This window comes from uncultured Ferrimonas sp., assembly GCF_947489035.1.
GTDB lineage: Bacteria > Pseudomonadota > Gammaproteobacteria > Enterobacterales > Shewanellaceae > Ferrimonas.
Genome location: NZ_CANLCI010000035.1, coordinates 1 through 40,755, shown reverse-complemented (window position 1 = coordinate 40,755; position 40,755 = coordinate 1). Strand labels below are relative to the sequence as shown.

At 57.8% G+C, this 40,755-nt stretch carries 32 protein-coding genes and 2 tRNA genes; 19 read left to right on the top strand and 15 right to left on the bottom strand.

Going from position 1 to position 40,755, the window contains the following annotated elements; all coding sequences use genetic code 11:
• The 7 genes from Q0796_RS16725 to Q0796_RS16695 all read left to right on the top strand — a co-directional run bounded on the left by Q0796_RS16725 (nucleotide 1) and on the right by Q0796_RS16695 (nucleotide 6,366).
• Nucleotides 1-77: transfer RNA gene (locus Q0796_RS16725), tRNA-Pro, on the top strand.
• A gap of 109 nt (nucleotides 78-186) precedes the next feature.
• Nucleotides 187-263, top strand: a tRNA-Pro gene (locus Q0796_RS16720).
• A gap of 1,109 nt (nucleotides 264-1,372) precedes the next feature.
• Nucleotides 1,373-1,690: a cytochrome c gene (locus Q0796_RS16715; RefSeq protein WP_298445241.1), complete on the top strand. Its 318-nt coding sequence runs from the start codon at nucleotides 1,373-1,375 to the stop codon at nucleotides 1,688-1,690.
• A gap of 24 nt (nucleotides 1,691-1,714) precedes the next feature.
• Nucleotides 1,715-3,412: a DUF3373 family protein gene (locus Q0796_RS16710; RefSeq protein WP_298445239.1), complete on the top strand. Its 1,698-nt coding sequence runs from the start codon at nucleotides 1,715-1,717 to the stop codon at nucleotides 3,410-3,412.
• Between the two features lie 215 nt (nucleotides 3,413-3,627).
• Nucleotides 3,628-5,013, top strand: a complete 1,386-nt coding sequence (locus tag Q0796_RS16705) for a tetrathionate reductase family octaheme c-type cytochrome (protein ID WP_298445244.1) — start codon at nucleotides 3,628-3,630, stop codon at nucleotides 5,011-5,013.
• Nucleotides 5,014-5,173: 160 nt separating this feature from the next.
• Nucleotides 5,174-6,052 (top strand): LysR family transcriptional regulator, encoded by an 879-nt coding sequence (locus Q0796_RS16700; protein WP_298445237.1) that lies wholly within the window; start codon nucleotides 5,174-5,176, stop codon nucleotides 6,050-6,052.
• 71 nt (nucleotides 6,053-6,123) lie between these two features.
• Nucleotides 6,124-6,366, top strand: coding sequence for a DUF465 domain-containing protein (locus Q0796_RS16695; RefSeq protein ID WP_298445235.1), 243 nt, complete (start codon nucleotides 6,124-6,126; stop codon nucleotides 6,364-6,366).
• A 243-nt stretch (nucleotides 6,367-6,609) separates the two neighbouring features.
• Here Q0796_RS16695 and Q0796_RS16690 read toward each other — a convergent pair whose 3' ends face one another.
• Nucleotides 6,610-7,551 (bottom strand): TIGR01212 family radical SAM protein, encoded by a 942-nt coding sequence (locus tag Q0796_RS16690; protein WP_298445233.1) that lies wholly within the window; start codon nucleotides 7,549-7,551, stop codon nucleotides 6,610-6,612.
• Nucleotides 7,552-7,962: 411 nt separating this feature from the next.
• Between Q0796_RS16690 and gltB the strand changes: the two genes are divergently transcribed.
• From gltB to Q0796_RS16675, 3 genes are all read left to right on the top strand, one after another.
• Entirely contained in the window at nucleotides 7,963-12,411 is a 4,449-nt protein-coding gene (gene gltB / locus Q0796_RS16685) for a glutamate synthase large subunit (RefSeq protein WP_298445231.1), read from the top strand.
• A gap of 9 nt (nucleotides 12,412-12,420) precedes the next feature.
• The gene (locus tag Q0796_RS16680) at nucleotides 12,421-13,848 is read left to right on the top strand and encodes an FAD-dependent oxidoreductase (protein ID WP_298445228.1); all 1,428 of its coding nucleotides are present in this window, start codon (nucleotides 12,421-12,423) and stop codon (nucleotides 13,846-13,848) included.
• A gap of 121 nt (nucleotides 13,849-13,969) precedes the next feature.
• Nucleotides 13,970-14,665: a hypothetical protein gene (locus Q0796_RS16675; protein ID WP_298445226.1), complete on the top strand. Its 696-nt coding sequence runs from the start codon at nucleotides 13,970-13,972 to the stop codon at nucleotides 14,663-14,665.
• Between the two features lie 645 nt (nucleotides 14,666-15,310).
• Here Q0796_RS16675 and gltS read toward each other — a convergent pair.
• Entirely contained in the window at nucleotides 15,311-16,537 is a 1,227-nt protein-coding gene (gltS, locus tag Q0796_RS16670) for a sodium/glutamate symporter (RefSeq protein WP_298445222.1), read from the bottom strand.
• A 285-nt stretch (nucleotides 16,538-16,822) separates the two neighbouring features.
• Here gltS and mtnN point away from each other — a divergent pair, with 285 nt between their 5' ends.
• The 4 genes from mtnN to Q0796_RS16650 are packed head-to-tail and all read left to right on the top strand — an operon-like array spanning nucleotide 16,823 to nucleotide 19,661.
• Nucleotides 16,823-17,521 (top strand): 5'-methylthioadenosine/S-adenosylhomocysteine nucleosidase, encoded by a 699-nt coding sequence (gene mtnN / locus Q0796_RS16665; RefSeq protein ID WP_298445220.1) that lies wholly within the window; start codon nucleotides 16,823-16,825, stop codon nucleotides 17,519-17,521.
• Entirely contained in the window at nucleotides 17,518-18,468 is a 951-nt protein-coding gene (locus Q0796_RS16660; protein ID WP_298445217.1) for a cobalamin biosynthesis protein, read from the top strand. The genes mtnN and Q0796_RS16660 overlap by 4 nt, the downstream gene beginning before the upstream one ends.
• A 45-nt stretch (nucleotides 18,469-18,513) precedes the next feature.
• Entirely contained in the window at nucleotides 18,514-19,140 is a 627-nt protein-coding gene (locus Q0796_RS16655; RefSeq protein WP_298445216.1) for a trimeric intracellular cation channel family protein, read from the top strand.
• Nucleotides 19,140-19,661: a nuclear transport factor 2 family protein gene (locus Q0796_RS16650; protein WP_298445214.1), complete on the top strand. Its 522-nt coding sequence runs from the start codon at nucleotides 19,140-19,142 to the stop codon at nucleotides 19,659-19,661. The genes Q0796_RS16655 and Q0796_RS16650 overlap by 1 nt, the downstream gene beginning before the upstream one ends.
• On the opposite strand, the gene Q0796_RS16645 is transcribed toward Q0796_RS16650, so the two are convergent.
• From Q0796_RS16645 to Q0796_RS16625, 5 genes are all read right to left on the bottom strand, one after another.
• On the bottom strand, nucleotides 19,658-20,590 hold the full coding sequence (locus Q0796_RS16645; protein WP_298445213.1) for a hypothetical protein: 933 nt from the start codon (nucleotides 20,588-20,590) through the stop codon (nucleotides 19,658-19,660). The two genes, Q0796_RS16650 and Q0796_RS16645, sit on opposite strands and share 4 nt — an antisense overlap.
• Before the next feature lie 106 nt (nucleotides 20,591-20,696).
• On the bottom strand, nucleotides 20,697-21,770 hold the full coding sequence (locus Q0796_RS16640) for a DUF6765 family protein (protein ID WP_298445210.1): 1,074 nt from the start codon (nucleotides 21,768-21,770) through the stop codon (nucleotides 20,697-20,699).
• 188 nt (nucleotides 21,771-21,958) lie between these two features.
• On the bottom strand, nucleotides 21,959-22,699 hold the full coding sequence (locus tag Q0796_RS16635; RefSeq protein WP_298445207.1) for a phosphoadenylyl-sulfate reductase: 741 nt from the start codon (nucleotides 22,697-22,699) through the stop codon (nucleotides 21,959-21,961).
• Between the two features lie 10 nt (nucleotides 22,700-22,709).
• On the bottom strand, nucleotides 22,710-24,518 hold the full coding sequence (gene cysI, locus Q0796_RS16630; RefSeq protein ID WP_298445204.1) for an assimilatory sulfite reductase (NADPH) hemoprotein subunit: 1,809 nt from the start codon (nucleotides 24,516-24,518) through the stop codon (nucleotides 22,710-22,712).
• Complete coding sequence (locus Q0796_RS16625) at nucleotides 24,518-26,302, bottom strand: assimilatory sulfite reductase (NADPH) flavoprotein subunit (RefSeq protein WP_298445201.1); 1,785 nt, start codon at nucleotides 26,300-26,302, stop codon at nucleotides 24,518-24,520. Before Q0796_RS16625 ends, cysI begins: the two co-directional genes overlap by 1 nt.
• 280 nt (nucleotides 26,303-26,582) lie before the next feature.
• Between Q0796_RS16625 and Q0796_RS16620 the strand changes: the two genes are divergently transcribed.
• From Q0796_RS16620 to Q0796_RS16610, 3 genes are read left to right on the top strand one after another with little or no spacing between them, the layout of a single operon-like run.
• Nucleotides 26,583-27,776, top strand: a complete 1,194-nt coding sequence (locus Q0796_RS16620; protein WP_298445199.1) for an NAD(P) transhydrogenase subunit alpha — start codon at nucleotides 26,583-26,585, stop codon at nucleotides 27,774-27,776.
• A gap of 1 nt (nucleotide 27,777) precedes the next feature.
• Nucleotides 27,778-28,053 (top strand): NAD(P) transhydrogenase subunit alpha, encoded by a 276-nt coding sequence (locus Q0796_RS16615; protein WP_298445196.1) that lies wholly within the window; start codon nucleotides 27,778-27,780, stop codon nucleotides 28,051-28,053.
• Between the two features lie 6 nt (nucleotides 28,054-28,059).
• Entirely contained in the window at nucleotides 28,060-29,448 is a 1,389-nt protein-coding gene (locus tag Q0796_RS16610) for an NAD(P)(+) transhydrogenase (Re/Si-specific) subunit beta (protein ID WP_298445194.1), read from the top strand.
• A gap of 429 nt (nucleotides 29,449-29,877) precedes the next feature.
• On the opposite strand, the gene Q0796_RS16605 is transcribed toward Q0796_RS16610, so the two are convergent.
• The 3 genes from Q0796_RS16605 to Q0796_RS16595 all read right to left on the bottom strand — a co-directional run bounded on the left by Q0796_RS16605 (nucleotide 29,878) and on the right by Q0796_RS16595 (nucleotide 33,437).
• Nucleotides 29,878-30,711, bottom strand: a complete 834-nt coding sequence (locus Q0796_RS16605; RefSeq protein ID WP_298445192.1) for an MOSC N-terminal beta barrel domain-containing protein — start codon at nucleotides 30,709-30,711, stop codon at nucleotides 29,878-29,880.
• Nucleotides 30,712-30,720: 9 nt separating this feature from the next.
• On the bottom strand, nucleotides 30,721-32,955 hold the full coding sequence (locus tag Q0796_RS16600) for a patatin-like phospholipase family protein (protein ID WP_298445189.1): 2,235 nt from the start codon (nucleotides 32,953-32,955) through the stop codon (nucleotides 30,721-30,723).
• An 83-nt stretch (nucleotides 32,956-33,038) separates the two neighbouring features.
• Nucleotides 33,039-33,437, bottom strand: a complete 399-nt coding sequence (locus tag Q0796_RS16595) for a MerR family transcriptional regulator (RefSeq protein WP_298445187.1) — start codon at nucleotides 33,435-33,437, stop codon at nucleotides 33,039-33,041.
• Between the two features lie 102 nt (nucleotides 33,438-33,539).
• On the opposite strand from Q0796_RS16595, the gene Q0796_RS16590 reads away from it, so the two are divergent.
• Nucleotides 33,540-34,769 carry an NADH:flavin oxidoreductase/NADH oxidase family protein gene (locus Q0796_RS16590; RefSeq protein WP_298445185.1) on the top strand — a complete coding sequence of 410 codons (1,230 nt, stop codon included), beginning with the start codon at nucleotides 33,540-33,542 and terminating at the stop codon, nucleotides 34,767-34,769.
• A 157-nt stretch (nucleotides 34,770-34,926) separates the two neighbouring features.
• Here Q0796_RS16590 and Q0796_RS16585 read toward each other — a convergent pair whose 3' ends face one another.
• From Q0796_RS16585 to Q0796_RS16565, 5 genes are all read right to left on the bottom strand, one after another.
• Nucleotides 34,927-35,679 (bottom strand): SDR family oxidoreductase, encoded by a 753-nt coding sequence (locus tag Q0796_RS16585; protein WP_298445183.1) that lies wholly within the window; start codon nucleotides 35,677-35,679, stop codon nucleotides 34,927-34,929.
• A gap of 5 nt (nucleotides 35,680-35,684) precedes the next feature.
• Entirely contained in the window at nucleotides 35,685-36,374 is a 690-nt protein-coding gene (locus tag Q0796_RS16580; protein WP_298445180.1) for a histidine phosphatase family protein, read from the bottom strand.
• On the bottom strand, nucleotides 36,371-37,447 hold the full coding sequence (locus Q0796_RS16575; protein ID WP_298445178.1) for a phosphotransferase family protein: 1,077 nt from the start codon (nucleotides 37,445-37,447) through the stop codon (nucleotides 36,371-36,373). The genes Q0796_RS16580 and Q0796_RS16575 overlap by 4 nt, the downstream gene beginning before the upstream one ends.
• Nucleotides 37,444-38,259, bottom strand: a complete 816-nt coding sequence (locus Q0796_RS16570; RefSeq protein ID WP_298445176.1) for an SDR family oxidoreductase — start codon at nucleotides 38,257-38,259, stop codon at nucleotides 37,444-37,446. The genes Q0796_RS16575 and Q0796_RS16570 overlap by 4 nt, the downstream gene beginning before the upstream one ends.
• 115 nt (nucleotides 38,260-38,374) lie before the next feature.
• A complete protein-coding gene (locus tag Q0796_RS16565) occupies nucleotides 38,375-39,595 on the bottom strand; it encodes an acyl-CoA dehydrogenase family protein (RefSeq protein WP_298445173.1) in 1,221 nt (406 codons plus the stop codon).
• 100 nt (nucleotides 39,596-39,695) lie between these two features.
• Between Q0796_RS16565 and Q0796_RS16560 the strand changes: the two genes are divergently transcribed.
• Nucleotides 39,696-40,628, top strand: a complete 933-nt coding sequence (locus Q0796_RS16560) for a LysR family transcriptional regulator (RefSeq protein WP_298445171.1) — start codon at nucleotides 39,696-39,698, stop codon at nucleotides 40,626-40,628.
• Nucleotides 40,629-40,755 lie beyond the last annotated feature (127 nt).

Below are 40,755 nucleotides of genomic sequence, written 5' to 3'. Positions count from 1 at the left end.
CGGTGATTAGCGCAGCCTGGTAGCGCATCTGGTTTGGGACCAGAGGGTCAGAGGTTCGAATCCTCTATCACCGACCACTTTTAAAGACCTCACTAGAGGCAAAACAATCGGTGATTAGCGCAGTTTGATAGCGCATCCTGATTGTGGATTAGCGGACCAGAGGGTCTCTACTCCAAAGACAGTTTTCGGTGATTAGCGCAGCCTGGTAGCGCATCTGGTTTGGGACCAGAGGGTCAGAGGTTCGAATCCTCTATCACCGACCACTTTTACAAAAAAGCCTGCATGAAAATGCAGGCTTTTTTGTGTCTGTTAGAAAAGTAAGATACATGGTGATTAGCGCAGCCTGGTAGCGCATCGCAGCTTTTGAAAGAGTGGGACCAGAGGGTCAGAGGTTCGGATCCTCACTAATACCCACCAGCCCAGCAACCACCTTTACCAACAAGCCTGCATTCATTTGCGGGCTTTTTTGTGTCTATAAGAAAAGTGAGATAAACGGTGATTAGCGCAGCCTGGTAGCGCATCGCAGCTTTTCGAGCAGCCGTATTCCTATTGACACTTTGCATAAACAGCACTGAGCATTCTAGGCAGCGAGAGCGGGTAAACTAACCGTTAGAACTTATCTGCAGCACAGGGGTCGTTGCCGGGGCCGCCCGGCGGCGGGCAAGGGACGAGTCCCTTTGCAATCCCGAGCGCCTCCGAGGCGACGACAACCCCTCATTTTCGCAGAATTACGTTGCAGCAACGGCCAGATGTGCCATCCATGGCTTAGCTGGCCTCTGCGGCATCCTGCCTTCGGCTTTACTTCATCACTGCTTCACTCGGTGTCGCCAAGTCGGCCTAAAACTCTCACCGTCAGGTGATCAAGTCACCATAAGATCTGCTCCGCGCCTGATTTTGGGACGCAGTGCAAGAAGCGAAAGTGAAGCCTTACTAAGGCGTTAGGCTCCCAAAACGGGAATCTCACCAGTCACTGGTGATCGAATTTGCCGCTGCTACTGCAAAGCGCCGAAGACGATGATCCTATCTCACAGCAGTCTCTCTCAATCTTACTCTTCCCACGCCTTTACTCTGCTCCGGTTCCTGCTGGTCATCAGCCGTTATCCCTCACCAAACCGCAGCGGACTGAGTTCACACAACCAGCAATTGTTTCTGCTCCATTGCCGCTCTGTCAGCAACAAAAAACGAGATCGCCATCACGTCAGTGGACGCATGCAGTGCAAAGCCATTACCAACCCTCGCCCCATTCAGCCGCAGTTAAGCATCGCTAATATCGCCATAAGAATTGGTCGATATCGCAACATAAGCAAACACTAATAAAGTTGCCATAACGGCACTGTCCCAGGGCGTTCAGCCCACGACCGTTATGGAGATGATGATGAAAAATAAAACCCTATTGGCGGTAGCTGCTCTTGCTGTTGCCAGCCTATCAATGCAGGCGATCGCCGCAGATGGCGGCAACCCGAAGCGCGGCAAGCACCTCTACAAAAAACACTGCAAATCCTGTCACGACGCTGGCACCACCGAGCTCACTCCGATGAGCAAAACCATGTCGCAGTGGGATCGATTCTTTAAACGCAATAAGCACGATCCCGCTCCCTTTGAAGCACTGAGTGAGCCGCAACTGCTGGACATCAATCAGTTCCTTTATGACCACGCCATGGATTCCGATCAACCCGCCACTTGCGGCTAATGATTGCTGACGGAGAGACAGATTATGCGTTGCACAACAATTGCCTTATTGGTGTCCCAAGCCCTACTGATCCCCGCCACCATGGCGGCAGATGACAGCGTTCAACTTGAACGCAAGATCGAAGCATTGAACCAGCAAGTGGCCGAGCTGACCGAATGGCTCGAAGAGAATGACAGCCGATTGGATGCCAGCGAGCGGCACAGCGCGCTGGATCGAGTTACCATCACTGGCGACTTTCGCACCCGCGGCCACAACCTAAGCTACAACAACGTCAGCGTTAACCCCGGTGCCTATGTCGACTTTGATGACTTTGGCCAGCGCGCCATGGCCGGTGAATTTGGCGATCCCAGCAGTACCAGTTCCGCCATCGGCCAGATGATGGCGGCTTACCCGCAGATGGCCGCAGCCTTTATGGCGGGACAACTGAACGGCGTTGGTGCCATGCCAGTGGGCACGCCACAAACCTACGACATCAACAACGACATGTTCTACACCACCCGCTTACGGCTAAACCTGAAAGCCAAGGTGTGGGACAACGTCAGCTTCTCTGGTCGCTTGGCGATGTTTAAGAACTGGGGCGACGATACCGGCGTGCAGGTGTTCGACTCGTGGCGTTCGTTCAATATGGATGGCACCAGCAGTGGCAACCCGTCCGGCGATGATCTGTTTGTGGAACGCGCCTTCTTTGATTGGAACCACATCGGCGGCACCGACGCTTACCTGTCGATTGGTCGTCGCCCCTCCAGCTATGGCGCCCCCAGTCACTTCCGTGAAAACGAGAAGCGCGGCGGCACCCCATCCGGTCACGTGGTTAACTTCAACTTTGATGGCCTCACCGCCGGTTACAAGCTGGATAAGATCACCGGCTGGGAAGGCCAAGTCGCACGTCTGTGTTTGGGCCAAGGGTTTGAATCGCAATACGGCAATGGCGAGCTGTACAACAACATCGTTACCGAAGACACCTACCTCGGTGGGTTCAACATCGATGTGTTAGCCGATGGCAGCAACTTCCTGCAGGTGATCCTGTTTGGCGCCAAAGACATCACCGACGGCTTTAAAGGCACCATCGCCGTGCCAGATGCGATGCTGCCACCAGAGCAGCAGATGCCGGGGATGAATCCGGTTATGCGGGTGCAGCCGAGCAACGTGATTGGCGACATGTTTTTGGGTGGGGTGACCTTCACTAAAGAGCAAGACAACGGCCTGAAATGGTTCGCCTCTTTAGGTTGGACCCGGACCATGCCCAACGGCAATGCTGGCATGTTTGGTGGCATGCATTCTGATGCGGTCTACCAGATCGACAACATCGGCGCCAACGGCGTACCAACCATGGTGATCGATCGCGCCAGCAGCACTGAAGATCGCGATGGTTACTCCGCCTACTTAGGCTTACAGCAGCCACTGGGCGATGGTGCTTTGGGTCTGGAGTACAACTACGGCTCCAAGTATTGGACCCCATTCACCCAAGCCCAAGACGATCCCGTTGGCAGCAAGCTGGCCACCCGTGGCCATGCAGTAGAGGCGTACTACCTGCATAACATCAATCCAAAGATGTTCTTCAAGATGGCAGCGCTCTACTACGACTACGACTACAGCGGCAGCGGCAGTCCGGTTGGCGCTCCAGTGGCGATTGACGACATTGAAGCGGGCAGCGCCTTAGCCAACATGCCGGTGATCGACACCGCGCTCGATCTCAACCTCGGCATCACCATCAAGTTCTAACCATCCCCAGCATGGGCGGCTCAGCCGAGCCGCCTAGGAGTTTACCCATGAAAACCACCGCCATGGGCGGCTCTGCTGAGTCGCCTAAACGTTTCCCCCTAAAACCAACGGCCATGGTCGGCTCTGCTGAGTCGCCTAAACGTTTCCCCCTAAAACCAACGGCCATGGGCGGCTCTGCTGAGTCGCCTAAACGTTTACCCCTAAGAACAACGGCCATGGCCGCCCTAATTGGCAGCTGTTTATCCCTCGCCCTGCCTGCCCACGCCAACGGCCCCCACGCCGAGGTGATCTGGGGGCCATTTGCCAGTGGCACCGAGGTTACCCAAACCTGCCTGATGTGCCATGACCAACAAGGGGAGGATTTTCTGCACAGCGCCCACTGGACCTGGAGCAGCAGCCAAACCGTCAACGGGAAAACAGTACAGCGCGGCAAAAAGGATGTGATCAACAACTACTGCATCTCGGCTGGGGCAGGCAACCAAGCCAGTTGCAGCCGCTGCCACGCTGGCTACGGCTGGACCGACAACCAATTTGATTTTGCCGACAGCGACCACATCGACTGCTTGGTGTGCCACGACACCACCGGCACCTACGTCAAAGCGGGCGATAACGGCGGCCAACCGTTAGCCAAAGTAAACTTGGAACGAGTAGCGCAACAGGTGGGGATGCCTAACCGCGATAACTGCGGCGCTTGCCACTTCTTTGGTGGCGGCGGCGATGGCGTTAAGCATGGGGATCTGGACTCATCAATGTCCTACCCCGACAAAGCCACCGACGTGCACATGGATGTGGATGGCAACGACATGAACTGCCAACAGTGCCACCGCACCGAGCAACATCAGATCGGCGGCCACTCGCTTGGGGTCAGCCCAATGGGCAGCAATCACATCAGCTGCACCGATTGCCACGACAGCGCCCCGCACCAAAAGAAGCAGCTTAACCAACACCTCGCCAGCGTGGCCTGCCAAACCTGCCACATCCCACAAGTGGCCAAAAACGAGCCCACCAAGATGAGCTGGGATTGGTCAACGGCGGGGCAAGATCGCACCGACGTCAGCAAACAGTTCGGCAAGAAGACCTTCCTGAAAAAGAAGGGCGACTTTGAGTGGGGCAAAAACATCACCCCAGAATACGCCTGGTATAACGGCCAAGCCGGTGCCTATCAAATTGGCGATAAAATCGATGCCAGCACCGTCACCAAGTTGACCTACCCGCTGGGTGACATCAGTGACAAACACGCCAAGATCTACCCGTTTAAGGTGCATCGCGGCAAACAGATCTACGACAGCAAGCAAAACATCTTACTGACCCCAAAAACCACCGGCGACGATGGCTACTGGCACACCTTTGATTGGGCCAGCGCGGCGCGGCTGGGGATGGAGCAAAACGCCTCAATGCAAGCGTTACAGCTGAGCTTCAGTGGCAGCTATGGCTTTGCCGAAACCGAAATGTGGTGGCGCCTTAATCACATGGTGTCGCCGAAAGAGCACGCCTTAGGCTGCATGGATTGTCACGGCAACAAGGGGCGGATGCCATGGCAGCAGCTGGGTTACCCAGCGGATCCCATGCGCAACAAAGCCGCCCAAGCGCTGCGCGACTGAGCCCAGAACCGCGGCCAATGCGCCCGCCGCCCTAAGGCAAATCGTCCCAAGATTGCCAGCGCGAAAAACGGCATCAATGATGCCGTTCTTTGCGGTGGCGCAAAATAAAATTAGACACTGCTTATATAATAAGAGCATCGATCCCAGCCACGGCAAGCAGATGCGAACCACTGATCTTGAAACCCTTATCATGGTGGCCGAGTACGGCAGTCTCTCCAAGGCAGCGCACGCCCAATGCCTAACCCAATCGGCGGTATCGCAGCGGATAAAAAACCTAGAGCGCCACTTTAACCAACCGCTGTTGCAACGCGGGCCGCCGCTGCGCTTAACCAGCAAAGGCGAGCAGGTGGTGCAATGTGGTCGGCAGATGCTGACGCTGCAACAACAGATGCAAAGCCTGCCCGCCACCAACAGCAACGAACTGCGGCTGTGGTGTACCCCCATTTTTGGCTTTGGCCAACTGCCCACCATCTTGCAGTGCTATCAACAGCAGCGGCAGCAACACGCCAACCTGTCGGTGCTGCAAGGGCTGCCGGAGGATGGAGTTAATGCCATCAATCGCGATCAGGTAGATATCGCGGTGCTGGATCACCACCACCCGCTGCCAGCGCATCAGGGGATGCAGCAGGCGCTGCCACCGCAACACATCTTGTTCGTCATTGCCGCTGGGCAACCGGTGCCGCAGTCGATATCGCAGCTGCAGCAGCATCGGCTGCACACCGCTCGCCCCGGCTGCAGTTCGCGCTTGCTGCTGGAAAGCAACCTAGCGACCCACCACAGTGATCTGCAGCAGTTTGCCTCGGTGGCGGTGATTGATGATCTGCATCTGGCGTTGCAAAGCCTGCAAACCGAAGGAGGAGTGGCGTTTATGGCGCATTCGTTGGTGCAAGCCCAGTTACAACGGGGCGAATTGGTTGGTTTTGAGATCCCCGGATTTAACCACTATCTGCATCGCAGTCTGCTGCTGCAGCCGTCGCTGAACGACGCCGCCCAGCAATTTATCGAACGGCTGCAACAGCAGTTGCTGCCGGCAGACTAATTCGCTCGCAATCAGCTAAAACCGATCTACGCTTACTCAGTTAAACGATCTGACCAGCAAGGAGCCCATGAATGCCGATCCGCAACCACGCCCTAACCAAAGAGTTTCCCGAGTACTTAGACAAGATCAAACACCTCCGCTTAAACGATCTGCCCTTCCGCGAAGCCTGCGATCAATACCACGAGCTGGACAAACAGATCCGCTTGCTGGAACAAAACGACATCCCCACCGAAGACCAAGTCTTTAGCCAGATGCGCTTTGAGCGTGCCCACTTAAAAGACAAACTCTACGATCAACTGCGCAGCAACGCCTAACCCCATGCCGCTTAACGGTGCCGATCTGCGATGCGCCGGAATTGATGTTGGGTTTGATGCTGATACTAACGTTGCTATTGATGTGGATACTGATGTGGCGATGAGGGTTGATGCTGATAACAACGAGCCCGCCGCGCAGCGGCAGCGAAGCCAAACGATGGGGCAGCGTTTGCTGCCCCATCGGTAAATGGCCTTTGAGCAAGGCTAAGCGCAACCAGACTGCGCTGAGCGGCAGCTAACCCGTTAAACCGAGCTGGCCGTAACCTCAATCCGCTGGCTGCCCACCGCACTGGCTTGGCCACCCAATTGCGCCAAGTTGTCGACAATGGCGTTCATCGCCAACCACTTATCGCCACACCAATCCGGCGCCAACAGCTCCGGTGGGCGCGCGTAGGCGCTCACTCGATGGAACACCACCTCGGCTGGGGTTTGGCGGATCAAATCACAGGCGGTCGCCACGTATTTCTCCAGTGTCCACAGCGGCAATCGATCCGCCCGCCACTGTTTCGCCATGGTGCTGTTTTCCACCACATGCAGTGGGTGCAGCTTAATGCCATCCACACCCGCGTCTAACACCAGTTGCAGGGTTTGCTCGGCGTGGGCTGGGGTTTCCCCCGGCAAGCCCAGAATCAAGTGAGTACACACCTTGATGCCCAGTGCCCGCGCTCGGGTAACCGTATCGCGGTAGGCTTCAAAATCATGGCCACGATTGATCTTTTTCAAGGTACTGGCGTGGGCAGTTTGCAGCCCCAGTTCAAGCCACACTTCCATGCCCTGTTGCTGATAGCTCACCAACAACGCCAGCACATCGTCTGGCACGCAATCTGGCCGCGTACCAACGCACAGCCCGACAATGTCAGACACGTCCATCGCCTGCTGGTACTTATCTTTCAGTACCGCGTATTCATCGTAGGTCGAGGTATAAGCTTGAAAGTACGCCATGTAGCGCTTTTCTTTGCCGCCACGGCGCTGTTTGCCCGCCGCCAGTTGCTCGGCAACGCTGGCTTTGCTGCCGTGCTCAGCACTGAATGAAGAGACATTACAAAAAGTACAACCACCGAGTCCCAAGCTGCCGTCGCGGTTTGGACAGGTGAAAGCGGCGTCGATGGTCAGCTTGTGGATCTTGCTGCCGTAACGCTGTTTCATGTAGGTGCCCAAGGTATGCACGTGCTTATCTAGACCCATTAACTCTCTCCGGCGGTTGAAAAACGCGCAACTCTACCAGAACCCCATAAAGAGCTCGCCGATCCAGATCACAGCGATGGATAATCAGAACTTATCAACCAATAATCATATCCGCAGAAAATGGCGCTAAACGGGGTGTTTCGACGGCATTCCAAGTCACCGTAACGCCCTGCCACTGTTGATAAAACAATCTAAAAAATGCCTTTTCTATGCATTTTTGTGATCTGGGTATCGCCCTATGCTGCCACGATAACGCTGTCAAGCTAACGCCATCTTACGGTTATAAAGCAGTAACCAGCACCCTTCCATCATGTTGACCGTACTAGAGCCGATCAGTAGTTTGAACAGGTTAACTGCATAAATATGTAGCCAGAATATGCCAGCATCGGCACCAGCAGGCGGAGGAATGTCATGAGCCTTTTACACCCACAGTTCGAAAAAGAAAATTGTGGATTCGGCTTAATTGCCCACATGGAAGGCGAAAGCAGCCACCGAGTGGTACGCACCGCCATCCTAGCGTTAGAGCGATTGCAGCACCGCGGAGCCATTGGCGCCGACGGTAAGACCGGCGATGGCTGCGGCCTGCTGATGGCCAAACCCCACGAATTCTTTGCCCACATCGCCGAAGAGAACAACTGGCGTTTATCCAGCAAATACGCGGTTGGCATGCTGATGCTGAGCCACGATCCGGTACGCCAAGCCCACGCCAAAAACGCCATTAAAGTGGAGCTAGAGCGGGAAACCCTTAGCGTGCTGGGCTGGCGCGAGATCCCCACCAACCAAGACGTGCTGGGCGAGATTGCCGCGGCCGATGCGCCGATGATGATGCAGGTGTTTGTGAATGCCCCGGTTGGCTGGCGCAACAAGGATCTGGAGCGACGCCTGTACATGGCCCGCCGCCGCATCGAAAAGACGCTGGAAGACGATCGTGATTTCTATGTCTCCAGTTTGTCCGCCAATAACGTGGTCTACAAAGGGTTAACCCTGCCCAAGGATCTGCCCAGCTTCTATCCGGATCTGGCCGATCTGCGGATGAAGAGCGCCATCTGTTTGTTCCACCAACGCTTCTCTACCAACACCCAACCTCGCTGGCAGCTGGCACAGCCGTTCCGTTACCTCGCCCACAACGGCGAGATCAACACCATTACCGGTAACCGCCAGTGGGCATTAGCGCGCCAATACAAGTTCGCCACACCGCTGATCCCAGATCTGCAAGACGCCGCGCCGTTTGTCAACCAATCGGGCTCCGACTCTTCCAGCCTCGATAACATGTTGGAACTGCTGCTGGCCGGCGGCATGGACATCAAGCGCGCCATGCGTTTGTTGATCCCGCCGGCGTGGCAATCCAACCCCGAAATGGACGACGATCTGAAGGCGTTCTACGACTTCAACTCGATGCACATGGAGCCGTGGGATGGCCCCGCTGGCGTGGTGCTGACCAACGGCCGCCACGCCGCCTGTGCGGTGGATCGCAACGGCCTGCGCCCTGCCCGCTACACCATTACCAAAGATCGGATCCTGACCCTGTCCTCGGAAGTGGGGATCTGGGATTACCAACCGGACGAGCTGGTGCAAAAAGGCCGCGTTGGCCCCGGCGAACTGCTGGTACTGGATACCTACAACGGCAAGCTCACCACCTCGTTTGAGATCGATCAGGATCTGAAAAACCGCCACCCCTACGCCGAATGGATGAAGGTGAACTCGCGCCGGATGGTGGACGGCAAAAACCTACCACTGGCCGCCGCAGGCATGCCAGAGATGCCACCAGAGCAGCTGACTCAATACCAAAAGCTGTTTAACATCAGCCGCGAAGAACTGCGCGAAATTCTATGGCCGCTGGCCGACGGCGGCGCCGAAGCCATTGGGTCCATGGGCGACGATACCCCGATTGCGGTGCTGTCGACCCAAACTCGCTCGCTGTACGACTATTTCCGCCAGCTGTTTGCTCAGGTCACCAACCCGCCGATCGATCCGTTGCGGGAAAAACACGTCATGAGCCTGACCACCTGCATCGGTAAAGAGCAAAACCCATTCAACGAAACCTTCGGTTTAACCAATCGGGTTTTGTTTGATTCGCCGATTTTGCTCTACAGCGACTTCCAACAGCTGCGAGGGCTTGATAACGAACACTTCAGCTCGGAAGTGATCGAACTGGGCTACCCGCCACAAGAGGGGCTGCGCAACGCCATTGAACGGATCTGCCGCCAAGCGCAGGTGGCCGCGCAAAACGGCGCCACCATGGTGGTGCTGTCGGATCGACACATCCACCCCGAACAGCTGCTGATCCCCGCGGCCATGGCCGTGGGCGCAGTACAACATAACTTGGTGTGCAACCAGTTACGCTGCGACACCAACATCGTGGTTGAAACCGGCACCACCCGCGATCCGCACCAATTTGCGGTGCTGCTGGGCTTCGGCGCCAGCGCCATCTACCCCTACTTGGCGTACGAATCGATCACCGCGTTGGCCCCCAAACGCGGCGAACAGCACCGCTGTCGGGAATTGCTGCTGACCTACCGCAATGGCATCGACAAAGGGCTGCAGAAGATCCTCTCGAAGATGGGGATCGCCACCATCTCCAGCTACCGCTGTTCGCGCCTGTTTGAAGCCATCGGCCTCAGCGAAGAGGTGGTCGAACTGTGCTTTAACGGCGTCACCAACCGCATCAGCGGCGCCAGCTTTGCAGACATCGAAGCGGATCAGGCGCAACTGCACCAACAGGCGTTCCGTCGTCACCAACCCTTGGCCCACGGCGGCCTGTTGAAGTTTGTTCACGGCGGCGAATACCACTGCTTTAACCCCGACGTCATTCAAAGCCTGCAGCAAGCGGTGAGCGCGCAAGACAGCAACGCATGGGCACGTTATCGCCAGCTGGTCGACACCCGCCCCGTGGCCACCCTGCGGGATCTGCTGGCACTCAACCCCGCTGACGACGCCAATGCCAATGTCACGGTCGAAGCCGCCGACAAGCTGTTCTGGCGCTTTGATACCGCCGCCATGAGCGTTGGTGCCTTGGGGCCAGAAGCGCACGAAGCCTTAGCCATCGCCATGAACCGCCTTGGCGGCCATTCCAACTCCGGCGAAGGCGGTGAAGATCCACGCCGCTTAAACGGCCCGGGTAATTCCCGCATCAAGCAGGTGGCTTCTGGCCGCTTTGGCGTTACCGCCGCGTACCTGATGAGCGCCGACGTCATTCAGATCAAAGTGGCGCAAGGGGCGAAGCCTGGCGAAGGTGGGCAGCTGCCCGGGCACAAGGTTTCCACCGAAATCGCCGCGCTGCGCTACAGCCGTCCGGGGGTGACGCTGATCTCGCCGCCGCCACACCACGACATCTACTCAATTGAAGATCTGGCGCAGCTGATCTTCGATCTGAAGCAGATCAACCCGAAAGCACGGGTGTCGGTGAAGCTGGTGTCGGAGCCCGGCATTGGCACCATCGCCTGCGGCGTGGCCAAAGCCAACGCCGACATGATCACCGTGTCTGGCTACGATGGCGGCACCGGTGCCAGCCCACAAAGCTCCATTCACTATGCGGGTTCGCCGTGGGAACTGGGCTTAGCGGAAGTGCACCAAGCCTTGGTGGCCAACAACCTGCGCCACAAGGTGCTGCTGCAAGTGGATGGCGGCATGAAGACCGGCCTTGATGTGATCAAAGGCGCGCTGCTGGGGGCGGAAAGCTTCGGCTTTGGCACCGCCCCAATGGTGGCGCTGGGCTGCAAATACCTGCGTATTTGTCACTTAAACAACTGCGCCACCGGCGTGGCCACTCAAGATCAGCGCCTGCGGAACAACCACTACCACGGCACCCCAGAAAAGGTGATGCAGTTCTTCCAGTTTATTGCTGCCGACGTGCGTGAGCTGCTGGCCCAGCTTGGGGTCAGCCAGTTCAACGACATCATTGGCCGCAGCGATTACCTGAAACAACTGCCAGGGCAAACCGAACGCCAAGGCCGGTTGGATCTGTCGCCAGTATTGGCGCGCGCCATCGCTTCGCCACAATCCGAGGTGTTCAACACCCAACGCAATCCGCCGCACGATCAGGGGTTAGCCAATCAGCAGATGCTGGCACTGGCGCAAGACGCGGTGCAGGCCAAGCGTGGCGGCGAGTTCAGCATGACCCTGAAAAACACCGATCGCTCCGTTGGCGCGGCGCTGGCTGGCCAGATTGCCCAGCAATGGGGCAATCAAGGCATGGCCGCGCAACCGCTGCACTTTCAGTTCAGCGGCACCGCTGGGCAAAGCTTTGGGGTGTTCAACGTCGGCGGCCTGAATCTGACCTTATCTGGGGATGCCAACGACTACGTCGGCAAAGGCATGACCGGGGGCGAGCTGGTGGTGAAAACCCCACCTGGGGTGGCCTACGACAGCCACGATTCGGTGATTATCGGCAACACCTGTTTGTACGGTGCCACCGGCGGCCGCCTGTTTGCTTCGGGCCAAGCGGGGGAACGCTTTGGAGTACGTAACTCCGGTGCCACCGCCGTGATTGAAGGCTGTGGCGACAACGGTTGTGAATACATGACCGGCGGCGTGGTGGTGATCCTCGGCAAAACCGGGGTCAACTTTGGTGCCGGCATGACCGGCGGCTTCGCCTTTGTGTTCGATCAGCACAACGATTTTCAGCAACGCTTGAACACCGAACTGGTCGAAACGCTGGCGGTGTCAGAGCCGATGATCCAGCACCACCTGAAGCAACTACTACAAGCCCACTACGACGCCACTGGCTCGGAACGGGCGGCGGACATTTTGCAAGATCTGACCAACTGGTTGCCACGCTTCAAATTGGTGAAACCGAAAACCAGCCAGATCCAAGAGCTGTTGGCGCTGCAACCGCAGTCCATCGCGGTGCAAGCGAGCTAAGAGGGCCTTATGAGCAACGTATTTCAATTTCTTGATCAGCAACGCCAAGATCCCACCAAGCTCGATGCCAGCAGTCGCGCCGCCGAATTTGTGGAGATCTACCAGCCCTTTGCCGAGCCAGAGCTCAGCCAGCAAGCGGATCGCTGCTTGGATTGCGGCAACCCTTACTGCGAGTGGAAGTGCCCCGTGCACAACTACATTCCAGATTGGCTGCGCTTGGCCAAGCAGGGACGCATCTTCGAAGCCGCCGAGATGGCGCACCAAACCAATTCGCTGCCAGAGATGTGCGGCCGAGTTTGCCCGCAAGATCGCTTGTGTGAAGGCGCCTGTACCCTCAACGATGAGTTTGGTGCGGTTACCATTGGTTCGGTAGAAAAATACATTACCGACGAAGCCATCAAGCAAGGTTGGCAACCGGATCTGTCCAACGTAGTGGCGCGCAACGAACATGTGGCGGTGATTGGCGCCGGACCGGCGGGCTTAGCCTGTGCCGATGTGCTAACCCGCAACGGCGTCAAGGTAACGGTATACGATCGCCATCCAGAGATCGGCGGCTTGCTGACCTTTGGCATCCCCTCGTTCAAGCTGGAAAAATCGGTGGTTCGTACCCGCCGTCAGCTGTTTGAAGGGATGGGCATTGAGTTTCGCTTGAACTGCGAGATAGGCAAAGACATCAGCTTCGAACAGATCGTCGACGGCCACGATGCGGTGTTCTTAGGTTTGGGCACCTACAAGGCGATGGCCGCTGGCCTGCCCGGCGAATCCGCCCAAGGGGTGCATCAGGCCTTGCCGTTCTTGATCGCCAACACCGCCGCCATCGAAGGCTACCAAGTGGATGATCCTTACATCGACTTGGCCGGCAAGCGCGTGGTGGTGCTGGGCGGTGGCGATACCGCCATGGATTGCGTTCGCACTTCCGTTCGCCAAGGCGCCAGCAGCGTGCAGTGTGCCTACCGCCGCGACGAAGCCAACATGCCGGGCTCGCGCCGCGAAGTCAGCAACGCCCGCGAAGAGGGGGTGGAGTTTCTGTTTAACCGCCAACCGCTGGCGATTAAAACCGACGCCAACGGCAAGGTGGTGGCACTGGAGTGCATCGAAACCAGCTTGGGCCAAGCGGATGAATGGGGCCGTCGCCGCCCAGAGCCGATCGCCGGTTCCGAGCACTTACTGGCTGCGGATGCGGTGATCATCGCCTTTGGTTTCCAGCCAAGCCCACCGGCGTGGCTGGCGAATCACGGCATCATCACCGACGAAAAAGGCCGGGTGCTGGCGCCAGAGCAAGGCAAGTACGGCTTGCAAACCAGCAACCCGAAAGTGTTTGCCGGTGGCGACATGGTGCGCGGCTCCGATCTCGTGGTTACCGCGGTAGACCAAGGCCGAAAAGCGGCGTTGGGGATCCTCGACATGATGGACGTGGCGTTAGCCAAGCGGGCGTAGGTTCCAGCTAAACTCACAGCACAACGCCCGCCGATGCGGGCGTTGTGCTGTGATGGGGATCCTTGTCAGCCTGCCGAGTTAAAGGCACTATCGCCCCAGCACTTCACTCAGGCCGTTTGCCATGCAACCACTGCGTCATCTTCGAATTCATTGCTGCGTATTGCGCGCTGCCTTACTACTGGCGTGCGGTTCCTTATTGGCCGCCTGCGCCGGTAACCCAAGCTACTTCCTGCCCGAAGCCCAAAGTTATCAGCAGCCCAAGATTGAAGTGATCACTGCCGCTGCGGTCGGTGATGCCGTGCTTGTGCAGGGGTTTCGGCGTCAGCAAGCCGCCTTCGATCTGTACCAACCGTTGTCGGTTTCCTATTTCAATGTCCGTCCCAACAGCTACCTGCGTGTTGGCCGCGTCAACGGCGATGACATCTATGAGGCGATCGATCGCCAATCCAGTTTTTACGAACACAACAACCTGTGGCTGTTACTGAATCGCGAACAGCGGCGGATCTGTGCCTACGAACTCACTAAAAACTACAGCAGCTGCGAGCCCTTCAATGCAGATGTGGCGCAGGGGCGTTTTTACACCCGCGAGGTCTACCCAGACAACCTGCCAGAGCAAGCGTTGCTGTACAGCGGCCGCGTTGGCACCACACTCCTGTTTGACTATCAAAATCGGTTAACGAACTCAGCCAAACCGCAAACCCATCGGGTGCAATACGATCTCAACAACGGCAATCTGATCCGTTATCACAACGCCGAAATCGAAGTGCTCGAAGCGGATAACCAACGACTGCTGTACCAGCTCAAATCGGCGTTTTAACCCTAGGGGTAAAACCGACCCTAATAAAAGGCTGTGTATTCGTTAACTGTTGGCGTTGCTGCGCGGTAGCTATTGTCGCCTGCGGCGAGCTTCGATGGCACTGCTTTCAAGTGGTTATGTCGCCGTGGCGACGGCACACTAGTTCGTAGAAAAAGGGGGGGATCCTCCCTTTGGGATCCCATTGCCTTAGCACAGCTCTACTTTCGCTCCTTGCACTGCGCCATTCGGCACGGCATCGATGCGCCATCCATGGCTTAGCGATGCACTCGTAACATCCTGTTGCTCAACCTCATTGTGCAGTACACCGCGCAACGCTGTGATGCGGCAGTAAAGCCGGTGCGGCGTATCTGTCACGGCTAAGTCATCATCTGGCGGTGATAACTTTCTGCCGACTTAGTGACGCCGAGTGCAGCAGTGATGGAGTAAAGCCGAAGGCAGGATGCCGTAGAGGCCAGTTAAGCCATGGATGGCGCATCTGGCCGTTGCTGTAACGTAATGCTGCGAGAGCGAGGGGCTGTCGTCACTCTGAGGCGCTCGGGATTGCAAAGGGACGAGTCCCTTGCCCGCCGCCGGGCGGTCCCGGCAATGATCTTTATGCCGCAGCGGGTCATGCACAATAAGTTCAACAGCTAATTGGTACACAGCCTAATAAAACGCCATAAAGTTGATCACCATGGCGTTCACCAAATCGATAAAGAAGCCGCACACCAACGGCACCACAATAAAGGCTTGGCGGGCGGCGCCGTATTGCTGGGTAACCGCTTGCATGTTGACGATGGCGGTGGCGGTAGAGCCTAAAGTCACCCCACCAAAACCGGCGCAGATCACCGCGGCGTTGTAATCTTTGCCCATCACTTTGAACACCACAAAGGTGGTAAACAGCGCCGACATTAAGATCTGCAAGCCCACCACGGTAACGATGTACCCAAAGCTGCCCTCCAGCTTCCACACCTGCAGGCTCATCAACGCCATGGTTAAGAACATCCCCAAGCAGATATCCGAGATCAGGCTCAGGCCGTGCTCGGCGTCTTGGGCGTAGTTTTGATGCAGTGGCTTGCGGCGCTTGCTCAGCAGCCAGCGACCCAGGTTACCCAACACAATCCCCGCCAGCAGGCAGGCAACAAACAGCGGCAGCTTTAGCCCCGCCGCTTGCAGGCTTTCGTTCAGCAGGTAGCCCAACACCATCGATACATTGAGCCACAGCCACGCTCGCAACACGCCAAAGTAGGTTACCGGCAAGCCATCGCCGCCGCCGTCGTGGCGGGTACCGACGGTCAGTTCGTCGCTGTTTTCGGTTTCCAGCTTGTGCTTGTTGATCAGGTAAGCGGCGATTGGCCCACCGATGCAGCAGGCGCCAATCAAGCCAAGGGTATTAGAGGCCACACCCAGCTCGGTGGCGTTGGCGATGCCAAGATCCTGCACAAAGGTGGGCGCCCACGCCATGGTGGTGCCCACCCCGCCGGTGAGCGCCACCGATCCCGACATCAAGCCGGTTTTCGGATCCAGCCCAAACAGCGATGCCACGCTGATCCCCAGCAGGTTTTGCACCACGATGTAGCCAGAGGCCAACAGCAGCAACAACAGCAGCGGCCGTCCCCCTTTAAGCAGGGTTTGAATGTCAGCCCGTAAGCCAATGCCGGTAAAGAAGTAGATCAGCAGCCACTCCATCACCTTCAGTTCAAACACCACCTGCAGATCAAACCCGTAATACAGCACGCCCACCACCATCGCGCAGGCAAAGCCGCCAACCACGGGTTCGGGGATGCTGTACTGGCGTAATAGCTGGTATTTAGAGGTCAGGTATTTGCCGTAAAACAGCACCATAATGGTGATGGTGAAGGCGATAAAGGCGGGAACGGTTACGGTTTCCATCCGTGCTGGCATCCTTGAGTTTGCTCACGATTCCCCCAAACTGCCACCGGCGAAGCGCGATCACAACGCTTTCCCATCATCGGCTACGCTTTGGGCGGCCATCTTAACGCTCGCTGAGGCGGATCGCTGCAATGGCGGGCGAACGCCCCCATGCCGACACCACAACCTTGGCCTTAATTGCGCTTAACGGCGCAACAATTTACCTCACTGCGACTGCCATCCTCGCGCCAGTTCCTGTTAGAATTAGCGCCATTATTTATCCCCCTATTTTGCGGAATCCCCATCATGAAAATCGGCATTATCGGCGCCATGGAGCAAGAAGTTTCCTTGCTGCGTAGCCAACTGGACAACCTGAGCATCGACACCATCGCCGGCATCGAGTTCTACCAAGGCCAACTCAATGGGGTTGAGGTGATCCTAACCCGCTCTGGCATCGGTAAAGTAACCGCCGCCGTGGCCACTGCCGTACTGATTGAACGCTTTGAGCCAAGCTACGTGATCAACACCGGCTCGGCCGGTGGCTTTGCCAAATCGCTGAACATTGGCGATGTGGTTATCTCCTCAGAAGTGCGCCACCACGACGCTGACGTGACCGCCTTTGGTTACGAGATGGGGCAACTGCCCGGCCAACCTGCGGCCTTCTTACCGGATCCCAAGCTGGTTGGCATCGCCAAGGCGGCGGTTGCTCAGGTGGGTGAAGTGAACGCCATTGAAGGGCTGATCTGCACCGGCGACTCCTTTATCGCCGATCCAAAACGCACCGCCACCATGCTGAGCCACTTCCCAGCCATGGCCGCCTGTGAAATGGAAGCGGCCGCCATTGCCCAAACCTGTCACCAGTTTGGCACCGCCTTCGTGGTGATCCGCGCCATCAGCGACAACGCCAACGACGACGGCGCCGTGGATTTCGATAGCTTCATCATCCAAGCCGGTGAGCACTCAGCCAAAGTGGTGATCGCCATGTTGGCCAGCCTCAAGGGGTGAACAGCGCCACCTTAGGGCTGTATGGGCTGGTATTGCTGCCGCCGCTGTTGCTGCTGCTTGCCACCCTACTGAGCTGGTTACTGCCCCAACGGCTGCACTTGCAGCCGTTGCTTGCCAATTGGGCCGAGCAACTGCAGCGCAAAACCCATCATCCGCGCCGCAGCAGTGGCCAGCGCACCGTTGCCGGTGGCTTAGGGCTACTGTTAATGGCAGCGCCGTTGCTGCTGCTCAGTGCGTTGGCGATCTGGCACCCGCTGCTGGAACTGGCGCTGCTGACCCTGTTGCTGCCGAGCCGCGAACTGCCCGGCAGCGCCTTAGCGCAGCAGCTGCAACAGGGGCAGAAAGAACAAGCGCGAGCCACTTTAAGCCAATGGGCGCTGCGAGATACGCAGCCACTGTCGAGCTTGGGCATCACCAAAGCCGCGATAGAGCTGCAACTGGAACGCCGTGCCAGCCAGTTTTTTGGGGTCAGTTTTTGGTACCTGCTTGGCGGCATGCCACTGGCGATGGCGTTGTGGATCAGCACCGAAGTGGCTCGCCACTGGCACATTGATAAACCGCAGCTGGCGCCATTTGGGGGCACCGCGCACTTTAGTGCGGCGCTGATGATGCTGCCGGTCAACGGGCTGCTGGGGCTGTTCCTCAGCCTGTATGGGGTGTTGGCGCGGCCATGGCAACTGCGGCCTCAGCTGCAAGGGCGCTGGGATCAGCGCAGCCAGCAATGGCTGCAGCTGTGTTTGGCCTGCAGCCTTGGGGTGCAACTGGGTGGGCCATGGCAACTGGCGGGCAAACGGCTGTTACGGCCACGGTTAGGGCCGCAACAGCAGTGCCAGCCCTTACACTTGCAACGGGCGCAGCGCATGCTAACCATGGCACAAACCCTGTGGCTGTTGCTGCCGCTGTTGGCTGCCATCGCGCTTGCGTGGTTTTGGCATCAAAGCCGTTAACTTTTGATTTTTACTGGCCCTTTAGGGCTTCAATGACACAACAACATGAACGACTTCATCTATCTGTCTGATCTGTTTGGGACCGTGGTCTTTGCCATCTCTGGCGCTTTAGCCGCCGGCCGATTACGCATGGATCCCTTTGGGGTGCTGGTATTGGCGGGGGTAACAGCCGTGGGTGGCGGCACCGTGCGCGACGCCATCTTAGGGGCCACGCCGGTGTTTTGGATCACCGACACCCTGTACGTGTGGCTGATCACCATTACCGCAGCGGTGGTGATGCTGCTGGTGCGCTGCCCGCGCAAACTCAGTGGCCGCTGGTTTCAGGTGGCGGATGCCTTTGGCCTCGCGGTGTTTACCGTGATTGGCGCGCAAAAAGCGCTGAGCTACGGCGCCGAGCCGATCATTGCGGTGATGATGGGCACCATGACCGGCGTGCTTGGCGGCTTGATCCGCGATGTGCTGTGCCGTGAAGTGCCGCTGGTGCTGCGTACCGAGATCTACGCCACCGCCTGCATTGTGGGCGGCATTGTGTATACCGGCGCGCTCAGCCTGAATCTCGCGCCTATCCCGGCGATGTGTTTAGCGATGGTGGGCACCTTGGTGCTGCGCTTAATTGGGATCTTCTTCCATCTGTCGCTGCCCGCCTTCGCCTTAGATAACAGCAGCAAGTGATGTTGATCTGCGCTCGCCTGTGCTTGCTTGCCCTCTTGCTGCTGCCGCGGCTTAGCCACGCGCAGGAGCAAGGCCCGCCGGCGCCTTCGGCCATTGCGCCGCAGCTGCAACTGGCCACCGATTACCTCGAAGCGTTAACCCAGCGCGACTTTCATCAGCTGGGGCGAATGCTGCACCGCGACACCAAATTTCATGATGTGATGGCGGGCAAGAAGCTCAATGGCACCCGCGATATCCTCACCTTTTTGCGCCAAGTGCATATCTACACCGAACGCTTCGCCTTTAACGTGGATCATCAGTTCTATAAAGGCTCCACCGTGGTGCTGATCGGCAGCTATTACTATCAAGCTCGGGGCAATTTATTTGGCATGCCCGATCGCTTAATCACCTTAACGTTGCCGGGGGTAACCACCTTAACCGTGGACGTAGAAACCCAGCGCATTGACGAACACACCGACATGCTCGATTACGAATCAATGAAGGCACAGCTGCGCACCTACCGCTACGAACCCGCCCCCTAATCGCGGCAATCGGCAATAAAGTACGTTAATCCCGCGGCCAACCAGCCCTGCTGCGACGCCGTTAAGCCCCCATGTTGCTGCAACCACATGACGCTGTCGGCGATGGTCAGCTGATGCAGATCCCGCCCGCTATCAAACAGCAACGCACGACACCGTTGTGGCACTTGGCTGGCCTGCCCTTGCTGCCAATCAATCTGCGGTTGATCCGCCGCATCCTGATGTTGCCAAAAACAACGTTGGTGCAGCAGCGTCAATTGCTGTTGGTATTGCGCTGGGGTTAGCGTCTGCTGCTCCCGTCGCAATGCCGCTAGGGTGATCCAGTTGTGAGCCAAAAAGCCCGGACGCTGCAACACCTGCTGTTGCAGCTGTGCCACGGTGGTGGGCGGCCGATAATCTGCCGCCAACGGCTTGGTTGCAACCGGCGCGTTAAAAGTCGTGGTCACAAACTCGGTAAAACGCTCAATCAAGCGAGGTTGCTGCGTCGGGCTCAGTTGCGGCCACAGCCGTCGCAACGCCAGCAGCACCGTTAAGTAGTGCCCCAACTCGCCGTTCATTTGGCAGGCACGATCCAGATAGTGCTGACACACCGCCATAAAGCCCTGCTCGGCAATCCAATCGCGCATCACAAAGTAACAGGCAGGATAGACGCTGTGCTGCAACAGCCACTGCCACCGACGCGGCGGAATGCGGGTGGCTAACGTCTGTTGCAAGGGCAGCAGCGGCAGCAGCGGCTCTTGCGCCAAAATCGGCAGCAGTTGGGTTACCTCGCTGTCGGTTAACGCCAAAGAGTGCTGCAGATCTTGCAATGCCAAAAAGCCTTTAATGCTGTGCTGCTGGTGCACCATCGCAACCCGCAGTAGCACCTCATCCAGTTGGTGTGATAGCTGTGATGATAGTTGCGGTGATAACTGTGGTGATAGTGGCGCCATCTTCATTCCTCCCTTAATCAACAATATATAAATAAATTAGTTTATATATTGTTCGTAGGCAAAAAAAACCGCCCAACATGGGCGGTCATTGGGACAAACGGTAGGGCTAACCGCTGCATATCCCAAAGCTGGGAAAGATCCGTTGTTGCATCACCAATAGGTGCAGCCGCAGCGCATCATGAAACTGTTTCCAATCACTGCTTAGAAACGCAGGTTGGTAATGAAACCGCTCATCGCCACTGTCGCAATGTGCCTCTTGCCCTAAGGCTTGGTGCTTCCACGAGCCAATGCCTTTGCCGATGTAGTTCAACTGAGCCGCCCCAAAAGAGAACCGCCCTTGGCCAATATCCCCCAGCCAGTGCTGATGCCGCAGTTGCTCATTATCAAATTGATACTGCGCGAGCATCAGCTTAATGGTGTGCAGATCTTTACTGGGAATGCCCGGCTGCGCGTCCAGATTGACGCTGACATCCCCCTGCCGATAGGCCTGCATCGCTTTGCACATGACGTTGGCGGCCTCGGTAAAGATCTGCACGTTGTCGCGTTCGATCAGTTCGCCAAAACCGTTTTGGTAGCGCCACGTTAAATAGGGCTTATCGGGATTATTCAACGCCGCAGCGTGACCTAAGGGGAACCCCTCGGCTAAGAAAAAACTGGATAACCTATCGGTAAAGGACTCGACCCAATTTTGATCCTCGGCTTCGACCTCTTCCACCACATTCACTTCGTGGCTCACCCCCGCAAACCCTTGATGGGAAAAGCTGTCGGCCAAGGCGTGCATGCTGATCCCCAAGCGATGCAAACCGCTGGGGGTATCTTGATTGGCAATGCAGTCTGCCAGCATCGCCCGCGCCACAGGGCTATCCGGTTGGCAAATCAGCTTTTGCACAAAGCCGCCGTCGGGATCGACGCCTGCCGGTTGGCCGCCGTTGCCGGGCAGATAATACAGCGGCAGCCAAGTGAGGTTCTCCGCCATGGCGCTGAGGCTGCGCCGATCCAGCATCTTATTGGCCGACGCCAACCGCGAGTAACTGGCGCCATTATCAAAGCGGATCAGGCCGCTGTTGGTGGCATCGCACACGTACTGCGAGGCATAGGCGATGGTGGCCGCTTGGCGATGATCAAACTGGGCAAAACGGGCTGCAACGTACGTTAGGGTGTGGTGACCATCTATCTGCATTTCGGCTCTCCTGGCTTCACCGAGCGACACTAATGCAGTAGTAAACGCGCCACTTATGGCGATCAGGTCAGCAATTTGAACTGCACTATTTTGCGGCTAACCAGCGTGTTTTAACCTTGTAATCTCCGGCAAAAAGCCACCAATTTGGTGGCTTTCACTGGGGTGAACCCGCCTCGACAACGCCGCCGCTAGATCTCGTAGTGCAAACCGCACTCGCGCTTTAAGCCAAAGAAGCGGGTCTGCTCTTCGCTTTCGCCCAACGCCATTGGCCGCGAGGTATGAACATCGCCCACCGAGCCATAACCTTGCTCCCACAGCGGGTGGTAGGGCAATTGATGGGCCGTTAAGTAGTCGTGCACCTGTTTGGCGTGCCAATCCAACACCGGCAGTAACTTAAAGCGGCCAGAGCGCACCGCCAGAAACGGCAAGTCGCTGCGGCTTTGGGATTGTTGTCGCCGCAGCCCCGCAAACCAGCTGCCCACGTGCAGCTGCTCTAACGCCTGCCGCATCGGCTCCACTTTATTCAGGCGGTTGTAGTGATCCAGCCCCGCCTCCCCCTGCTGCCACAACTGACCATAGCGCGCCTCTTGCCACGCGGGGCTGTGCTCGGCACGAAACACCTGCAGGTTCAGCTGCAACCGTTCGGTTAACTCATCAATAAACTGATAGGTCTCGGCAAACAGATAGCCGGTGTCGGTAAGCACCACCGGCATATCGGCTTGCTGCTGGGTAACCAAGTGCAGCATCAACGCCGCTTGGATCCCAAAGCTGGAGGTCAGCACATGGTTGCCAGGCAGGTTAAGCAGCCCCCATTCAATCCGTTGTTGCGCGCTCATGGCCGCTAATTCTTGGTTGAGCGCCGCCAACAGCGCCACACTGTCGGCGCTGTCTGGCTGTTGCAGCAGTTGCTCTAATGACCGATTTACCATGCCAAGCTCCTTAGGCGTAGAAATCCTGTTTCGGCACCAACACCGGCGCAACCACGCCAACGCGCACCACAAAGTCGCCAAAACGTTCGTCGCCACGGCGTTCTGTCACCCAGCGTTGCAGCAAGCCGTCCAGCTCTGCAAACAGGCTGTCTTCATCCAGATTCTCACGGTACAGCTTGGGGATCCGAGTGCCATTGACGTTGCCGCCAAGGTGCAGGTTGTAGCGGCCGGGGCCTTTGCCCACTAAGCCCACTTCCGCCAGCATGGCGCGGCCACAGCCATTGGGGCAGCCGGTAACGCGGAAGATGATCGCTTCGTCTGGGATCCCATGTTTGCTCAGTAACCCTTCCAACCGATCCACATGGGCAGGCAGCACCCGTTCTGCTTCCGCCATCGCCAATGGGCAGGTTGGCAACGACACGCAGGCCATGGCGCTTTTGCGCTGGTTCGAGTGACCATCGTCAATCAGGCCATGTTGCCGCGCCAAGGCGTCAATCGTGGCCTTATCGTCACTGGCCACCCCCGCGATGATCAGATTTTGGTTGGCGGTGAGGCGGAACTCACCGTGGTGGATCTTGGCGATCGCCGCCATGCCACTTTTTAAGGGCTTATCAATAAAATCAAACACCCGGCCATTTTCAATAAACAGGGTGAGGTTGTGTTTGCCATCAATCCCTGCCGTCCAGCCAAAGCTGTCGCCACGGCCAGTTAAAACGTATGGCCGCACCGCATCAAAATGCAGCCCAGCGCGGCGCTCCACTTCCGCTTTAAACTGCGGCAAGCCGATGCGATCGATGGTGTATTTGGTTTTGGCGTTTTTGCGGTTCACCCGATTGCCTAAGTCGCGCTGGGTGGACACCACCGCCGCCGCCACCGTTAGGGTGTCTGCCAGCGGCACAAAGCCCAGTTCATCGGCGGTGCGCGGGTAGGTGGCGTGATCGCCGTGGGTCATCGCTAAGCCGCCGCCCACCAACACGTTAAAGCCGATCAAGCTGTCGCCCTCCGCAATGGCCACGAAGTTGAGATCGTTGGCGTGCAGATCAACGTCATTGTGTGGCGGCACCACCACCGTGGTTTTGAATTTTCGCGGCAAGTAATTGCTGCCTAAGATCGGCTCTTCCTCGGCTTTACTGCTTTCGACCTTTTCCCCATCCAGCCACACTTCGGCGTAGGCGCGGGTGTGCGGCAGCAGGTGTTCGGAGATCTTCTTGGCCCACTCATAGGCTTGGCTGTGCAGCTGCGATTGCTCGGGGTTGGCGGTACACAACACGTTGCGGTTTACGTCGCCAGCGGTGGCGATGGAATCGATGCCGATGCGATTAAGCATCTGGTGCATCGATTTAATGTCGCGCTTCAACACCCCATGGAACTGAAAGGTTTGGCGGGTGGTTAAGCGGATGCTGCCAGCGTGGGTGCTGTCGCGGGCAAAGTCGTCGATGGCCAGCCACTGCTTGGGGCTGATCACCCCGCCGGGCAAGCGCGCCCGCAACATCACCGTGTGCAGCGGTTCCAGTTTTTGCTCTGTGCGTTCGGCGCGAATGTCGCGATCGTCTTGCTGATACATGCCGTGAAAACGGATCAACTGGAAGTTATCGGCGCTAAAGCCGCCGGTAAGATCGTCGCCCAGATCGGCGCTAATGGTGCCGCGCAGCCGTTCGCTGTCGCCTTTAATCCGTTCGTTGTCGGCCAGCTTGCCCGTTACCACCAGATGCTGCAGTTCGGCGGGCAAGCTGTTGCTGACCAAGGCACCGTCCTTGCGGTTACTGGCAGCGGCGGCGGTGGTTGCCGTAGCGGCGGTAGATGTGTCGGGGTTGCTCATCAGTAAACGTCCTTCTGATAGCGCTGACTCTGGCGCAGGTGGTCGAGGTATTCCATGGCTTGCTGTGGATCTTGCTGGCCGTGCTGTTGAATGATGCGCAGCAGCGTTGCTTCCACATCTTTGGCCATGTGGCTGGCGTTGCCACACAGGTACAGGTGGGCGCCCTGCTCTAACCACGAAAACACTTCAGCGCCGTGGGCTTGCAGTCGGTCCTGCACATAGATTTTCTCGGCTTGATCACGAGAAAACGCCAGATCGATGCGGCTCAGCAGCCCGCTTTTGCGGTAGTGCTGCCACTCCACTTGGTAGAGGAAATCGTCGGTGAAGGTGGGGTTGCCGAAAAACAGCCAGTTTTTGCCACTGGCACCACGGGCGTCGCGTTCTTGCATAAAGGCACGAAAAGGCGCGATGCCGGTGCCGGGGCCGATCATGATCGCGGCGGTGTCGTCATCACTGGGCAAGCGGAAGTGGGCATTAGGCTGCACAAACACCCGCAATGGATCGCCCCCCTGCAGCCGCCGTGCTAAGCCGCCACTGACGCTGCCGAGGCGGATTTCGCCGTTACGCTCACTGGCGACTTCCGCCACGGTCAGGTGCACTTCGTTATCCACTTCCGCTTGGGACGACGCGATCGAGTACAGCCGCGGGGTTAACTTCCGCAGCAAGCCGGTGAGTTGCGCGGCGCTGATGGCGGTGTCGGTGGCGGGAAAACGCTGCAGCACATCCAGCAGCTGGTGACTGGTGATGAACTGGCGCAGGGCACTGCTGTCGGCCAGCAGGGCATCGAGTTCCGGCTGAGCCACCAACTGAGCCCACCCTTGCAGCACCGCGGGGTTCAGCAGGGTCAGTTCGTACTCGCAGGTTAAGGCACGGCGCAACTCGGCATCGTCACTCAGTCCCAGTGTCGCTAGGATCTGGCTCACCAACTCCGGATCGTTATCCAGCCACACCCCAAGGGCATCCCCAGGGTGATAGCTGATGCCGCTGTCGCCCAGATCGATCTCCACATGGCGGATGTCTTTGGCCGAAGCGCGACCGCTGATCTTCTGGCTCACGATCAGCTCGGCTGCATAGGGGTTGGTTTTGCTGTACTGGCTGGCCACAGCGCTGGCCAGCGGCACCACTTGGCCACCACTGTTGGCGGCAACAGGCGCGGTTTCTGCCGTCGGCAATGCCGCCAGCACCGCCTGTTGCCACTGGCTGGCGTCTTGCTGAAAATCAACATCGCAGTCGATGCGCGGGCTTAACCGAGTCGCCCCCAGTTCCGCTAACCGCAGATCCAACTCTTTGCCGGTTTGGCAAAACTGCTCATAGCTGGAATCCCCCAGCGCCAATACGCTGTAACTGAGCGTATCCAGCTGCGGTGCACGCTGGCCCAGCAGGTATTTATGAAAGCCGATCGCCTCGTCCGGTGGATCGCCTTCGCCGTGGGTGCTCACCACCAGCAGCAACTGCTGCTCTTTGGCTAACTGCTTCGGCTTATATTCCTGCATCGACAACAACGCCACCTGCCGCCCCTGCGCTTGCGCCTGTTGCGCTAACGCCTGCGCCACGCTGCGGCCATTGCCGGTTTGGCTGCCGTATAAAATGGTTAAGGTGGCTTGGGGCGCCGCCGCTGGGGCCAACATCGGCGCGGCACTGCTGCCCTGATTGGCCACCGCCGCTAAATAACCGCTCAGCCACGCCGCTTGGGTGGGCGAAAGCTCGGCGGTTAGGGTGCGTAATGTTTGGATCTGCTCTGGGGCCAGCATGCCAGCGCCAGCTTCCAACTCTTTCAACAGCATGCTGCTACCTACTCCTGTAATTGATGTCACTAGGGTAGGGAGCGCAACTATTAACAAAAAATACTTATTTTGATGTTTTTATAACAAACAGGCATATAGGTTTAGAACGAGCGTTTAAACTTAACCCTTTTCCAAGTAAGTTATTTTTTCGATTGCTCTTATCGTCTGTCGATCCCAAGGTAACGCTTTGTTGCATCAAGGTTACGTGGGAAACTGGGCGCATCGTGAGCATTGCAGAGCAATCTCTGCCGCTACCCAACACTAACCAGAGGACCTGATTGTGAAGATCGCTGTGATTAAGGAGATCCAACCGGGAGAAACCCGAGTGGCATTGATCCCTGCTAACGTCACCAAGTTGACCAAAGCGGATCTAACGGTAACCGTGCAAACCGGTGCTGGCCTAAAGGCAGGCTTTACCGATGACGACTACGTTGCCGCCGGTGCCACCATTGCCACCGATCTGACGGCCACCGTTGCCGATGCCGAAGTGGTGTTGTCTCTGACCGGCCACGGCGATGCGCTGATCAAGCTGCTGCCGCAGCTGCATAAGGGGCAAACCTTTATCTCGATGATGGATCCGCTGGCCAACCCGGCCGTGGCGTCGATCTTAGCCGAGCACCAGATCAACGGCATCGCCCTTGAGCTGGTGCCACGGATCACCCGCGCACAATCAATGGACGTACTCTCAAGCAACGCCACCATCGCCGGGTACAAAGCCGTCTTGATGGGCGCGGCCAATGCGCCGCAGTTGTTCCCGATGATGATGACCGCCGCGGGCACCTTAAAACCCGCCCGCGTGTTTGTGATGGGCGTGGGTGTGGCTGGCTTACAAGCCTGTGCCACCGCCAAACGCTTAGGCGGTGTGGTGGAAGCCTACGACATTCGCCCGGCGGCTCGTGAGCAGATCCTGTCGGTTGGTGCCCGTCCGGTTGAACTCAACATCGAAGCGGAAAACACCGAAACCAAAGGCGGTTACGCCAAAGAACAAAGCGCCGAATTTATCGCCAAGCAGCAAGCGGCGATGGCCGACGTGTTGGCGCAGCAAGACGTGGTTATCACCACCGCGGCCATCCCTGGCCGCAAAGCGCCGGTGCTGATCACCGAAGCGCAGCTGAACAAGATGAAGCCCGGCGCCATCATTGTCGATTTGGCGGCGGAAACCGGCGGCAACTGCGAACTGACCGAATCCGGCAAAACCGTGCAACACCACGGGGTAACCATCATCGGCCCACAAAATGTGGCGGCGACCGTGCCCAACCACGCCAGCCAGATGTTTGGCACCAACCTAACCAACCTGCTTAGCCTGATGGCCACCCCTGAGGGACTGAACTGGGATTTTGACGACGAAATCGTGCGCGACACCACCATCAGCCATAACGGCGAAGTGGTCAATGCTCGCTTACGAGCGCTGCTCAACCTGCCGGCGTTAACGCCGGTTGAGACCGCAGAAACCGCCACCGAGGAGGCAAAATAATATGGATCTGTTACTGCTGATCACCATCTTCGTGGTCGCCCTGTTTTTAGGGGTTGAACTGATCACCAAGGTGCCGCCAACGCTGCACACGCCGCTGATGTCGGCATCGAACGCCATCTCTGGCATCACCTTAGTGGGTGCCCTGTTGGCGGCGGGTTCTGGCGCAGGCGCTTGGGTTAACTTCTTGGGGTTCTTGGCGGTGGTGTTGGCCACCATCAACGTGGTGGGTGGCTACATGGTTACCAACCGCATGCTGGCGATGTTTAAAAGGAAATAAGCGATAATGAGCACAACTCTGGTTTACATCGCCTATTTAGTGGCGGCGGTGCTGTTTATTCTCGGCATCAAAAATCTGACCAAACCGCGCACCGCGGTTAAAGGCAACCAACTGTCCTCCATCGGTATGCTGGTGGCCGTGGTGGTTACCCTGCTGGACCAACAGATCCTCAGCTACAGCTGGATCATTGTGGGCATGATCATCGGTGGCGGCATCGGCGCTTACTTAGCCCGCAAGGTGCAGATGACCTCGATGCCCGAAATGGTGGCGACGTTAAACGGCTTTGGTGGTGGCGCCTCTTTGTTTGTGGCGCTGGCCAACGTGGCGGATCCGTCCATGGACAGCAACACCGTTGCGCAGCTGTCGATCGCCATCACCGTACTGATTGGTGCGGTTACCCTATCGGGTTCTTTTGTTGCCTTTGGCAAACTCAAAGAGCTGAAAATTTTCAATGACGGCACCATCAAGATCCCCGGCGGCACCCTAGGCAATGGCGCGCTGCTGGCGGTTGGCCTGTTGCTGGTTATGCTGCACACCAACAGCCCAAGCGGCTTGCTGATTGTGTTGTTGATGCTGGTGGCCTTGGTGCTGGGCTTGGCCTTGGTCACCCCAATCGGCGGCGCCGACATGCCGGTGGTTATCGCCCTGCTGAACTCTTACTCTGGTATTGCGGCGGCCACCGCAGGTTTCATCAGCGGCAACACCGTCTTGATTGTTGCGGGTTCACTGGTTGGCGCATCGGGGCTGATCCTGACCCAGATCATGTGTAAAGCGATGAACCGCTCGCTCACCAATGTGTTGTTTGGGGTGATGGCGGAAGGCGGCGAGAAGATCGACGCCGACGAAGTGTACGCCGGTAAAGTGCGCTCCTCTTCGCCGGATGAAGTGGCGATGATGCTGGAAACCGCCGAGCGCGTTGTGATTGTTCCTGGTTACGGCTTAGCCATGGCGCAGGCTCAGCACGCGGTACGTGAACTGGCCAGCGTAATGGAAGCCCGTGGTACCGACGTGAAGTACGCCATTCACCCTGTTGCTGGGCGGATGCCGGGCCACATGAACGTGTTGCTGGCGGAAGCCGAAGTGCCGTACGAGCAGCTGGTTGAGATGGACGAGATCAACCCGCAGTTTGAGCAAACCGATGTGGCGATTGTGATTGGTGCCAACGACGTTACCAACCCAATGGCGCGGGAAGACAAAGGCAGCCCAATCTACGGCATGCCCATTCTGAACGTGGATAAGGCGCGCAACGTCATTATCGTTAAGCGTTCCCTCAGCCCAGGTTTTGCTGGCTTGCCAAACCCACTGTTCGCCAAAGACAACGCGCTGATGCTGTTTGGCGATGGCAAAAAAGCCATTGTGGAACTGACCGCCAGCTTGAAAGAGGCGGACGCTTAAACGCGATTGCCCGTCTTAAGCTGCCAGTAACAACAAGCCCCGCATCGATGATGCGGGGCTTTTTTATGGCGATCTTATCGCACCATTGTTCGATTACGCCTGCGGCTAATCAAACCTACGGGTGCTTTATGGCGACAACTCGATAGGCTCAGCTTTGTCGATCACGGTAGCCGCTCTTAGGCGGAACGTGACGATGCTGCGGTGGCGACACCCACGGTTGCTGCTGCACCGCCTCTCTTGTTCGATTACGCCTGTGGCTAATCAAACCTACTTGTCTACTTCTGCCTGCATCTACCTATCTTGTAGGTCACGTTAGCCGCTCTTGGGCGTAACGTGACCATGCCGAGATGGCGACACCCACGGTTGCTGCTGCACCGCCAGCCTTGTTCGATTACGCCTGCGGCGAATCAAACCTACAAGCGCTTACCGTTACGGTTTGCTCGTCAACCTGTCGCCAACGCGGATCACGCCGGTTTGCAAGACGATGGCGTTGCCGCCGAAGAAGGCGCCCTTTTTCTCCAGCGGGTTGATGCTCATCAAGGCGGGCAACGGCTGCTGCGGATGCTGACGCTCGCCGCTGAGCTGATCAATGCGGGTCACGGGGCAGCGTTCGCAGGGTTTGCGAATGCCTAAGATCACCGCCTCACCGTGCAGATCTTGCTGCGCCAATTCGGCGTTGGCACCGCCAAGATCATCCATCACCACGTTGGCACGAAAACGGCTCATCGGCACGGTGTGCTCACCCGCTTGCGCCAGGGTGTCGTTCAGCAGCGCCAAGGTTTGCTGGTTGGCCACCAACACCGGATAGCCATCGGCAAAGTGGGTGTGGCTGCGTTCTTGCTCGCCTAAGTACTTCGCCGATACCGGCCGTGCCGAGGTCGCCGCAAAACGCACCAAGTGCAGCGGTCGGCGGCTTTGCAGCGCTTGGGTTAACCACCCCCCTGCCGCGTCAATGCAGTCGGCTTCAACGCGGTCATCCCACACCCGTACCGCGGTTGACCGCGCGGCGGTTGACTCCGCCAGCGCCACTCGCAGTGGTTGCGCTTGGCTGGGGTGGCTTAAGATCAGCGCATCCGACGTCAAAGCGGTGTGTACTGTGGCCATCTGTGGCAGTTGCCGCTGGGTCACAAAGCGGCCGCGATCGTCCACCACCATCCAGTGTCGATCCCAGCGCAAGCCGGTCGCATCCAGCTGCGCTTCAGCCACCGAGATCCCCGCTAGCCCTTTCACTGGGTAGATCCACAATTCGGTTATTTGGCTCATACGGATCCCTTAACGTTGATGAATGGCATGACCAAAGGTCAAATAGAGGCTGGTTTGGTGGCGATCGTTATAGCCCAGCCCAAACGACAAATTACCCAAATCGGTTTCAGCGCCAACAAACACGCTGCCCGCGTAGATCAGATCGTCGCGGTCGATGTCGTCGCGGTTCAGCCACACGTTGCCCGCCTCCAACGACATGCCCACTTTCAGCGGCCATTCGCCGGTGATCGTCTGCTTGCCTAAATCAAAGTAGTAACCCGCTGCGGTCAGCACCTTGTGGTTGCCATAAAGCGCATCGCGATAGAAACCCGACAGATCTAAGAAGCCGCCAGCGGTAGTGAAGTGGGTGATTGAGGTGATGTCCTTGCTGGCCAGCACCAGATCGGCTTTGGCGAAGATCCCGTGGGGACCAAATTGATTGGCCCCTAACCAGCCGCCGCGATAGACCCAAAAATTAGCGCTGCCGTCTTCGCTGTCGCTGCCTTGATCGTCACTGCTGCCGTGGATCTGCAACGCTTGCAGCTGCCACGCGCTGCCAGAACTTGGAAACAGGGCGGTATCCAGTTGATCGTAACCAAACAGGATCTCCACCCCACGACGCCAGTAGCGCTGACGCTGATCAAAGGGTTCGCTGCCCAATTCGGGCTTAAAGGCACCGTCTTCGTAGTTGTACGCCAACTGCAGCTGGGCGGCATTGCCAAGGTTAACCCCAACCCCAAGCCGCAGCGCCAGCTTCTCTTGCTCAAGCTGCGCCAAGCGTTCGGCGCCATCACTGGAGAACGCATCCCACTCGCGCTGCTGAAACTCAATGCTGGCAATGGCAAAGCTGTAGCGCAGATCGTCCAACGGCTGGTAATACTCCGACACCAGACGGCGGTTGCTGCCGAGGTTCAAAGTGTTGCGCCACTGGCCATCCAACGGCCCCACGTTATTCGAGGTCAGCGCCAAACCGATTTCCCAGTTGATGGAATCATCGAAGTTATCTTCTAAGCGCAGCCCCAAATCGAACATGTTCGGGCCCCAATCTTTGCCCTTGGTGGTCAGCGTCAGCACCTGCCCCTGTTCGCCCTGTTGCAGCGCCGCGTCCACCCGCGCAAAGTCGTTAATGGCGTACACCCGCGCCACGGCCGCATCCACCGCATCGCTGCTGGGTTGGCTGCCCACGGGCAGCTCTAGCGCCTCAAGGATCACTTCATCTTTAACCCAAGATTGGTTATCCAGCTTCACTGCGGTCAGCACTTGGTTCTGCACCAGCAGCTGTTGGTGCGCCTGCTGCCGCTGCGCCAACAGTTGCTGATAAGCACTTGCCGACAAGGCATAACGGGCCAGTTGCTGCACTTGCGCCGCCATCGCCGTTTCCCCGCGGGGGATCATCTGCCCCATCAACTCGAAATCGGTGGTGCCCACGCCCTCAATGTTGGGCACCACCAACACGTCCTGTGGCTGCATCAGCGCCACCTGTTGATCCCGCGATAAAATCGTCAGGTAGCTGGAGAGCTGATCCAGCACATCAAACAGCGAATTAAGCTGATCTTCCGCTTTCAGCGGCGAGCCAATATCCACCGCGATCACCACATCGGCGCCCATGTCGCGCACCACCTGCACCGGCATGTTATTGGCAAGGCCGCCGTCCACCAGCAAACGGCCATTGCGCTCAACCGGCGCCAAGGCACCGGGCACCGCCATGCTGGCCTGCATCGCGCTAACAAAGTCGCCCGAGTCGATGATCACTTCCGAACGATCGCTCAGATCGGTGGCGATGGTACGCAGTGGGATCGGCAGCTGATCGAAGTGATCGACGCTGGGCACAGCACCGATTGAACGGCGCAGTAACGACGCCATCCGCTGCCCCTCTAATGCGCCTTTGGCGAACTTGAGCTTGCTCTGCTCAAAGCCGATTTTAAGCTCGACTGGATATTGGTCGCGGTGCAGTTTTTCACGCAGGCTTAAATCTTGGCGGGGAATGGTGTCGGAAAAACCTTGGCTGAAATCCAGCGTGATCAGCCGCTGCTCAATCTCGTCAACGGAATAGCCCAACGAGTACAACGTTGCCACGTAGGCCCCCATCGAGGTGCCTGCGATGTAATCCACCGGGATCTGATGCTGTTCCAGCACCCGCAACACCCCCACGTGTGCGGCGCCCTTAGCGCCGCCACCCGACAGCGCCACCCCAACCTTTAATCGCGGCTGTGCCTGCGCGCCACTAAAAAGCGCCGACAGCAACAGCGTCAGCGCTCCGAACATCCAACCTTTCAACATAGCGGTCCCACTTGATTCCCCACAAAAAAACGGCCAAGCGCTGGCCGTTTTCTATCACTACCTGACTGCTACGTTTGGTGCAACAATCGGCGCAAATCTTGTTCCGATAAACAGTCACCCTGCAACCACGCCGATTCTAACATCTGTTGCAGCGACGCCAATTTACGTTTTTGGCCATCAAGGGTGTCGAGCAGGTTATCCAGCTGCTCCTGTTTTTCTGCCAGTGCGCTCAGTAAGCGCTGGTGATCCACCCCAGGTTCGTTATCCAGCAGCGCTGGGATCTCATCCAAGCTGAAGCCAACCCCTTGGGCAAAGCGGATCAGCTGCAACCGCAGCAGCGCCGCGCCGTCGTAGCGGCGATAGCCGTTGCTGTCGCGCGTTACCGCCTCAAATAACCCCTTCGATTCGTAATAGCGCAAGGTGGATGGGGTGATCCCACTGCGCTGTGCTAATTCACCGATCTGCATTGTTACCCTCCGTGGTAAAACTTGACCTTCAAGCCCACTTTAACGTTATCGTGGCCGCCAACGACTTACCACTGGCATCACCATCGAAATCGGAATTTGATTATGTCGCTATTTACTTCGTTCACCCTGCCGGGCGGGCAAACCCTCACTAACCGCATCGCCAAAGCCGCCATGGAAGAGAACCTCGCCAATGGCCACAACTTGCCGGATCAGCCGTTGTATAACCTCTACCAACGCTGGGGCCACGGCGGCAGCGGCCTGATCATCACTGGTAATGTGATGATAGACCCTTCTGCCATGACTGGCCCCGGCGGGGTGGTGTTAACCGCCGCGTCAACGCTGGCGCCCTTCCAGCAATGGGCAACCCACGCCAAGGCCAACGGCAGCAAAGTATGGATGCAGTTAAACCACCCCGGCCGACAGGTTTACGCCAACATGGGCACCGACGTCGTGGCGCCATCGGCGGTGCCGCTGGATCTGGGCAAACATTCAAAACGCTTTGGACAGCCCCGAGCGTTGACCCATGCCGAGATTGAGCAAGTGATCGAGCGCTTTGTGAACAGCGCCAAACAGGCCCGTGCCGCCGGATTTGATGGCGTGCAGATCCACGCCGCCCATGGCTATCTGCTGTCGCAATTTCTGTCACCACGGGTGAACCAGCGCGACGACCAATGGGGCGGCAGCTTAGCCAACCGAGCCCGGCTGTTATTGCACGTGGTTAAGGCGGTGCGTGCAGCCGTGCCAGCGCCGTTTGCGCTGTCGGTTAAGCTCAATTCGGCGGATTTCCAGCGCGGCGGCTTTGATGTCGACGACGCCAAGCAGCTGCTGCAATGGCTCAACCCTTTGGGGCTGGATCTGATTGAGCTCTCTGGCGGCAGTTACGAAGCCCCAGCGATGCAGGGCCAAAGTGGCGATGAACGCACGTTGGCGCGGGAAGCCTATTTCTTAGAATTTGCCCAAACCCTGCTGCCGCTGGCGCAGGTGCCATTGATGGTAACGGGCGGCATTCGCCGAGCGGCCGTCGCGCAGCAAGTGCTGGACAACGGCATGGCGCTGGTGGGCATGGCCAGCGCGCTGGCGCAGCAGCCGCAACTGCCCAACTTATGGCAGCAACAGCAGCAACTGGAGATCGCCGTGCCGCAAGCCCGCTGGAAAGACAACACCCTGCGCGGCTTAGGCAACATGGCCATCATCAAGCGCCAACTCAGTCGCCACAGCCAACATAAAGGGGCGCTGAAGCAGCCCTCGGCGTTGTGGTCGTTGCTGTTAGCGCAGTGGCGTCAAAGCCAGTTGACCAAGCGTTACCGCCGCCATCAGCCTAAGGCCAAGTAAGCGCGCGGTAAGCACCGTGATCAGGAGGCAAGGCACAGACAGCAGCCCTTCAAACGGACTCAGCCACACAGCCCGAGTCACGTTCATCCCCAGCAAACGCAGCAGCCCGACACCAAATGATGTCGGGCTGCTTAGGTGAAAGGCTGAGCATGTGGCTTTAGCTCATCGCTTTGAGGTACTTAATCGGCGCAATCTTCATCAGGTGACGCAGATACGCCCACGGCCACGACGGCACAAAGGCGCTGGCTTTCTCTGCTTCGATGGCGCGGATCATGGTGGCCACCCCCACATCGGTATCCACCATAAACGGCACCTTCTCAACCTTCTCGTTGATCTCGCTGCGGATAAAGCCCGGATGGATGCAGCTGGCCTTGATGTTGGTGCCCAGCAGATCAACGCGGATCCCTTCGGTTAGGTTCGCCAACGCCGCTTTACTGGCGGCGTACACCGTTAACGCACGGCGAAAACCGCGCACCGAACTCATCGACGAGATGTTCACCAGGTGGCCATCGTTCTTGGCTCGAAAGATCTCCAGCGCCGCTTCGCACTGAGCGATCGCCGAGACAAAGTTGGTGATCGCCGTTTGCTTGTTGGCCTTGAAGTAACCGGTGCCCAGCGACGCCCCCTTGCCCATGCCGGCATTCACGATCACCCGATCGATGCCGCCATCCAGTTCGTCGTTAAATTGGTTAAACACCGCAAACACTTGATCGTGATCGTTCACATCCAGTGATTTGATCAACACCGTGATCTGCGGATGCTGTTGTTCCAACTGGGCTTTCAGCGCTTCTAAGCGTTCAACCCGCCGCGCACACAATGCCAAGTTGCGTCCTTTGGCGGCAAACTGCTTGGCCATCTCCATGCCCAGCCCCGACGACGCGCCGGTAATTAAGATGTTCTTTCTTTCCATGAGAGTCACCGATAAGTCACTAATTGGTTGTCTTTATCGAACAGGGCGTGATCGTTCAAACTGGACAATCGTAAGCCATCCTTGCTCGCCAAAATCTTACTGACACCGGCGTTAACCAGATGCCAGTTAAGCTGCAGCGCGCGGTCGTTATCCACCCCCAGCAGCTGTTGTGCCACGGCGCTGATGGCGCCACCGGAGCTGACCACCCACAGCTTTTGTTTGTCGTTGGCGATGTGTTGGGCGCGGCTGAGCGCGGCACTGACGCGCGCACAAAACGCACTCCAGCTTTCCGTATAATCGCCATCGTACTGCCCCGACTGCCAGCGCTGGAACGCTTGGTAGCTGGTGTCCAACATAAACCGCTTGGGGTTGTCTTGCTGTGCCAGCAGCGCCTTAAAGGCGGCGCGATCGGCAAATTCTGGGCAGTGCACTTGCAGCACCTGTTCGTGATCAAACTCGTTCCAGCCGGAATCCGTTTCCACTTCCAGCGGCAGCCCTGCGGCCGCTAACGCTAACTTGGCGGTGTCTTGCTGCCGCGCCATGGTGCCCGCAAATACGCGCACGGGCGCTAAGCCGCGATCGCGCAAATCCAACCCCAACAGCTCCGCTTGCTGGCGCCCAATGGGCGACAAACAATCGTAATTTTCCGCCCCAAACGACGCTTGGCCGTGGCGGATCAACGCGATTACGCTCATGCGGCCGCCTTACGGCCACTGGCCTTAATCAAACGCTGACAACGCCATAAGAGGTAGTTGGTGAACAGCCACAGGTTCTTAAAGGCGGGATTGCGGGTTTGCTTGTGGTGATAGCGGTGGTACAGCTGCTGCACAATGCCCGCTAAGCGGAACAGGCCGTACACTTCGTAGAAGGTAAAGTCGTCGCACTCGATCCCCGCTTGCTTACAGTAGTAATCGATCACCTGTTGGCGGGTCATCATTCCCGGCGCATTGGTGGGCTGGCGACGATTGGCGCGGATCACCGGATCGTCATCGGCCTGCACCCAATAGGCTAAGGAGTTGCCCAGATCCATCAGCGGATCGCCAATGGTGGCCAGTTCCCAATCCAATACCGCCAGCACCTTGTCGGGCTGATTGGGATCAAGCACCAAGTTATCTAAGCGAAAATCGTTGTGGATCAACGCCTGCCGTTCGGTTTTTGGCAGGTTGGCTTGCAGCCAGTGCATCACCGTTTTGCCGCTGCCGACGTTCCAAGTTTTGGCGTTGCGATAGCGTTTATTCCAACCCAAGATCTGCCGTTCGATGTAGCCTTCGCCCTTGCCGATGGCCGCTAAGCCCGTGGCGTGAATGTCCACCTGATGCAGCTGCACCAAGGTATCAATCGCACTTTGGCACAGCGCCCGAGTTTGGCCGCTGCTGAGCGCCAACGATTTGGGCAGATTGCGACGGGGGATAAACCCTTCAACCTTGTCCATCAAGTAGAAGTCGCTGTCCATCACCGCCGTGTCTTGGCCTAAGCCCAACATGGTTGGCACCAATGGAAAATGCGGCTGCAGCGCCTGTTGAATGTTGTGTTCGCGCGCCATGTCGTGGGCGCCCTTGGCCTTTTTGCCCGCCGGAGCGCGGCGCAGGATCACCTCTTGCTCGGCAAAGGCCAAGCAATAGGTCCAGTTCGACGCGCCGCCGCTGTATTGGGTGATCCGCGGCGTGCCCGTTAGCTGCGGGCAGTGCTGCGCCAACCACGGCAGCAGCGTCTCTAACGGCAGTGCTTCACCGGGGCGAACGCTGCCGCCGGGGTTAAGATCATTCATGCGGCTTCCTGCTGTTTGGGGCGTTTCTCGCCAAAGCGTCTCATCTTCTTAATCATCATCTTGATGTATTTTTGCTTGCTGAGCAGCCGCTTTAGCATCACCACCTGACGGGTGGATTTGTGGGTGACGATCTGGAACTGGCCTTTGGCCATGCCCGCCAAGATTTTCTTGGCGATGTCGTCGGCACTGACGCCGGATTTATTCAACAGCTTGCTGACAAAGGCTTTCATCTCTTCATCGCCGCTGCGAACGCTCTTATCTAAGTTGGTTTTAAAGAACTCCGGACACGCCACCGACACTTGAATGCCGCGAGGCGCCAATTCAATCGCCATGGTTTCCGCAAACGACACCACCGCCGCTTTACCGGCACAGTAACTGCCCATGCGTGGCATCGCTACCAAGCCCGCAGCCGAGGCGGTGCAGAGGATCTGGCCACCGGATTGCAGCATTGGCAGCAACACCTTACAGGTGCGGACCACCCCTAATACGTTGATCTGCGTTACCCAGTCCCAATCTGCCATCGATTCGTCTTCTATCGAACCGCCGGTGGCAACCCCGGCATTGGCCACCACCACATCCACGCCACCAAAGCGCTGCTTCACCTCTTCCGCCAGCCCCGCCATCGATTCATCGTTGGTCACATCGCACTGGTAATAGAAGGCTTCGCCGCCCGCGGCGTTGATCTGCTTAACCGCTTCGCTGCCATCTTGCCGATCCGCGACCGCAATTTTACCGCCTTGCTTGGCGTAGTTCAGTGCCAACGCTAAGCCTAAACCCGACGCGGCGCCGGTGATCACAATCCGTTTGCTCATGTTCGTTGATTCCTTTGTCTGCTCGCGCCTCTGCCGTACTTAGCCAGCGGGGCGATAACGGCGCCGTCGTGCGCCAATTCAGGCACCGTCCACAACGGCTGCCCAGAAGTAACCACTACTTGTATTTACGCAGTTCAAGGCGCGAGATCATGCCTTTGTGCACCTCATCTGGGCCATCGGCCAAGCGTAAGCTGCGGGCTTGGGCGTAAAAGCGCATCAAGCCGAAATCCGATCCGATCCCTGCGCCGCCGTGCAGCTGCATCACCATATCCACCACATCTTGCAGCACATTAGGGGCCGCCACCTTGATGGCGCTGATCTCGGTCATGGCGTGCTTAACGCCTACGTTATCAATCTTCCACGCCGCGAAATAAGTCAGCAGGCGAGCTTGGTCGATGGCCAAGCGGGCATCAGCAATGCGTTCGCGGTTGCCGCCTAATTCGATCAGCGGTTTGCCAAAGGCAACGCGGGATTGTGCCCGCTTAATGCCCATCTCCAACACGCGCTCGGCGGCGCCAATGCAGCGCATGCAGTGGTGGATGCGGCCAGGGCCCAAGCGTCCTTGGGCGATGGCAAACCCGTCGCCCAAGTTTTGGATCAGGTTGGCTTTCGGCACCCGCACATTGGTGAACGACACTTCGCCGTGGCCGTATGGGGCATCGCAATCCCCCGCCGCTTTCAGCATGCGTTCAATCTGCACGCCGTCGCGATCCAGCTCCACCAACACCATCGAGTGCTGTTGATGTTTGGGGTTTTCTGGGTTCGACAGCCCCATAAACACCCCAACCTTACAATCTGGGTGACCGACGCCAGAGCTCCACCATTTGCGGCCGTTGAGGATCAGCTCGTCACCATCTTCCACAATGCTGGCTTCCATGTTGGTGGCATCGGATGACGCCACCCCAGGCTCGGTCATAAAGAACACCGAGCGGATCTCGCCCGCCAGCAGCGGCGTTAGCCATTGTTGCTGCTGTTGCTGATTGCCAAAGTGATACAGCACTTCCATGTTGCCGGTGTCTGGGGCGTTGCAGTTAAACACCTCGGGGTAGAACAGCGAGCGCCCGGTCAGCTCCGCCAGCGGCGCGTATTCCAGTACCGATAACCCCGCGCCCAGTTCTGCGTCGGGCAGAAACAGATTCCACAGCCCCGCCGCCTTGGCCTTGGCTTTTAAGTCATTCAACCCCGCGGGCACCTGCCATTGGGTCCAGTCGTCGTGGCCGTTCACTTCGTCGTTGTGTTGGTAATACTGCTGCTCAACCGGATCCAGATGATCGGCAATAAACTGCTTCATCTTGGCTTGCAGTTCGAGGCTTTTGGCGCTGTGGGAGAAGTCCATATCATGATCACCTTGTTAACACTTTACAGACAAAACTAAGACAATTACCTTTGTGAATGAAACGAAAAGAATTCAAACAACAAAATGAGTGCAATTCACCATGGATCGGTTACCAGAACAGCTCGATTTCAACCTCTTGAAAGTGTTTGAAGCAATCTACACCGAGCAGAGCATCAGCCGCGCTGCCGAAGTGCTGCACGTCACCCCGTCGGCCGTCAGCCACGCCTTAAAGCGGTTGCGAGAACGGATGGGCGAACCGCTGTTTGAACGCCGTGGCCAGCAGATGGTGCCCACCTCCAGCTGCCAGCGCATGGCACCGCAGTTGCTCGCCACCTTGGCGCAGCTGCGGCAGCTGCTGCAAAGCTGGGGCAAGTTTGAACCGGCCAGCGCCGAACAGCACTTTCAGTTGGGGATCTCAGAAGCCTTGGAATCGCTGATGCTGCCGCAGATCTGCGCGGTGATGCAGCAACACGCGCCCTATTCGCGCCTCACCAGCCGCCGTTTCAGTCGCGAACAGATGGAGCGACTGTTGGCCCATCGGCAGTTGGATCTGATCATCGACATCCAATCGGTGCCGCCCAGTGGCATCGCTCACCAGCCGCTGGTGGACGATCAATTAGTGGTTGCCAGCAACAACGAGCGCCGCGATCTGACCCTAAAGCAATACCAAGCGGCCAAGCACATTGAGGTATCCAGCCGCCCATCGGGACGGGTGCTTGAAGAGTACGCGCTGGATAAGCGTGGCCTCAGCCGTAAGGTGGCGGTGCGCTGCCAAAGCTACCAAACCGGGTTGGCACTGGCGGCCCAGTCCGATCTGTTGGTGACGTTGCCCAGCAGCGTGGCGCTGGTGCAAGAGTGCAACGACGTGCAGATCTGGCCGTTGCCATTTAACGCCGGTCACATTGGGATCCACCTGTATTGGCACCAAAGCCGCGCAACGGATCCGGCACTGCAGTGGCTGATAGAGCAGTTAAATGACGTGTTTGCGGTCGAAACCAAAGCCGAAACGAAGGCCGATAACCGCGACGGCTAACTCAGCGCCCTTGCCCAACCGCCGCCCATAAAAGAGGCTGTGTACCAATTAGCTGTTGAACTTATTGTGCATGACCCGCTGCGGCATAAAGATCATTGCCGGAACCGCCCGGCGGCGGGCAAGGGAC

What these genes read in the sequence shown, in the direction of transcription:
- Q0796_RS16625 (WP_298445201.1), bottom strand. Translation starts at nt 26,302, where the DNA reads ATGCTGTTGAAAGAGTTGGAAGCTGGCGCTGGCATGCTGGCCCCAGAG.
- mtnN (WP_298445220.1), top strand. Translation starts at nt 16,823, where the DNA reads ATGAAAATCGGCATTATCGGCGCCATGGAGCAAGAAGTTTCCTTGCTG.
- Q0796_RS16600 (WP_298445189.1), bottom strand. Translation starts at nt 32,955, where the DNA reads ATGTTCGGAGCGCTGACGCTGTTGCTGTCGGCGCTTTTTAGTGGCGCG.
- Q0796_RS16570 (WP_298445176.1), bottom strand. Translation starts at nt 38,259, where the DNA reads ATGAGCAAACGGATTGTGATCACCGGCGCCGCGTCGGGTTTAGGCTTA.
- Q0796_RS16615 (WP_298445196.1), top strand. Translation starts at nt 27,778, where the DNA reads ATGGATCTGTTACTGCTGATCACCATCTTCGTGGTCGCCCTGTTTTTA.
- Q0796_RS16560 (WP_298445171.1), top strand. Translation starts at nt 39,696, where the DNA reads ATGGATCGGTTACCAGAACAGCTCGATTTCAACCTCTTGAAAGTGTTT.
- Q0796_RS16635 (WP_298445207.1), bottom strand. Translation starts at nt 22,699, where the DNA reads ATGGTAAATCGGTCATTAGAGCAACTGCTGCAACAGCCAGACAGCGCC.
- Q0796_RS16590 (WP_298445185.1), top strand. Translation starts at nt 33,540, where the DNA reads ATGTCGCTATTTACTTCGTTCACCCTGCCGGGCGGGCAAACCCTCACT.
- Q0796_RS16705 (WP_298445244.1), top strand. Translation starts at nt 3,628, where the DNA reads ATGGCCGCCCTAATTGGCAGCTGTTTATCCCTCGCCCTGCCTGCCCAC.
- Q0796_RS16610 (WP_298445194.1), top strand. Translation starts at nt 28,060, where the DNA reads ATGAGCACAACTCTGGTTTACATCGCCTATTTAGTGGCGGCGGTGCTG.
- Q0796_RS16710 (WP_298445239.1), top strand. Translation starts at nt 1,715, where the DNA reads ATGCGTTGCACAACAATTGCCTTATTGGTGTCCCAAGCCCTACTGATC.
- Q0796_RS16565 (WP_298445173.1), bottom strand. Translation starts at nt 39,595, where the DNA reads ATGGACTTCTCCCACAGCGCCAAAAGCCTCGAACTGCAAGCCAAGATG.
- Q0796_RS16680 (WP_298445228.1), top strand. Translation starts at nt 12,421, where the DNA reads ATGAGCAACGTATTTCAATTTCTTGATCAGCAACGCCAAGATCCCACC.
- Q0796_RS16655 (WP_298445216.1), top strand. Translation starts at nt 18,514, where the DNA reads ATGAACGACTTCATCTATCTGTCTGATCTGTTTGGGACCGTGGTCTTT.
- Q0796_RS16640 (WP_298445210.1), bottom strand. Translation starts at nt 21,770, where the DNA reads ATGCAGATAGATGGTCACCACACCCTAACGTACGTTGCAGCCCGTTTT.
- Q0796_RS16605 (WP_298445192.1), bottom strand. Translation starts at nt 30,711, where the DNA reads ATGAGCCAAATAACCGAATTGTGGATCTACCCAGTGAAAGGGCTAGCG.
- Q0796_RS16695 (WP_298445235.1), top strand. Translation starts at nt 6,124, where the DNA reads ATGCCGATCCGCAACCACGCCCTAACCAAAGAGTTTCCCGAGTACTTA.
- Q0796_RS16690 (WP_298445233.1), bottom strand. Translation starts at nt 7,551, where the DNA reads ATGGGTCTAGATAAGCACGTGCATACCTTGGGCACCTACATGAAACAG.
- Q0796_RS16595 (WP_298445187.1), bottom strand. Translation starts at nt 33,437, where the DNA reads ATGCAGATCGGTGAATTAGCACAGCGCAGTGGGATCACCCCATCCACC.
- gltS (WP_298445222.1), bottom strand. Translation starts at nt 16,537, where the DNA reads ATGGAAACCGTAACCGTTCCCGCCTTTATCGCCTTCACCATCACCATT.
- cysI (WP_298445204.1), bottom strand. Translation starts at nt 24,518, where the DNA reads ATGAGCAACCCCGACACATCTACCGCCGCTACGGCAACCACCGCCGCC.
- Q0796_RS16715 (WP_298445241.1), top strand. Translation starts at nt 1,373, where the DNA reads ATGATGAAAAATAAAACCCTATTGGCGGTAGCTGCTCTTGCTGTTGCC.
- Q0796_RS16650 (WP_298445214.1), top strand. Translation starts at nt 19,140, where the DNA reads ATGTTGATCTGCGCTCGCCTGTGCTTGCTTGCCCTCTTGCTGCTGCCG.
- Q0796_RS16585 (WP_298445183.1), bottom strand. Translation starts at nt 35,679, where the DNA reads ATGGAAAGAAAGAACATCTTAATTACCGGCGCGTCGTCGGGGCTGGGC.
- Q0796_RS16575 (WP_298445178.1), bottom strand. Translation starts at nt 37,447, where the DNA reads ATGAATGATCTTAACCCCGGCGGCAGCGTTCGCCCCGGTGAAGCACTG.
- Q0796_RS16645 (WP_298445213.1), bottom strand. Translation starts at nt 20,590, where the DNA reads ATGGCGCCACTATCACCACAGTTATCACCGCAACTATCATCACAGCTA.
- Q0796_RS16700 (WP_298445237.1), top strand. Translation starts at nt 5,174, where the DNA reads ATGCGAACCACTGATCTTGAAACCCTTATCATGGTGGCCGAGTACGGC.
- Q0796_RS16580 (WP_298445180.1), bottom strand. Translation starts at nt 36,374, where the DNA reads ATGAGCGTAATCGCGTTGATCCGCCACGGCCAAGCGTCGTTTGGGGCG.
- Q0796_RS16675 (WP_298445226.1), top strand. Translation starts at nt 13,970, where the DNA reads ATGCAACCACTGCGTCATCTTCGAATTCATTGCTGCGTATTGCGCGCT.
- gltB (WP_298445231.1), top strand. Translation starts at nt 7,963, where the DNA reads ATGAGCCTTTTACACCCACAGTTCGAAAAAGAAAATTGTGGATTCGGC.